Origin of the sequence: Streptomyces sp. NPDC048644 (assembly GCF_043199105.1) — a bacterium.
Taxonomy (GTDB): domain Bacteria; phylum Actinomycetota; class Actinomycetes; order Streptomycetales; family Streptomycetaceae; genus Streptomyces.
Map to the genome: position 1 here is coordinate 56,762 of NZ_JBICVO010000014.1, position 57,671 is coordinate 114,432.

The following is a 57,671-nucleotide window of genomic DNA, read 5'->3' on the forward strand; positions in this document are numbered from 1 at the left end:
CCGCGCACCGTGCGGTGGTCGACGCCCTGCTGAGCCCGCAGGGCACGCCGCTGAGCGAGGCCACCGTTCAACTGCTGGAGCACCCCGAAAACGGCACGTACCACCACCACTTGCAACACTGCGTCCAAGAATCCCTGGCCGTCGAGCCGAATTCCCTGCCCGCCCGGCTCGCCGAAGCCGCCTGGGCTGCGGAACGCGTGTCGAGACTCAGAGTTCATGTCGGCTCCGACTGGCAGACCCACTCGAAGGGCGCGGCGCTGGACGAACTGAGGGGAATGCAGCAGACCCGGCAGCCGGCGACCGGGCCTTTCGAAGCGGCAGTCGTCATCCCTTTCCGCGGGCGCGATCCGCAGTCGGCCCGTATACGGAATCTCCTGGCAGTATTGCGTGCCCTCGACTTACAGACCTGTGCCCGCCACCGGTACCGGACCATCGTGGTGGAAGCCGACAGTGAACCACGCTGGAAGAGCGTGGTCGCCCCCGCCTGCGACACCTATATTTTCGCCCCCGCCACCGACCGGTTCAACAAGGCATGGGCCGTGAACGTCGGCGTGGTACAAGGCGCCGCCGAAGCGGAAGCCATCTGCGTTCTCGACGCCGACATCCTGGTGGACGCCGATTTCGTGGCACGGGCCCTGGAACGGTTCGACGTTCCGGGTACCCAGGCGCACTGGCCGTTCCAGGACATGCTTTTCCTGGACGAGAAGAGCAGTGAGATGGCGATACACGCCCGCAGTATCGAACACGGTTCATCGGTGAACCACGACCTGATGCGCGGGGTGTACATGCGCCGCCCGCCCGGCGGCTGCATCTGGCTGCGTAACGGCCTTTTCCGCCGTATAGGCGGCATGGACGAGAGATTCGAGGGGTGGGGCGGCGAGGACCAGGATTTCGAGTGGCGGGTGGACCGTTACGGAACCCTGGACCGCCACGCGGACCCGATCGTCCACCTCAACCACCCCCGCTCGCCCTACCGGGCCGACGACGGCACGCCGTTCTTCCAGGACATCAGTTTCTGCAGCTGGCCGTGCGACTCCGAAATCGGGAACCTGCAGAAATACAGCGACCTGGCTTAGCCCCGCAGGGCGTTGGAGCATCGCGCGAGGAGGGGCCGCCGTGCACGCGGAGAGGCGAATTCCGTAACCGGCGGCCCGGCAGGTCAGCGCGGTGCGGGGCCGTCCTTGGTGGAGGAGGGGGGAGGGGTGACGCCGTGGTCGGCGAGGGTTTTGAGGGCGCCGAGCGGGTCGGTGGTCCGGGCGTTCTGCTGCTGCTTGTTCTCTTCGCGCAGGCCCTCCGTCAGGCCCAGCATGCTTTCGGTGAAGTCGCCGACCTGCTTCGCCCGCATCTCCCGGAGGGTCGACTGAGCCGAGCTGACGGCCGCGATGACCAGGTCCTCCAGCGTCTGCGGGTCGTCCGGGTCGATGACCGACGGGTCCACGCGCAGCGAGGTCAGGATCCCGTCGGGGTTCACCTTCGCGGTGACCAGACCGCCGCCCGCGTGGCCGGTCATCTCGCTGTCCTTCATCCCGCCCAGGCCGGCCAGGCGCCCCTGAAGGTCGTGCATGCGCGCGGTGAGGGCGTTGATGTCGAATGACGGGCTGTCGGACATGGGTGGTGCTCCTCGTGCGGTGTGGGGTGGGCGCGGGCCGGGCGGCGTACGACTGACCTGACGGACCGGCGGGCGCTCCGGCGGGCGGTGTGCCGACGGCCGCCGGGCATCGAGAGCGGGGGCGGCAGCCGGTCCTCGGCCATCCTCCTGTCCGGCCCGGCGCGTGCGCATGTCCCTCTTCGGGGATCTCGCCCCTGGGTGCGGCGGAGCCGTCGGCCGGCATCGGGGCGCTCGATCCGGAGCGCCCCGGTCCGTCGGCTACCGCGTCGACTCGCAGTTGTCGACGATCAGGCCGTCCGGCTTGGGCCGACGGCTCATCCCCGCGATCAAACCGTCGGTCCTGAGGTGCCACAGCCCGCCGTCACCCAGCCGCTCGAAGCCGAAGACGCCGAGCATCTCGGGCGTCAGTACGGCCCCGTTGGTCTCCACGAGCACCAGCTCGGCCCCCGGGTCGATACGGCCGCCCTCGGCGAGCGTCGCGGCTCGCCGCAGCAGTGCCGCGACGATCTGCCGGGCGTCGTCGGGGTCGTCCCGGAACATCGCCCCGCTCAGGTGCAGGACCCGCGGCGGCTGCCCGCCGCCCGCCGCCCCTGCCAGCTCCAGAACGGGGTCCTGAGCAGGGAGACTTCCGGAATCCAGGGTGCCCATCCGGTAGCGGATCTGGCCGATGGCCGCGCCGGACCGCTCCGGTGCGGAGGAGGGCTCCCACCGGGTCACCTGGAGGCGTCCCCGGACCAGCTCCTGGTCGACGACGAGCGGAACCAGGGGAGCGGGGGCGGCCGGCTCGGTGACCGCCCGGGAGGCGGCGGCGGGGTGCTGCGGCGCGGTGCCCAGGTTGGCGAGCGGCAGCGGGGCCTGCGGCAGCGGGGCCGATCGTGACGGCTGCTGCACCGGGGCCGACCGTGACGGCTGCGCCGCGGCCACCTGCGACGGCGCCGCCGTGGTGGCCGTCGGCAGGCTCTTCAGGAACGTGTCCACGGGCGGCGTGGTGAGCGCCGACGGCTGCCGCACCGTGACGGTCCGCGGCTGGTCCTGTGAGGTGGACGCATCCTTTTGCGTCTCCCGTTGCGTCTCCCGCTGTGCCGGAGCGTCCTCCGTCGTCGACGCGTCCTTCGGCCGAGCCGGTCCGGTGGACCGTTCGACGGACGGCTCGGTGACCGGCTCGGTGGCCGGCTGCACCGGGATGCCGACCGTTACCGGTGTCATGCCCTGGACCCTGCCCAGGAGTTCCTGACCGCGGTAGTACCGGAACGTCACCCGTACCTGACCGGTGCGGATCTCGTGCGGCCTCGGCGTCTTGGTGCCGGTGACCACGCGGCCGTTCTCGATCAGGGTGCCGCCGTCCCGTGACTGGCTGCCGCCGCCGACGGAGACGCTGCCCCGCGCCTTGGACGTGCCCGTCACGCCGCCCTCGACGCCCAACTGCACCCGGCCGGAATGCTGCTCGGTGTCGTGCTGGGCGGCGCCGTAGCGGTGCCCGGCCTCGCCGGTGCGTGTGGCCTCGGCCGCCTTGTCGACCCGGACCAGTTCCAGCTCGTGCGGCAGGTCGACGGTGGCCGTGACCCGCAGTTGCCCGCCGGGCTCCGTCCACAGGTCGAAGCCGAGCGAGGTGCCGGGCGGCAGATAGCCGTTCTCCGGTACCCGCGCGGTCGCCATGTGCACCAGCCACGCCTTGAGCGTTTCGCGGTTGAAGGCGTACTCCGCCTGCTGCTTCCAGGTCCGGCTGCTGCTCCCCGGCCTGGTGTTCCACCGCGCCGTGCCGAGGTGCTGGACGGCGCCGGCCGACAGCATCTGGTGCAGTCCGCCGATGGAGTCGAGGCTGCGGATCACCCATGCGTCGGTGGGCCGCGCCGGCGCGGGCGGCCGGTCCGCGTCCGGTGCGACGTCCTCCACCAGTACGGCGAAGCCGACGGGCACGGTGCCGATCGAGCGGCCGGCTCCCTTCCGGGTCAGCGACGCCTGGAGCGGCGTCAGCCGGGTGCGCCACTCCTCGGCGGCCCTCAGCAGCCGGGACCGCTCGTTCGCGCGCCACTGCCGCAGGATGCCCGCGACCCCCGCACGTCGCGTCGCGGCGCCGGTGGTTGCCGCCTGGCCCGCCGACAGCCGGTCACGCCTGGTCTGGAGGCTGCCGAGCGCCTCCTGCACCGTGCGGGCCCCGCTGCGGTACAGCGCGCGGAGCACCGCGTGGTGGGCGCCGTTGTCCGTCGCCTGCATGTCGAAGCGGAGCAGGATCCGGCCGTGGTGCAGCGCCGAAGGGACCTTGCTCTTGGTGGTCCTGGCGGTCTTGCCGGTGGTCCCGGTGATCGACACCGTGTCGTCGCCGGTCACCGTGGTGACGTTGACGCCGCCCACCAGGTTGACGCCGGGCGCGATCCGGCCGCTGCCGGTGAATGCCAGGTTGTGGCCCGTGGACGAACCGCCGGCGAGCGCGGACACCCCGTCGGTGCCGCCCTCACCGAAGGTCCGCTCGGCGCCGACGGTGAACTCCGTGACGCCGGCCCGTACGCCGGGCGTCATCTCCTCCACGGCGGCGGTGACGAGCACGATGCCGCCGTGGACGTCGATGATCAGCGGCTGGTCCGCCGACATGTCGCGCAGGTTCTGCGTGATCCGGTCGGTGGGCAGCGCGGCTGCCAGGTCCTCCTTGGCCCGCTGCCAGCGCCGCGACGAGCCGAAGACCCGCCGGCCGCGGTCGTCCAGGGCGCCGAGCAGTGTGTACATGTCCGTCGCGGAGTCCGGCAGCGTGACGTGCCGGACGATGTCACTGTCCCCGAGGCGGCGGGTACGGATGATCCGTTCGGGCACCTCGCTGTGGGGGACGGGGGAGCGCCCGTCGCCGGTGAGGGCCTCGCGGGACGGGAAGGCGAAGACCGCGGAGACGTCGGCGCCTGCCGTCAGCGTCGTCGTCGTGGTCCGGGTACCGGGTGCCACGGGACCGGCCGTCAGGAGTCCGGCCGCCAGCTGTTCCGGTACGGACGGCTCGGGCCGCGTCACCGTGAGGTCGAAGCGGAACGAGAGCGTCCCGTCGAACAGTTCGTGGGACTCGACGGTCTTGCCCTTGGCCACCGAGGCGCCGCCGGTGTCCACGGCGTGCCCCGTGGTGGTGTCGGAGTTGCGGGTGTGGGTGTACCGCAGCGTGGCCACGGCCGGGAGTTTGCCGGCCACGTCACCGATGAGCTGGGTGCGCTCGCGCCGGTCCCGCATCGCACCGGTGGTTCCGGTCCGCTCGGTGCCGGTCTCCGACTCGAACCCGGGCACGGTCCGCAGGTGCCGCATGCCGTGGACCGTGAGCCGGTTCAGCGACACCTCGGCGACGATGCCGCCGGCCTGCACCGTGACCGTCCCCAACGCCTCCGGGTTCCGGCTGAGTTGGGGGATGCGGGGCCGCAGCGCCTGCGGGTCAAGGAAGACCGCCAGCTGGGACTCGGCCGCCGGCCAGTGCGCCCCGAAGAGCGCCGCCAACTCGTCGCGGAGCGCCGTCAGCGGCCACCGGCCGTTGCCGAGACTCAGCACGTGGTCGCCCGGCGCGAGGCGGCGCTGTCCGGTGACGCGGAGCGGCGGCCGTACCGCCGGGGTCTGCGGCGCGGTCTCCCTGGCGGCCTTCCGCGCCCGGAGTCCGCCCGCCGCGTGCTGCCGTTGGCGGGTGAAGACGTGGGTGCCGTCGGTGTGCGGCGTGCACAGCGACTCCGGGATCGCCACGACGAAGGGGAGGACGGCGGTCTGCGCCGTGGCCGGCGTCGGGATCCGCCGCCCGTTCTCATCGGTGACGTCGAAACCGACGGTCGCCTCGGCGGCGAACACCACCATCGGCTCCCGGTACCTGGCGTTGGCGAGGCTCTTGGCCTGTTCGGCGGCGCGGGTGCCGGTACGGGTGCGGGTGCTCCTGCCGAGGCCGCCCGTCGGCTGGAGGTAGCCGTCCTTCGGCAGGGTGGCGTCGGCGCCGCCGAGCGCCTGCCAACCGCCCTCGCGCCAGACCAGGTTGCGCAGCGCGTTGCCGCTGCCGGTCTCGCCGATGACGTTCAGGTCGGCGGTGTCGATCGTCCTCAGATACCGCAGCGACTGGAGGGTGGCCCGAGCCGAGAACGTGGTGAGTTCCTTGCCCGCGGCGCTGCCCAGCGGCGCACTGGTCAGCCTGCCGCCGCGGGTCAGGCCGCCGATCCCCGCCGCGAAGTGCTCGCGGCGGAAGCTGCTGCGGTAGTGCGCGCCGAGGCGCTGCCACTCCTCCTTCGTGAAGACCGAGGCGCCGATGGCGTCGATCCGCTGACGGATCCACGTCGCCTGCGCGCCGGGGCTCTCGCCGGGGCGGGTGTGCTCCGGGAAGAGGTCGAAGCCGCCGCCGGGGAACACGTCGAGGACGACGGACGCGTCCGGCAGGCCGCCGCGGCCAGGCGCGGTGTTCCACACCGAGAACGGCGGCCGGTAGCGGGTCTCGCCGCCGGAGAACTCCGGCGGCGAAAGGCGCCGCGGCAGCCGCTCAGGGGCCGGCGCCTCCTGCCCCCTCCCGGCGGCTTCCGTCAGCTTCCGCACCCAGGGCGCCGTGAAGACCGTGGCCTCGTCGGCCTGTTCGGTCTCCGCGGTCTCGGACAGCGAACGGAACCCGACGGTGGTACAGGCCGTGGGCAGCGCCGTCCGGTCGCTGTCCGGGCGGACGAAGGCGACGCGCACGAGGGCTACACCGTCGAAGACCGAACCCGGTGTCTTGTTCTTGACGGCCGTGCCGGTACGGGCGGAGCGCGACTCGATGGTGACGCCGTCGCTGCCGTACTGCTCCCGGCGCTGGGCTGCGCCCTTGAGCGGCAGCACGCCGAACGGTGCGATCTGGCCGCCACCCGTGTACGAGGTGCTGAAGCCCGCCGATGCCACCTGGTTGACCGTGCGGGTCACGTCGGTACCGACGGTGAACTCCGTCACCGCGGTGTCGTGCACGTGCCGCATCGACGCGACCTCGGTGGAGAACAGCACCGAGCCCAGGCCGTCCGGCAGGTCGATCTCCAGCGGCTCTCCGTTCATCGTCGCGGTGAACTGCTCGTGCAGCAGCCCGAAATCGATCCGGGCGAGCAGCTGCCTGCGCACCTGCGGCCAGGTGTCGCCGAACTCCGCGCGGCCGAGGTCGTCGACCGACCGGCCACCGGCGAGCCGCTGCGTGAGCAGGTCCGCCACACCCCGGAGCCGCTTTCCGTCGAGGCCGGTGGCGTAGACGTCCAGGACCACGTCGGTGGAGCCGATGGCGAGCAGTTCCCGTACGCGGGCGGGAGGCAGCCGGTGGACGTCGGGGCCGCCGGTGTGGTCGGCCGACTCCCACGCGGGGATCAGCAGCTCCGCGGGCAGGGAGACGGTGAGCCGGTGCGGGCCGGACGAGGAGACACCCGGCCGCGGATCCTGGAGGGGCAGCACCCGGCCGCCCTTGCCTGTGGTGGCGTACACGCCGGAGAAGTCGAGCGTGAAGTCGGCGACGGCCCGTACCCGCAGCGCCTCGGACGCGGTCTTGGCCCGCGCGGTCATCCGGTCCAGCTGCTCGGTGCCGCCGCCGCCGGACTTCTGGTGCTGTGCGGTCGCCGAAAGGTCGGCCCGCCCGTAGGGGAACGTCACGCGCAGCGCGGCACCGTAGGTGAGGTGGCGGGTCCGCTCGGCCATGTGTCCTGTGCCCGCGGCGGACTCCGCGCCGCTCTCGAACTCGACCTTGGGCAGGACCTCGGCCGTCACCGCGTCGCGCAGCAGCGCACCGACCTCGATCTCACCGGCCCAGCCCGGCACATCGACCGGCACCCAGCGCGTACCGCCGCGGCTCAGGCCGGACAGCCACGGCTTGATCTCCTCCGTGCCCAGGTGGTCGAGGAACTGCAGACGCGCCTCCTCGGCTGCCTCGCTGCCGAACGTCCGGCGCAGGGCGGGCATCAACTGGTCGACGAGGGCTTCCTCGTGGTCCCCGAGGACGTGCACGTGGTCGCTCGCGCCGATCCGGCCGTCGGCCAGCCGGGCGGGCGGGGCCGGCAGCCGCGGAGCTGACGTGGTCTCCGTCCGCGCGTCCGTCTCCGCCTCCGTCCTCGCGTCCGTCTTCTCGGGGGCGTGGCGCGGCGCGTGGACGGCCTTCGGGGCCGGCCCGTCGGTGGTGGTCGTCGAGGTGGTCGTCGCGGCGACCGGGGCGGTGGCGTGGTAGTGCTCCTGCCCGGACGCGGTCAGGACCCGGACCAGGCGGACCGGGTGGCCGTGGTCGGTGAGCGTCTGCCACGTGGTGCTGCGCAGGTTCAGCACCGACAACCGGATCCCCGGGTACACCTGGGAGAACAGCAACGGGACGAGGTCGCCGCCGATGCCGTTGTAGCGGCCAGGCGTCGCGACGTCAGCGACGATCTGCTCGGCGATCCCGGTGGCGCTGAGCACCTCGCGCCAGGCGGCGATGTCGAGGGGCTCCGCCAGCAGCCGCGCCACCGGCTCCGACCGCTCCGCGACGTGCGCCCGGATCCGCCGGACCTGACCCGCGTGGGCGAGGTACTGCGGGGAGTCCCCTTCCCCGATCCGGAAGGCTTCGGCCAGCGGCGGCAGGACCTGGTACCAGAAATCCGGGTCCGCGCTGTTGAGCAGCGTGCGGAGCCGGGGCACGAGGGTGGCGCGCAGGGCCCGTATGTCGTCCGGCGATTCGATGCCGAGCAGAAGGGGGTCCTGCCCGTGGGCGCGGAGCGTTCCGACCACGGCGTGGAAGAAGCAGTCGCCGTCGGCGTTGATGCGCCGGGGCTCAAGACCGGACCGCTCCAGGGTGGCCGTCTGCTCCCCGTCCACCCGGAGCGCGGCCCACGCCAGGCGCCGGGCGTCCCGCTCCGCAGCGGCGGCCTGCTGCTCCCGCTCCCGCGTGGAGGTGTCCTGTTCCTGTTCCCGTTCCTGCTCCTGCTGCGCGAGGGCGCCCCGGTTCCGGTCCTGGCCCTGGTCCCGGTCCTGTCGCTCTTCCCGCTCTTCCCGCTCTTCCCGTTCCTCCCGTTCCTCCCGTCCTTCCGCCGTCACCGGGGCGGCCGTGATCCGCACGAGGCCGTCGGCGGCCGGGGCCCAGGTGAGCCGGTGTCCGCGGGTGGCCGGGCTGCGGTCCAGCTCCGGGCGGATGTAGCGGTCCGTGAACTCCGCGCGGGTCAGGTGTTCGCCGAAGGCCGTGACGGTGTCATCGGGGCCCGTCGTGACCTGCCAGATCAGCCCGCTCTCCGGCGCTGCGACCTGCTGTGCGCGCCGCAGGTCGAGGAGCAGCGGATCGCGCCGGTCGCGCGCGGGGCGCGGCGGCACGTACCAGCCGGACGGCGTACGGATCGCCCGCGCACCGGCGTTGCCGAGGTCGAGCAGCGTCCCCTCAGGGGACAGGCTCACGGCCAGCAGGTCGCGGACGAGGAAGGTGGCGTCGAAGACGTCGCTGCTCCAGCTGATGCCGCTCGTGACGCTTCGGGTGCGGACCACGACCCGGACGTACGCGTCGGTGAGGCCGTGCACGTTCCAGAAGGTGTCCGTCGCCGTGCCCTCGACACGGTTCATGGCCCAGCCGCTGGTGCCGTGGGTCAGGCTCGTGGACTGGCCGGCGGACAGTCCGCCGCTCGCCGAGCCCGTCGCGGAGCCGGCCAGGGGGTGGGCATGGGCGGCGGAGGTGTCCGTGGTGTTGCTGCGGCCATCGGTGGTGGAGAAGCTGGTGTTCTGCGAGCCGTAGTCGCTGCGTTCGCCGGTGCCGGGCCGGGCGGCCAGGAAGGGGCCCGGCCCGGCCGGGACGATCGCGAGGTGCACGGTGCCGTGCGTGTCCGCCATGACCTGATCCACCGTCAGCAGGTCGGCCTGCAGCTCGCCGAGGGCATCGGTCAGGCCGTGCTGGACCAGGTGCCGGGCCAGGACGTGGGGGTCGATCAGCTTGCGCAGGGTGTCCTGTGCGAGCCGGCCGCGTCCGGCGAGGTCGTTCATCGCGCCGCCGAACCGCAGCAGATCGTCGTGCAGCGCCTCGAACAGCGTGCGGACGGCCTCCGGGCTGAGCTGGACAAGCGCCGCCTTCCTGGCCAGGTCATCGGCGTCGATGCCGTGGTCGGTCCGGAGCGCGGGCATGCCGGGCACACGCCTCGCCACGCGGAGTTCCGGGGCCTCGATCCTGCCGTCCTGCGGCGCGGCCGATGCCTCGTCGGCGCTGTCCGCCAGCTCGGAGACCGCGACCAGCACCTCTTCGGTCAGCGGAACGTACACGGGTGCCGGGGTGCGGCGCTCGGGCTGGAGCGCCCTGGCCGCCGGCCGGCCCAGACCGAGGCTGAGGACAGCCCCGGCGGGCGAGATCCGCACGGTCTGCTGGACGGAGATCTCCAGCGTGCCCCGCACGGCGAAGCCGGCCAGCGGTCCGCTGAGGGTGAAGCCGTCATGGCGGCGGGCCATCGAGCTGTTCGCCGCGGACTGCGCCTGTGAACGGGAGCGGGTGAAGGACGGCGACGCCGCGGATGCGGTGGCGCCGAACGTGGTGCCGGTGCCCTTCTTCTTCGTCCGTCCTTCCTCCGTACGGAAGTTGGACTGGGTGTACTTGCTGAGGACGCCGTCGGCGACCTCGCCGGTGTGCTCGGCGGCCGTGCGGGTGCCGGGGTGCTCCGGGCGGTGTCCGCGGTTCAGACGGAGCACGATCCGGGTGTGCGAGCGGAACCCGGGCCCGCCGGACGACAGCGCGTGCAGGACCACACCGGCTCCCCGCAGGGCGTCGGTCATGGCCACCAGGGAGCCAGGCGCGAGCAGCATGTCCAGCGTGCCGGTCAGGGCGGTGCCGGGAACCTCAAGACGCCACAGGGCGTCGCCGCTGCCGCGCGCGTCACGGCCCAGCAGTGTGTTGACGGCCCGCATGATCTGCCGGGACAGCGTGCCGTCGGTGCCGTCGGCCGGCAGCAGCCGCTCGGTGACGGTGGTCAACGGCAGTGTGTGCACCGGCAGTTGCGGCGGAACGGTGACCGCGGTGGCGCCGGTCAGGGCGGTGGCGGCCACGGGCTGCGGGCGCAGGAAGCGGACGCCGTCCTCGATCACGGCGGGCCGCGGCGCGGGCTTCTTCCGCGTCCAGGTGCCCAGCTGGTTGACGTCCTCGCCGAGCGCGGTGACCGTCCAGGTGATGCGCCCGGTGTGCAGGGAGTGCGGCACGTCGGTGCGGACGCTGAAGCTGCCCGGATTGACGTTCAGGATCCGCGAGACGCTGCGACCGCGGCTGTCCGACGCCGCGTGGGTGAGGGATACGCCGCCCTGCTCGATGCCCGAACCGCCGCTGAGCCCCACGGAGTTGCTGTGGTTGCGAAAGAAGTTGCCGGTGGTGAAGGACCGGTTGCCGGTGAACCCGGCCGAGTACTCGTTGAGGTCCATCGTGTGGAGCGGGAGGGTGCCGGGGCGGCTGAGCGCGACCTCGTCGATCCGCGCCTGGAGGACCAGACGGATCCGCCGGTCGGTGAACGTCCCGTCGAGGACGAGCTGTCCGGGCGCCGCGTCGGACGCGCTGTGCAGCGCCGCGATGAGCTGGTCGAAGGTGACCATCGCCTGCGCCTGGAGGACGGCGACCGCCTCCGGGACGCCCAGCTCCGTCAGCACCTCGACCACGCGCTCCCGTACCTGCGTGATCCCCTGCACGTCGATCACCCGGTCCCGCTGGGTGAGCGCGCCGTCGGCGTTCGGCACCGGCGCGGGTGTCTGCCCCTGTTCTTCCTGCGGCCAGACGGGCGCCAGCCACCGTGCCTCACCGTCCAGTTGCCGGCCGGGGGAGGTGTGCCGCACCGTCGTCACCGGCGGCTGCGCGCCGTGCCACGCGGTCCAGGTGTCGAGCAGCGCCTTCTCGGCCTTGCCGACCACGCCCTGCGGCGCGAGGCGGTGGACGGTGACGGACGGCCGCAGCCGCACCCGGTAGGTGTAGAGCGCGTTCTCGTTCTCCGCGGACGCGGGCCGCGCGTAGCCGTGGATCTGGTACGTGTAGTACGCGTTCGCGTGCTGCCGGCCGCCGGTGTACGCCATCGAGAAGCCCGGTGTGTACCCGACGGCGGCGGTGGTGCCGAGGCCCGCGGAGACGCTGCTGCTCAGCCCGAAGGTGGCGCTGTACGTATCGGAGTTGGCGGTGTCGCGCATGGCGGCGGGCCAGTGGTCGAACCCGGTGTGCGGCAGCACCCGGGCGGCCACCGGCGTGACCTGCCCGGTGGACCGCGCCACGGGCACCCGCTCGGCGTGCACCGTGAAAACGATCACTTCCCTTACGTTGTCGGGGAGTTGACGGGTCATCGTGTGCGAGACGCCGACGGGCGAGAACAACTCCGCCATCTGATAGGTCAGCGACTCGGGGTGGAAGTGGGCGTCCAGGAAACCGGACCTGGCCACCAGCTCGACGGGGCTCCAGGTCCCGATCCCGGTCCGCCGCTCGGCCTGGTTCAGCGCCTGGACCAGCTCACCGCGCACGGCCGACGCGCCGGAGAGCCCGGCGGGGGCGAACAGGCCGGTGGGCCCGGTCGGCGTCGACAGTTCCCGTGGCGGCGCGGGAACGGCGGCCGACTCCTCCTGTGCGACGGTGTCATGCTGCTGCGCGAACGGGTCGGCCGCCGGGGTGTGCGCGGGGTTGGCCTGACGCTCCGTCGCCTCGCGGACCGCCCATGCGAGCGCCGTACGGAAGGCGTCGGCGTGTGCGGCCGGCACCCGGACCACGACGGAGACGTGCCCGCTGTGCGGCGCAGGGGCGGGGTGGCCGAGGCGGCGGGAGCTGACGTCGAGGCGGACGGTGAGCAGGAACGGCACGCTGGTGTCGCCGAAGCGCAGCGTCTGCCACCGGCCGCCGCCGATCTCGTAGGCGGATCCTGAGCCCGTGGCGGTGCTCGCGCTGAAGGTGAGCGGCGATGCCTTCCCCGAGAACGGCGCCAGGTCGGCGCCGGGCGCCAGGGACATCCCGACGCTCAGCGAACGGCCGCTGCCGACACCGGTGTTGGCGCCGTGCAGGCCGAGCCTGCGGGTGTTGTGGTTCGTGGGGACGGCCGTGGGGTCGCCCGCCTGCCGGGCCGCGACGATCAGGCCCCGGAGCGAGAAGAGCAGGACCGCGCCGTCGCCCGTGCCAACCGGCGGCAGCTGCGTCTCCCCGCCGAGGATCCGGGTGAGGTCCGTCATGACGTTCAGCTCGCCCAGGCGGCTGTGCAGATACTCGTGCAGGGCGGAGCCGGCGCGGGCGTCCAGGTGCGCGTCGAACAGCTGGCGGTGGAGCCCTCCGAGGTCACCGACCTGCTGGGGCACCATCGGGAAGCGCAGGGCCTGCTCGGTGAGCAGGACGTACGCGGAATCCGGCACCCCGGCGGGCAGCGGCGCGGTGCTCCAGGGAACGGCGGGGGTGTTAGCCGCCAGCGTGACCAGTTCGCTCGGGAAGGCCACGACGAGGTCGCCGCGCGCCGTGCGGGGCTCCGCCGTGCCGTGCCGCGGTGTGGTGGTGACGGTGAGCTGGACGTCGGGGAACGAGAAGTGCGTCAGCCGGCCGTCGAGGCCCAGTGACGGGTTGGCGTACACCAGGTCGGTCCTGCTGCTGCCCGCACTGCGGGTCGACGTCGCGCCGACGCCGGCCTTGGGGCCGAGGGCGAGGGCGCCCCCCGCGAGGGAGCCGAGCGAGCCCGCGTCACCGGCACTGAGGCCGCGCGTGGCGGTCAGGCCCGTGGAGGCGGAGGTGCCGCGGCTGGAACCGGCTTCCTGGAGGCCGATGTTCCGTTCGCCGTGCGGCCGGTACTGCGGTGCGAGCGCCGTCGCCCGGTCCCGGTCGACGCCGGTGAGCTGGATCCGGACGGTGGACGCCCGGGACGTGCCGGCCTCGCGCAGTGTCAGCCCGCCGTCGAGCAGCCGCCGCGCGAAGGTGCCGGGGCTCAGCGCGGTCAGCAGGCGGCCGACCTCCGCGCGGGTGGCGTCCCGGAGGTTCTCCGGCACCAGACCGGCGATGACGTCGGCGATGCCGCTGTCCGGGTCGATCGTCCCGGCCGCCGCTTCCTCGGTGTGCCGGGAGGCGCCGGAGCGGTCGCCCCGTCCGGCGTCCGTGTGCGCCGGTTCCTCCGGCAGCTCCAGGCCGTCGAAGCGGACGCCGCCGAGGGAGACCACGGTCCCGAACGTGCCCAGCGGGAAGGAACGCGCCGTCTCGGCGAAGCCGTTCGGCACCCGCGGGTGCGGGGCGGACACCGAGGCGAGGACGTCGGTGGTCTCCTCGGTCTCCTGGACCTCGATGGTCTCTTCGGTCTCCTTGGGCCCGTCGAGGACGTCGGTCGTGGAGGCGGTGCCGTCGTCGTTACCGACCAGGCGCAGGACCGTGGCCTTGCCGGTCGTGTCCGCGCTGTTGGCGTGCGACTGCTGTTCCCGGTCCTCCTGGGTCTCCTGGTCCTCCCGGGTCTCCCGGGTCTCCTCGTCCTCCTGGATCTCCCAGGTCTCCTGGGTCTCCTGGTCCTTCGGGACGGAGGCGGAGCTCTCCCCTTGGCCGAGCTGGTGCCCGTGCTCGGTGACGGCCGTCACCTCGACGGCCGCCGGGGCCTGCGCGGTGAGGTGCACATAGCCGTCCGCGTCGGGCCGGCCCCAGGTCAGGGTGTACGCCGTGGTGGCCGGGTTCCCGGCGAGTTCGGGGCGGACGTAGCGCGCTGCGAACCGCTCGTGCGTCAGCTCATCGCCGTAGGCGATGACGGTGCCATCGGCGGCGGCCAGGACGCGCCACAGGAGGACGCCATCCGTGGCCGGGATGCGCTGGGCGCGGGCCAGGTCGGTGAGCAGCGGGTCGTGGCGCCCCTCCGCCGTCCTCGGCGGTACGAAGCGGCCGGACGGTGTGTGGATGGCGGTGGCCGGTGCGCCGCCGAGGCCCAGCAGGGCCGCCTCCGGCGAGTACCGGACGGCCAGCAGGTCCGCCACGCGGAAGACGGTGCTCAGCGTCGCGCCGCCGTAGCGGGCCCCGCCGCGCGCGTTGGCGCCCTTGACCTCCACCTTGACGTAGGCGTCCGTGAAGTCGTGGGCGTGCCAGAGCGTGGTCTGTGCCGCGCCGTCGACCCGGCTCATCGCCCAGCCTGAGCTGCTGAGGGACTGGCCGGCGGAGCGGTCGAACGACACTCCGCCGTTCACGTTGCCGACCGGGGCCTGGTGGCCCCAGCCCGCCGATATGCCCTGCCCCTGGCCCGTGCCGAGCGTCATCCCGTTGTTCTGGGAGCCGTAGTCGCTGCGCTCCGACGTGCCGGGGCGCCAGCCGAGCGACCGGGCCTCAGCGGCGGGGAGCACGGCGACGCCGAGCACGCCTGTGGTGTCGGTGAAGGGGCCGCCGAGGCTCCGCAGGGCCGGGCCGACGGCGGCCGGTGCGCTGCCGAGTCCGTGGAGCAGCACATGGCGGGTGAGGACGTGCGGGTCGAAGTAGCGGTGGAAGCCGTCCTGCGAGAACTGGCCGTCGCGGACCAGATCGCCGGGCTCAGCGCCGTAGCCCTTCAGCGCCGTGACCACCTGCTCGAACAACTGCCGTACCGCAGCCGGGTTGAAGACCACGCTCACGGCCTTGCGGGCCAGTTCGGATGCGGCGATCGAGAACCGTCCGGCGTCTTCGAGCGCGGGGTTCGCGCGCGCCGCGGACAGCCGTTCCGCCGTGAGCGGCCGGGTCCGCTGCGCGGGCCTGCGGCCCTGGAGTTCGGACAGCGGGACGGTGATCTCTTCGCGCAGCGGGATCCGCCGCCTGGGAGTGGTGCCCCGGCTCATGGCCTGGAAGACGCGGGTGGCCTGCCGGGCCAGGTCGAGGCTGACGGTGTTGACGCCCCGGGACGGCACCACGGATTGGCGGAGGCTGATCTCCAGCACTCCGTCCAGCCGGAAGGTGGCCAGCGTGCCCGAGAGGGTGTACCCGTCGTGACGGCGGGTCAGCACGCTCTCGCTGAGGCTCTGTGAGCTGCTCGTCGAGCGGCTGTACGCCGCCGAGCCGCCGGAGAACAGGCCGGTGAACGCGTCGCCCGTCGCCGTGGAGTGGCTGACTCCGGACTCCTTGCGGGTGTTCCACTGGGTGTACCGGCTGACGGTGCCCGGTGTGAGCCGCCGGGTGAACCGCGCGCCGTGGCCTTCCGGGTCGCGGTCGAGGCGGAACACCAGCTGGAGATGGGTGGTGTGACCGGGGCCCGGCACGGTGGTGTGCAGCACCATGCCGGCGCCGGTCATCGCGTCGGTCATCGCGTGCAGGGTGCGCGGGGTGAGGACGGTGTCCAGGGTGCCTGGCAGGGCCGTGCCGGGGGTGTGCGCCGTCCACTGGGAGTCCAGGGCGCCCCTGGCGTGGGTGCCGAGGAGGTTCCCGACCTCGGTCATGATCATTTCGGTGAGGGTGGCCGGGCTCTCCAGGTTGTGCCCGGCCGCCGCTGCCGCCGCGTCGGACGGCGGCAGGAAGCGCTCGCTGACCGACGCGTGGGGCAGCGTGGCGACCGGGAGCGTGGCGGGGACCTCCGCCGCCTGCGCGGGGGTGAGGCCGGGCCACTGCGGGCTCAGGAAGGTGAGGCCCTGCGGGACGTTCACCTGCACCGTGCGCTCGGCCGGCGACCAGTCGCCGAGCTGGTTGACGTTCTTGGCCTGGACCGTCAGATGCCACACCACCCGGCCCACCCGGGAACGGTGCGGGAGCGCGTCGCGCAGGACGAACCTGCCGGGGGAGACGTTGGTGATCTCCGCGACGCTGCGGCCCTTGCCCGGGGAGTACGACCGCTCGTACCCCGCCCCGCCCGTCAGCTCACCTGAGCCGCCGCTGAAGGTGGCGGAGTGTGTGTGGTTGAGGTGGTTGGTGGTGACGCTGTCGACGCCGGAGAAGCCCGCCGAGTACTCGGCGAGGTCCATCGTGGACAGCGCGATGGTCTCCTCGGATTCCACCACGTCGGTGATCTCCGCCCGGAAGATCAGCCGGACCCTGCGGTTGCTGAGGAGGCCGTCCAGGACCACCTGTGTGGCGGCCGAACCGGCACCGGTGTGCAGCGCCGCCACCAACTGGTCGTGGGTGAGCGCCGTTTCGAGGTGGGCACGCGCCTGGTGGTCCGGCACGCCGTACGCCGTCAGCAGCTCCAGGGCGCGCCGGCGGACCGCGGCGGTACCGGCCACGCCGAGCACCCGGTCGTGCTGGGTGAGGGTGACCGGGCCGCCGGACGTCGTCGGCGCGTCGGTGTGCGGCGTCTGCGCCGCCGCGGCCGGCGCGGGGACCGGGACCAGCCAGCGCGCCTCGGCCTCGATCACCCGCGGGAGTGCGTCGGTCCCGCTGTCCGTGGCGCCCGGCGCCGCATGCGTCAGCGCACGCGCGATCCGGTGCACGGTGCCGGCCGGTCCCGGCGCCGGTACCTGCCGCACCGTGACGGACGTGTGCAGGCGGACCCGGTAGGTCAACTGGTGTGCCGCACCGGAGTAGTTGAGTCCTGACAGGAGGTACGCGTAGGAGGTGAGGCCGTTCTTGGCGGTGTGGCCGCGGGAGAACAGCTTCAGGTCGCTCTCGTGGCCGGCGTGGTCACCCCAGCCCGTCGCCACCCCCACGGTCAGGGCCGCCCTGGAGCCGTGCGACTCGGAGTTGGTGAAGTCCCGCATGGCGCTGGGCCACAGGTCGAACCCGGCCTTCTCCAGGTACACGGCGGACTGCGGTGTGATGCCCGCGTCCTGCCGCACGGGCACCCGCTCGGCGCGCACCCGGAAGCGGACCGTCTCCGTCCCCCCGTCGGCCAGCGGCCGTACGAAGGTCCGGTGCAGTCCCTGCTCGTCGGCGGCCGATGAGGCGTCCCGCTCGCCGAACAGCTCCGTGAAGCGGGCGCCCAGCGACTGCGTGTGGAAGTGCGTGTCGAGGAACGCGTCGAGGGACGCCAGCTCGGCCGCCGTCCACGCCGGAGCGCGGGTGGACGTCCTGGTGTGCAGGAACTGCTCACGCAGCTGTTCCCTGACGTCGGTGGCGTGGCCGCGCGAGGTCAGGTGGGACAGGCCGACGGGTCCGTACAGGCCCGAACTGCCGGTCGGCTGCGCCAGGTCGGCCGGGATCACCGCCGCCGGGGCGCCGTCCTGCGGCGCGTACGTGAGCGGCAGGGGGGCGCCGGGCACGCGGCCTGCGCGCTCCTCGTCCACGATGCGGCGCAGCGCGTCCTGGAACGCGTCGGCCAGCTCCTCGGGCACCCGCACGACGACCGACACATTCGCGGTGTGCTCCCGGCCGATGGCGTCGCCGAGGGGCCGCGCACCGGCCTCCAGGCGGACGGTCATCAGGAACGGCACGCTCCGGCCGTTGAAGCGGACGCTGTGCCAGCGACCGCCCCCGGTGTCGCCCGCTGAGCCGAACGACGTCGACGTGCCGAGGTCGAGCTTCACCGGGAACTGGAAGGACGGCAGGACGGAGCCCAGGGCGGTGGTCGCACCGGCATTGACGGAGAAGCCGCCGCCGGTGCTGGTGGACGCGCCCTGCAGCTCCAGCCAGCGGAGGTTGAGCACGGCGGGCAGGTCGCTCGCGTCACCGATCCGCTCGACACCGGTGACCTGGCCCGACAGGCCGCCGTGCAGCGTCCCGCCGCCGCTCAGCGGCACCGGCGGCAGCGACATGCCGCCGTTCAGGATCCGGGCGAGGTCGTTGAGCACGCTCAGCTCACCGAGCCGGTGGTGCCAGAACTCGTGCAGCGCGGTGCCTGGCCTGGCGTCCGCCGGGTAGTCACGGACCAGCTGGTCGCGGAGGTGCCCGAGGCCGCCGATCTGCTGCGCGACGGAGAAGAACCGCAGGGCCTCCTGCGTGAACCTGCGGCGCAGCGCGTCGCCCGCGGTGTCGGACAGCCGGGCCTGCCACGGCGCACGGGTCAGGTTCGCGGCCGGCTCCACCAGCTCGGCGGGGAAGGCGACGAGAAGGTCACCGGCCGTCGTGCGCGTCCTGTCCTGCGTGCCCACGCCGGGTCCTGACGTGGTGACCGCCAACCGGGTATCGGCGAAGGAGAAGTGCTCCAGCTCGCCGCTGTATCCGAGCGACGGGTTGGTGTACGCGTTGGTGCTCCGGCTCTGGTCGTACGAGCGGGATGACGACAGGCCGATGCCCGCCTTGGGGGTGACCGTGGCGCCGCCGGCCGTCAGCGGCACCTTGAAGGCGGCGTTGACGCCACGGGAGGCGCCGGCGCTCTCCGCACTGCCCGTCGAGCGGTCGGTCGTCGCCTCCTGCGGGCCGATGTTCACTTCGCCGTACGGCCGGTACGGCGCCTCGGTGTGGGTGGCCCGGTGGCGGTGGATGTCGGTCAGCCGGACGTGGACGGTGTGCGCGGCGTGCCCGGAGCCGCCGGGGACGGTGAGGGTCAGGCCGCCGTCGACCAGGCGGCGCGCGAGGTTGCTCGCGCCCAACCGGTCGAGGTGCGCGCCGAGTTGGGCGCGTACCGAGGACTCAAGGCGTCCGCGGAGACCGGCGTCGATACGCTCCGCGGCCGGCAGCAGCGCGGTGACCAGGTCGCCGAGGTCGCGGGCCTGCCGGGCGCCGGGCAGATCGGCGCCGTCGAAGCGGACCCCGCCGAAGGAGACCACGGAGCCGAACACCCCGAGCGGGAACTGCGGCGCCCGGCCGGGGACATGTACCGCGCCGAACCCGACCGGCGGCACGGGCGCCGGGGAACGCCGCTGCGTGGTCCGGACGGGCGTGTAGGTCGTCTCGTGGATTTCCTGGACCGTGTGGAGGTGGTGGACCGTGCGGACCTGGTCGGTCTCGGTCTCGGGGGACTGTGGAGTGTTCCGGGTCAACTCGTAGGTCTCGTAGACCTCGTAGACCTCGTCGGTCTCCGCGTCCTCCTCGTCCTCGGGTGTTTCGGAGAGGAGGTGCCGGGTGTTCTCCAGGATGTCGTCGGTCTGTTCGGCCGAGGCGAAGCGTGCGCGGAGCGCGTCGAGGTCGGGCAGCAGTTCGGGGAAGACGTCCGCGCCCTCGCCCAGGGCGTGCAGCTCGTGCGGCGCCGTGAGCAGCCTGCCGTCGGCGGCCACGTCGACGGAGACGATCGTCCCCTGCTCGACGGGGAGCAGCAGAGCCGGGTCCTGGCGCCACATGGAGTGACCGGACTCGGACCACAGCACCCGGCCGTCGAGGTTGACGGCGCGCAGCGAGGGGCGCGGGGTGTGGAAGAGCAGGAGGGAAGCCGCGCCGGGACCGGCCTCCAGGAGCTGCGAGGTGATCTCCAGGGCCGCCGAGCGCGGGACGTCGCTGCGGACCACGGAGGCCACGGCGTACCGCAGCGTGTTCCACTGGTCCAGGAGGTCCGACGGCTGGTCCGCATCGGCCGTCCGCCCGCCCGGCGCGCGGCTGTCGGCCGCCGACTGGGCCAGCGGCACGCCGACGTCGATGGTGACCGTGTGGCGGGCGGCGGCCTTGCGCAGACCTTCAAGAGTGAGGGCCTGCCCCCGCCGCTTGGCGTCCTGCGCGGCCGTGACGAGCAGCCTGCGGCTCCCGTGGGTGACCGGTGCGGCGCCGAAGGCGTGCCGGACGAGCCCGTCGAGCGACGAGGGCGTCAGACGTCCGGGACCGCTGAGGTGTTCCCGCTCGGCCAGTCCGGCCAGCCGGCGCAGGGTCACGAGCACGGCCGTGTCCCGGCCGGTCCCGAACTCCGCCGCCGGGTAGAGCGTGTCGTGGACGTCCACCACGTCGCCGGCCCGCAGGTATTCCGCCAGTTCCATCGGCGGTGCGGCCCTGCCCACCAGCCGTCCCACGGTGCGCAGTTCGCCGCGCGGCCGGAGGCGGTACGCCAGGTCCGTCTGCTGTGCGGGGGACAGCAGGGGACGCGGGGTGGCTGCCGGGGCGGTCCCGGCGGCGCTGACGTCGCTGGCTTCGGTGATCCACCGGAGCGGCAGCCACTGGTCCCGCAGCGCGGTGTCGATCGGCCTTGATGCCTCGCCCGGTGGCCGCTGGACCGTCCTCGCGTACGCCCTGGCGACGTTGACGACGTACTCGGGTCCTGTCATCGCGGAGCTGGCGTCGATGAAGTACTGGTACTTGGTCAGGGCGCCGTAGTGCGTCATTCCCCAGGCCGCGTGGTCCTTGCGCGACGTCAGGGCGGGGATCTCGACGACGGGCAGTCCGGTCAGCAGCGCGCGCAGGAAGGCGGACCCTGGCGGCGTGACGATGAGGTTGTTGCCGTGGTCGCCCCGGGCGTACCGGTAGCGCGCGACGCTCTCCAACTGCTGCTCGGGAGTGGTCCCGATGCCGATGTTCTCGTCCCGCAGGGCATCACGGATCCGCTGGAACGAGGCGTTGTCACGGAGCAGCGGTGCCAGCAGCGGGAGGTTGGGGCCGTCCACGGCGAGCCTGAGGTCGTCCGTGGGCAGCGTGAACGCGCCCGGGGCGAGGTCGACGTCCAGGTAGACGCCGCCGCGCTGCCACAGCACGCCGTACCGGACGATGTCACTTGCGGCGGCGAAGGCGCCGCGGGACAGGGCGAAGCCGACGAGGTCGCGGGCCTTGTCGCGGACCTCTTCCGGGAGCCGGTCGTAGAGGTTCGCGTCGTCGATGTGCTGCACGGTGACGTCGGCGAGGCCGCCGGTGAGCAGCGGCTCGTTGGCCGTGCGGGCACTGTCGTCGAGCCAGAGGTTCACCGTCCAGCCGGAGCCTTCGGCGTTGCTCACCCAGGAGCGCAGGTTGTCCAGTGCGCCGTCCGCCATCCGGCCGCCCAGCCACACGAAATGCAGGTGGCGCGGGACGGTGGCCAGCGTGCCGTCGGTGCCGCCGACCGTCAGGGTCTCCGGCATCCGCTGGAACGTGAGGGACTGCAAGGCCCCCCAGTTGCCCTCCGAGACCCGTACGTCGAGTTCGTGCTGGAGCGCGGTCCGACTGAACGGCTCGACGGACTGAATCTCCGTCAATTCCGGTTCGTCCTGCGGCAATTGCTGATCGGACTGCGGCACCGGCCGCGGTACGTCGATCGTGGCGGGCGGCACCTCGGCCCCGGCCGCCTGCCGCACGCCGCTGCCGCCGGCCCGCACCGATGAGGTGGCCGCCGCGATCTGCGGGGAGAACGTCCGCCACGCACCGCGGTTGCCCTGGGCGTCGTGGTAGAGGAGGAAGCTGAATTCCTTCACGTGCGGCGTGGCGGCCAGTTTGGTGGTGGGCGCCACGACGTTCATGCCGGTCGCGTCCGCGATCTGCTGCGCGATCGAGTGGCCTTCCGGGTCCGTGGCGGCTGCCTCGCAGGCGGCCAGGACGATCCAGGCGCGCTGCCCGGCGCGCTCCCTCAGCTCGATGACGCTGTCCCGCCGCCCGAGCGCCCGGCCGAAGGACGTTCCCGACATCCGGACCGGCCTGCCGTTCACCGGAACGGTCAGCCAGCCCTTCTCGCCGTGCAGCAGGGCCAGGTACAGCTGGTCCCCCGGCTGCCAGGGCACGGTGTCGAGGTCGGCCCCTGACACCGTGTGCCGTACGGGCGCTCCGTCCTGGGCGCTCACCTGACGGTTCGGGTCGTAGTGCGCGAAGTGCCGCTTGGTGAGGTCGAGATCGGTGTGGGTGAGCAGCCGCTCCCGCACATCGCCCGCGGTGTGGAAGGACCGGCCGGCCGGCCGCAGGGAGCCGGGGGCGACGATGAGCAGGTTGTCGATGTCGGCGGCCTTGACGGTCACCCCGTTCGACGTCGTCAGCTCCAGGTCCTCGTAGCCGGCGTTCTCCTGCTGGAGTTCCAGGTCCCGCAGGGCGGACCGGTCCCGGAACCACTCCCGTGCGTCCGGGTGCAGACGGTCCCGGGGCGGGTCGACCTGCCGCGGGTCGTGGTAGGCCGCGTACGCCTCCGCGAACCATTCGGCCGGTGTGGAGAACTGGTAGTTGGAGACGGCGTGGGCGCGGGCCGCGGCGGCGTAGCTGATCCAGCCGCCGGTGTCCTTGCCGACCTGATAGATGCGCCCGTGGTGCGCCAGCTGTCCGGCGCCGCCGTCGTCGAGCGTCCACGGCTGCGCCAGGGCGGCCCGGAGGTGGGTGACCATCGTCGTCAGCTTCCCGAACAGCGCCTCGTCGCCGCCCGCGAGCTGGGAGGGGATCCGCTCGATCTTCTGGGGGTCGGGCCCCCGGAGCTGCGGCACGCGCTTGATGCGGAACGTCACCTTCGTGACCAGCGTCTCGAACGAGTCGGCACCCGGGGCGGCCGGGACATGGCTTTCGGCGGTGATGCCCGCGCCCGCGAGGAAAGCCTCCGCGACCTCGACGACCTCCCGGTCGAGGTCATGGGCCCGCCAGCCGCCGAACTCCGGCTTGTGGGCGTGGTCCTGGGACCACTGTGCCCGTGCGTCGACGGAGTGGCCCACCTCGTGCCGCAGCGTCCACTCGGCGAGGTTGCCGTGCGCCAGGACGTCGGAGACACCGGCCATCACATGGCGGCGCGGCTCCGTGATCCCGAGAACGTCGGCGATCTTCAGGCCCGAGTAGCCGTTCAGCGCCACCACGTCCATCACCCACTGGAGCGCGGCGCCGTCACGGCCGAGCCACGTGTACATCCAGAAGGGCATACGGAACGGGCGGGCGATGTGGAGGGACCGGTCGCCGGGCCGGTACGAGCTGACGGCCGTGCCCGTCTCGTCGTTGGTGATCGCCTCCAGCAGCGGGTTGTCCTCCACGTCCCGCCGGGGCAGGGCGTCGAGCACCTGCTCGATCTTGTCGAGCATCGAGTGGCTGAAGTGGTACCCGGCGCTGCTCTCCCCGGCACCGATGGTCGTACCGAACCGGCGGGTCAGCTCCGCCTCGCGGTCGCCCGCGCCGGTGTTCCGCAGCCACGCCCCGACCGTCCGCGGCAGGTCGTCAGGGACCGGCAGGGACAGCACGGCGCCCTGCGCGTCCGGCGGCGGGAAGTCCCAGACCATGTCCTCCGGCGCCTGAACGGTCTGGGCGGCCAGCAGCTGTGCGAACTCGGGGTCGTGCGCGAAGGGGTCGAGGGGGTCGAAGAACGGCTGCGGCTGAGCGGCGACGCCCTGCGGCGGCTGACCGCCGCCGAGCGGGTTCGCGAAGACGTCGACGGCGGGCTGGTGCTGCACACCGGCGGGGTGCCCCGCCGGCAGCATCCCGCGCAGCGCCAAGGACAGCGGGCTGTCGTGCGTCAGCAGTCCGTCCTGCGTCAGGCTGTCGTAGGTGTGGGCGGCCCACTGCCGGGCCGCGGCGTCGACCTGCCCCAGGCGGCTCTCCACACCCTCCCTGGCCGCGCGCAGCCGCGAGCGGGTGAGGTGCAGCCCCGTCTGCTCGCTGAGGAGGGGGAGACCGATCGCCCGGTGGTGTGCGTCCGTCTCCCGCAGGGAGGTGAACTGCTCGAACCCGGGGTTGGGGAAGGTGTAGACGAACGGATCGGTGCGGATCACCACCGTATTGTCCCTGGAGGGGAAGTACACGCTCCCGATCGCTTCCCACCTGTCGGGGTGCGCCACGATGCTCTCGCCGATCTGCCGGGAGACATCGGCGAGCGTCCCGTCGAACTGCACCCGCGCGTCCTGGGGACTTACGCCGATCGCTTCCAGCCACTGCGCGACGGACAACGGCCCGCGCTCCAGGGCGGGGTCGAGCACCATGAGGTCGTCCGCGCCGGCCGGCGTCCGGACGGTGACGGCCGCGGCGATGTGGTAGTCCCACTGAATGGGCACGGTGGTCAGCAGGCTGGCGGCGCCCTCGCCGTTGCGCGAGTACGTGGTCAGCTGGGGGCCGGTGCGGGAGACGATGACCTTACGGACCGGAGCGTTCCACTGCTGGAGCTTCATCGCGATCATGTGAGCCCGCAGGAAGCACCCGTCCTCCGGATGCTGGTTCGGCAACGGCAGCCTGCCGTACTCGGGGTGCTGGTACTCCAGCACCGCCAACTGCTCGTACCAGGACTGGACTTCCTGCGCGGAGACGGGCGTCGAGCGGGTGAGGTCACCGAGCGCGTGGGCGATCAGCCCCCGGTGTCCCGGCGGCTGGGCGGGGGATTCGAGGGAGGCCCGCAGGCTCGTACCGATGAGCTGCTGGAACGCGTCCTCGACGGCCCAGATCTTGCGCAGGTCGCGGCCGAGGCCGCTGACGTCGGCCCTGGCCTGGTCGTGGCGGCCGTGGTCCATCTGGAAGTAGAGTCGCAGTGCGAACGCCTGCACCTGCGGCAGCCGCTCGAACGGCACACCCTCCGCGACGTACCGCAGATCGATGTCCCAGGCGGTCTGCGGCGCCTGAGGGCCGTAGAAGTGCTCCAGGACCCACATCGCGCCCGTCGGGTCCAGCCTGTTGCCCGCCATGGCACGGGCGACGGCGGTGGGGAGCGTGGTCTGCGTCTGCCGGTGGAACTCGCGGTCGAAGTCGTCGAGGGCGAAGCTGCCGACCGGGCGGACATGCCCGTTCAGCAGCCCGGTCAGCTGCCCGAAGTCGATGATCGGCAGGTCCAGCGTCCGGGCGAGGTCACGGACGAACTGCTCGTCGTGGTGGGGGGTGGTGACGCCGGTGTCGAAGATCTGGGCGTAGACGGGGTCGACGGTGTGGGGCGGCTGGGAGGCCGGTGGGTGGGGCTGGGCGGTGGTGTCGTCCGTGCCGAAGATCTCGGCGTAGATCGGGTCGACGGTGTGGGGCGGCTGGGAGATCTGTGGGTGGGGCTGGGCGGTGGTGTCGTCGTCCGTGCCGAAGATCTCGGCGTAGATCGGGTCCACGGCCTGCGCCGCCGGGACGCCGACCGGGATCATCCCCGGCACCGCGGCGAGCCGGTCGAACGCGGCCTGCTGCGTCCGGTCCCGCCACACCCGGGCCTCCCGCAGGACCGCCGCCGCCGCGTCGAGCTGCGCACGCGCCTCGATGAGCGCCCGGCCCAGCTTCTCCAGGCCCGCCTCGTCCAGGACGTCCGTCCCGCGCCGGGCCCGCCGGTCGGCCCGGACGAGCGCGTCGTACTCCCGCAGCCGCGCCTGGACGTCCGACTGCGCCTGCTCGTACCCGTCGGCGGCCCGGAACGCCGCGGCGACGTGATCCTCCGCGCTCGCCAGCGCGGTGTCCACCGCGCCGGGGGACGGCGTGCCCTGAGTGACCGGCTCGGCGCCCAGCGGGATCAACCACGAGCCCCGCCGCCGGGTGTCCGGCGCGTCGGTCCGTGCGGGGGACAGGCCGGCCCGCCGCGCGGTCGCGTCGACGTGCTTCCGCGCCGCCTCCCAGGTCCGCCGCGCCGCGCCGAGCGCGTCGTGGGCCCGCTGTGCGTCCTGCCCCGCCCGCTCCAGCCGGGCCGCCGCCTCCCGCTCGGCCGCTTCCGCCCGCGCCAGGCGCGTCGTCACCTCCCGCAGCTCATCGCGCACCCGCTCCAGCCGGTCCGCGGCTTCGTCGGCGCCCCGGCCCGGCTGCCGCGCGGGCACCAGCGCCGCCAGGCCATCGGATGTCAGGGCCGTGCCCCGCGGATCGAGGAGCTGCGCGACCACCGGCACCGTGTCGGCCCCCGGGGCCACGGACGACGGCAACATCGCCTGCACGGACGGGAATCCGAACCCGACGCCGTCGGCACGGGTCCAGGCCGTGCCGTAGGCGCCCAGGTGCTCGGCGGTCCACACCGGCGCGCCCCACCGGCCCTCGCCGTCCAGGGCGAGTACCTGCGCACGCGCGCCCCGGCCGAGCGCGCGCAACGCCGCGTCGAGCCGGGAGACCGCCTCCGGGCCGCTGCCCAGGTGGACGTGGCCGGACGGCAGGTGCCGCACCTCAGGGTCCTGCTGCCGCCGATCGGCGTCCCGCTCCGGCGTCGCCGCGCGGGCCCGCGCGTTCCGCTCCGTCCGCACCAGACCGGCGTGCGTCCGGAAGCCGTCCTCCAGGGCGGACTGCGCCTGCCGGTGCGCCGCGTCGGCCGCCACCAGAGCGGTGCGCGCCTCCTGGTACGCCGCCGACGGCTGCCGCAGGCCGGCCTCGGCCTCACGCTCGGCCTGCCGGGCCGTCACCAGAGCGGCCGTCGCCTCGGCGGTCAGCGCCGCCTCCCAGTCCGCCTGCGCCGCGGCGAGGTGCCGCTCCGCCTGCGCCGGCGCCTCGACGGGCCGCGGGACGCTGGTGAGCGGCGCCTGGGGCAGGGTGACCGTATCGGCGTCCTGCCCGGCGTCCCGCTCCGTCTTCTCAGAGGCGTCCCGGTACGTCGTGACGGGTTCGGCGTGGTCCGCGTGCGGGGCCGCGGCGTCGTGGTCGTGCAGCCAGGACGGAGCGAGGTCGTGCGGCGCCCACACCCGGCGGTACACGGCGAAGTGGTCGGCGTGGAACTGTGCTCCGAAGCGTGCGCGGACGGCGTCGTCGACCGCGTGGGTGTCGGCGAGAGCGGCGTACGCCTTGTCGCCCGCCTCCAGCGCGACCGCTGCCTCCGCCTCGAAGTGGAGGTGGCCGGGGAGCGCGTTCTCCAGGCGCGCGAACCGGTGCTGCCACTCCACGACACCACCGAACAGCTCGTCCGTGCCGGAGAGTGACCCGCCGAAGGACGCGTCGAAGCCGGCCGCCGCACGCTCGCGGAAACCGGCCGCGGCCCGGTCGGCCGCCTCGTCCGTCAGGGGGCGTCCGGAGCCCGCGGCCTGCCGTTCCGCGAGCTGCTGCGCGAAGGCGAGGTCGGCCCCGGCCAGCGCGGACAGCTTGGCGGCGGTGGCCGTCAGCTGCGTCCTGATCCGCTCCTCGCCGGTCAGTTCGGCGTAGGTGGCGTCCCACCCGGCGAGCAGCTTCCCGGCCGGGGCGTCGGCGACGGCCCGGTCGAACGCGGTGTTCACCGCCGCGGCGGTGGCGTGCTGGACCGACGCCACGGCCGAGGCCAGCGCCAGGTCAGGCGCCAGCGCCGGGAAGTACCGCAGGAATTCCTGAGCGGAGCCCGACGCCCCGCTCAGCGCCGCGGCGGCGTCCTCGACGTCCTTGAGTGAGCGCACCATGGCGGCCTCACGGACGGTCTGGACGACCAGCCGCGACGGCAGCTCCGCCAGCACGGCGGCGTACTCCTGGTGCCACCGTGCCAGCGCCTCGGGGTCGTCCCCGCGCGCCGCAGCGAGAGCGCCGGGCCCCGTGTGCCCGGCGAGCGCCGTGTCGAGCGCGGCGAGCTGCCGGTCGCGGACGGTGTCGCGGCCCGCCTGCGAGAGGGTGTGGTCCTGCGCCCCGGACTTCTCCAGCAGCGCCTGCTGCTCCGCCGTCAGGTGGGCCCCGAGGTCCGCGCCCACGGCGTCGAACTCCCGGGCCGCGCGCCCGCGTTCCGACACGTGGAACGCGCGCAGGTCCAGGGCGTCGGGGAGCGCGGCGAGCAGCTTCTGCAACTGCGTCAGGCCCGTGCGTACGTTGGCGGACAGACGGGTGCCCCGGGCGTCAGCGGGCGACGCGAACGTCGCACGGACGTGGACGTCGAGCTGCTGCTCGAACAGTTCCCGCTGCTCCGCCGCGACCTGCGCGACGAGCTGCGCGTCGGGGGTGAAGGCCGGCGACGCGGCGCCGGAGTCGCGCAGCGACAGGCTCCAGGAGTGCACGGCGCGGTCGAAGGCGGCACGGCCCCGGTCGAAGGCCGCCTCGCGGGCGGCGTACAGAGCGATGCGGTCCTGGAAGGACGTGCGCAGCTCGGCCGGGGTGCCGTCGCCGAACTCGCGGAAACGGGACGCCTCATCGGCCAGCCGCTCCACCTGCTGTGCCGACAGCGTGCGGCCATCGGCGTGCGCCCACTCCTCGACGGCCACCCGCACCTGCTGCCGGTACGCGGCGTCCTCGCCCGCCTGAGTGAGCAGCCGGTCGTACTGCTCCCGCAGCCCCTGCTCGCCGGCGTGCATGACCGCCGCCCGCCGCCCATCGGACCCGTCGTAGGAGGGGACCGGCGTGTAGGCGGCGTGCGCGCCGTCGAGCAGACCCGGCCGCTCCCGCAGCTCGGCGCCCCGCAGCAGTACCGCCATCCGCTCGGCGTACTGCTTCTGGACGGCGGCCAGCGAGCCGGGGTCGCGCTCCAGGGCCTCGACCGCCTGCGCCTGGTGGAGGTGCGCTTCCCCCCTGAACCAGTGGAGGGTCTCACGGCTCCAGGCCGACCGCGGGTGGAAGTCGTAGGACTTGCTGTACGTCGTGAAGCGCTCCAGCACGTGCGACATCGGCGCGGCGAGGTCGGTCAGCCGCAGCGCCGTGGCGCGGACGGTGCGGTCCGTCAGGACCTGACCGTCATCGGCCGGCGCGACGCGGCTGTCGATGTACTCCTGCTCCAGCCGGGCCAGCTTGGAGGCGTACCACTCCCCGGCCCGGCTGTCCCAGCTCGATTGGTGACGGCCGAGGTCGTTCTCCCATATCCACCCGTCGGTCAGCCCGGGACGGGGCGTGAGCGGGCCCTGGCGCAGCACCGAGCGGAACTCGCGCCGCAGGCCCTCCCTGACCCCCCAGTCGGCCCGCGCCTGCTCGTAGGCGGGCCGTACCGCCCGCGCGGCGGCGTCGGCGGCTGCGCCTTCGGTGAGCCCGCGCTCGACGCCGTCGGCGAACAGGACACTGAACTCGCCCTTGAGGCCGCCGGCTTGCCGTGTGTCGCCGAAGGCGCGCAGCACCATGTCGTCGTCGAGGTGGGAGCGGTAGTACTGCCAGGACCGCTGACGGAGGTAGTCCTCCCGGTCCGGTACCGGCTCCGGCTCCCGCTCCCGCTTCGGGGCGGGTTCCCGGACGAGTTCCTGCTGCTGCGATGCCTGGTCGCGCGTCTCCGCGTCCGCTGACCGCCGCTCCTGCGCCTGGAGTTGGTCCTGTGCGGTGTGCTTCTCCGTGCGGAGCTGCTCCGGTACCTGCTGCTGCCCGGTGAGGTCGCGGCCCGTCCCGCCCGCGGTGTCCTTGCGGCCCGCGGGGGCGTCCGCGGTGTCATCGGCGCCCGCGGCACCGGCGTCCTTCTGCGCCTGATGCTCCTTCAGTTCCTGGGCGGTCCTGGCCTCCTTCGCCGCCCGTGCGCCGTCGAGGCCCTTTCGGAAGTCGTCGGCGCTGTGCTTCTCGGCGTCCAGCCAGCTCTTGAGGTCACTGGCACCGGGGCGGCGGAAGTGGTCGTCCAGGGCGACCCAGTCGTGCCGGAAGGAATCCGCCACGTCGTCCGCGCCGAACCTCTGGCCGCCGTGCGGGGTGTAGTCGTCGAAGACGCTGTGGCCGCCGAACCGGCTCTCGAAGACCTCGCCCGCGTGACGGGTGGCGGTCCGCCGGGACTCGTCCATGGCCAGTTCGGCGTCGAAGCGGCCCAGGACGTCCCGGGATTCGTTCCGCCAGGCCCGGAAGCGCGGGTCGAGGTCCCCGTTCAGCAGCGGATCCCGGCCGGTCCGGACGCCGCCCAGGTGGGTGTCGGCGGCCTTCTCCAGCTCCGATGCGAGTGTGTCGTGGACCCGTTCGAGGCCGTGCTCGTCGTCCAGCAGGCGGCTCCGGTCGGCCTCGGAGCGCAGCGTGCGGAGCTGGGCGTCCAACTCCTCGTGGTAGCGCAGCCGGCCGGCCAGACCGCGCTCGCCCGTCATCGCCCCGATGGCCGTCCTGCTGTGCCCCGCCGCGTGCCCTGCGGTGTACGGATCGGCCCTGCCGCCCGAGGGGAAGGCGCCGAACGCGTCGTCCACGGCGGCCTTGAGGTCCTTCTCCAGGCTCCCCACGGCCGCGTCGACGGCCGAACTGTCCATGTCGCGCCGGAACCCCATGTCCTGGAGCTTCGCCTCCAGGCCGGGCAGCAGCTCGCGCTCGATCCGCAGGTGTTCCGCCAGCTTCAGCGAGGTGCCGTTCAGCGCGAGGTCGGACGCCTCCCGCGTCCCCATGCCGGTCGCGCGCAGGTCCCGCATGCCGTGGTACGTGTCCAGCAGCCGGCCACGGGCGGACCGGCGCCACTCCTCGCGCCCGGTCTCCCGGGCGGCGCCGTCCCCGAGGTCGTCGGCGGCGCCGGCGCTGGCGTCGTAGCGCTTCATCAGTTCGTCGACCCGCAGCTCCACCGCGCGGGCGAAGTCGAGCCGGTCGCCGATGGTGCCGGCCGGGTCGCCCCCGCCGGGCCCTGCCGTCCGGGCCTCCGCCAGGTCCTGCACGTACCGGTGCTTGACGAGGTGGGCGAGGCCGTCGGGCAGCGGGTTCTTCCGGAACTCCGGGGTCGCCAGGGCGTCGTCGACGGCCTTGCCCGCCGCCGGATCCCAGTCGCCCTCGCGGAACCGTGTGTCGAAGCGGGTGGGCAGTTCGTCGATGAGCTTGCGGTGGTACGCCGCCCAGGAGTCGTGCAGCGCGTCGCGGTCGACGTTCTTGACCAGGCCACGCTCGGGCAGCTCGGTCAGCTTCGTGAAGTGCGCGTGCAGATCGGCGGTCGCCTCGTCCACCACCGCCTTGATGTCGGCCGCGGTGGGCTCGAACGCCGAGCGGCGGCCCACCAGTTCGTGGAAGTGGTGGGCTCCCGACTCCTCCGCGGCGACCGCGGCCCGCTGGGCGGCTTCCGCGGCCCGGCCGGCCTCGTCGGCGGCGTCCGCGGCCTTCGCTGCGGCCCGCTCGGCGGCCTCGGCGGCCTCCCGGGCGGCGGCTGCCGACTCGCGGGCCGCGGCCGTTCCGTCCGCCGCCGCGTGGGTCTTCCCGCCCTGCCCGATCCGCTCGGTGGCCGCCTTGGCGCTCGCCGCGGCGTCCGTGGCCCTGGCGGCCGATTGCCGGGCCGCAGCCGCGGCGTCGTCGGCGGTCCGGGCCGCCGAGTGGGCCTCCTTGGCCTTGGCGACGCCGTCGTGGAGCGTTTCGGGGGCCTGCTTCCCCGAGGGGACGGTGTGCTCGCCCCGGGTGGCGGCCCCGCCCTGTGCCGGGACGGACCTCTGGGGCGCCGCGCCGCTCCGGCCGCCCTTCCCGGCGGCCTTCTCGGCGGTTTCGGCGGCCTCCTTGGCCGCGGTGGCCGCGCGCTTGGCTGCTTCGGCCGCTTCCCTGGCCGCGTCGGCGGCTTCCCTGGCGGTGCCGGCCGCTCCGTCGAACCGCTGGTGCGGCGGCTGCCAGTCCTTGGCAGCCCGGTTCACGTCGTCGGTCAGCCGCGACAGGTTCATGTTGCGGCTCTCGGCCACATCGAGAACGGTGTCGTAGTAGTCGGTGAGCCGGGTCCGGGCGGCCTGGTGCTCGGCCGTCGCGGCGGCGGGGGACGGCCCGTCGGGGGTCCTCTCCGGGGCGTGCCACCGGACGCCGTCCATCCGTCCGTCCGACCAGATCCTGCTGTGCCCTGACATCCAGTCGTGGTGGAACTCCGCCCACATGCGGTCCGCGGTGGCCTGGTGCAACCCGGTCCGGCCCGCGGTCAGTTCGTCCCACGCCGCTTCGGCCTTGGCGGTCGTCTCCGGCAGCTGCTCCGCGCTCTCCCGCAGCTCAGGTGCCGCCTTCTCGATGTCGGCGAGTGACGCGTCCAGCTTCGCCAGCGCGTCGTCGACCCGGGCGGGGGAGTAGTCGGTGCCCAGGCCCTTGCGGGTGTCGGCGAGTGCCTGGTGCGTGAGGTCGTTCTGCCACGACCGCACCTGATCGCCGTGCGCGCCAGGTCCGGCGGTGTGGCCGGAGCCGTGGGTCTGCTGGGCGTTCCACCGTTCCCAGGCGCCGCTCTCGAAGCGGAAGCGCTCGTCGACGCCCCTGTTGAGCCGGGACAGCCCGTCCTGGGTGAACTTCTGGATCTCCCCGGACCGGGTGTCGAGCGGCTTGTTCCTGAGGTCGTCGAGCAGCGTCTCGGCGTCGCGCTTCAGCGAGGCGTGGACGCTGTCGGCGTGCTGCTCCCTGGCGCCGGGGGTGCCGGGCCGGTCCGGGAGATCCTTGTCCAGGCGGGTGGGCAGGTCGTCGGCGAAGCGGCGGATGTCCTTGGTGGCCTGCACCTCGGCGTCCAGCCGCTTGATCAGGTCCTCTTCCCTGAGCGGCCACTTCTTCACGGCGAGGTCGTGGGCCAACTGCCGTTCCTTGGACGTGAGTTGAGCCAAGGGGCGGAACTGCTGCTTCTTCGTGAGCAGCTTGCCGGCCTCCTTGTCCACCAGGTCGCCGAACGCCTGCTTCGCGCCGTCGGAGTAGCGGCCGTGCAGGGCGGCGGACTCCTCCTTGGTCAGACCGGCCCCGAACTCCTCCCAGGCGCTGAGGTGTTTGCCGACCGTGCCCTGGAACTCGATCTCCCGGCCCAGCCGGTCGGGAAGCCCGTCGCGCAGGCCGCGTGCCATCTGGTCGAACCGCTGGCCCTTGTTGCTGACCTGCCAGTGCGGTTTCGTCTTCAGCTCGCCGTACGTGGCCTTCGAGACGTGGCCCAGGCCCTCCTCGTACTCCTTGACGGCCTTGTCGACGAGGTCCGCGTCATGGCCTTCGGCGCTCCACTGCTTCCTGGCCGACGCCACCTCGGTCTCGATCCTGGCGTCCAACTTCGTCTGCATTTTGTGCAGTTGGCCGCGTCCGCGGATGGTGTCGCCGAGCTTGTCCAGCTCCTTCTGCCACTGCTGCTCGGCCTTCGCGAGCGCGCCGGCGTGCACGTCGCGGCCCTCACGGAAGGGGGCGAAGGTCTTGTCGAACGTGCCGCGGGCGTCGCCCACCAGCTCGTCGAAGACCTTCTGGCGCTCGACGTCGTCCAGCGACCGGAGCGCCTTGGACGACGTGGTGGTCTCCGCGAACCGGTCCTGGAGCTTCCGCCCGCCCTCGTTGAAGTGCTCGTCCGAGGTGAGCTTCTGGACCCGTTCGGCGGTGGCCAGCCTCTCGGCGGTGTTCTTCTTCAGGTTCTCGCTCTCGGTGGCCCACGCCTTCTCCTTGGCGGTGGCGGCCCCCGGCTTCTCCGCCTGTGCCGTCGCGGCGGCGGTCCCATCGGCCCCGACGTGGCTGCTTCCCGTGCGAGGGGAGGCGGGTCCTCCGTTGGCGCCGGGCGCGGGCGCCTGGTGGTGGACGGAGTCGTCAGCGGTGCGGGTGACGTGGGTGCGGTCGGAGGCGTTGGTGCTCCCGGCGGCGGCGTCGTGGGACGTGCTGCCGGATGACGCCGAGGTCTCGTGCGGCTTCTGGGCGAGGGAGTTGGTCTCGGACGTGCGTCCGGCCTCGTTTTTGGTGATGCTCCCGGAGGTCTCCGACTGCGCCGTGCCCTTGGGCGGCGTCTCCTGCTTCAGCTGACCGGCGGTGGCCTTGTCGCCGGCGGGCTTGGTCTCCGAGGCGCCCTTGGTGGCAGGGGCCTTGTTCTCCACGACGCTCTTGGAGGCCGCGGGCTCGTTCGCCAACGCGGCCCTGTGGTCGGTGCTGGTCGGCTTGTTCTCCAGCGACGGCATGTCCCCGGAGCGCACCGTCGAAGGGGACCTCTCCGGCATGCCCTTGCCCTCGGCCCCCGGGTGGAGGTCGGTCCTGGGCGTGTGCAGCGGCTTGCCGCTCTCCGCACGGAGCTTGCCGTCCGCCGCCCCGGACGCGTTGACGTCCTGGGGCTTGGGGCTTCCGGTGTTCCCGGTGGCGGCGTCCTGCCCCTTCACACCGTGCAGGTCGCCCCCGGGGACCGTGACGTCACCCGCGGGATTCCTGCCGGACGGCGGCTGCGGCGACGTCTGATGGCCCGGGTTCCGCAGCCCCTCGTCGCCCACGTTCGCGGCGCTCTTGCCCGGAGTGCCGGCCGCCCCGGGGCCGTTCCCCGGGACGGCGTGCTGCTCGGGGCGCGACGCGTGCGTGGCGCCCGGCCGTCCGTCGGTGACGTGCGTCCCGTTCGACGGCGCGGTGTTCTTGCCGGTGTTCGGCGTGGGAGCGGGCGCCGCGCTCGTCTTCGACGGGTTCGCGTGCGACGTGGTGCCGTCGAGGTCGGTCGGCCGCTGGACGGGCGGCTCGGTGGGGGGACGGCTACCGCTGTTCGGCGGCGTGACCACGTTCTCGCCGGTGCCGCGCGGAGGGGCCTTCGGGGGATGGACGTCGGCGCCGTTCACCGGGATCTTCGAATTGGGGATGATCTCCCCGACCGGGCCGATCGTGTCCGTCTTCTTGGGAAGGACGTTGCCGCCGTTCGCCACGTTGCTCCCGGGGCCCTCCGGGATCTTGTTGACGAGCTTGCCGTCGAGATTGCCGAGGCCCGACGGCGGGGCGAACGAGCCCTTCGGCGCGTCGAACCCGGCTGCGCCCCTACCGCCTCCCAGCGGCGGCACTTCGGCCTTCGGGTCGAACTTCGGCGCCGCCAGCTTCGGGCCGCGGGTCAGGTCACCCAGCCCCTTCCGCAGCGCGCCGAGACCCTTCAGCCCCGGAGCGAGGAGGCTTCCCGCCCCCGCGAGGCCGAGGTTGAGGCCCTCGTGCTTCCACCACTCCTTGCTCCCGAAGTCGGGCATGTCGGTGTGGGTGACGGCGGCGGCGAGTGCCTGCGCACCGACGTCGAAGCCGAGCTGAACGACGATGTTCAAGATCACGTCGATCGCGACGGCGCCGGCGTAGACGGCCGCGAGCGCGATCCCCTCGATGACGGCGCCCATGGCCTCAAGCACCGAGGTCAGCGCCGCCACGATCGCGCCCAGCGGCAGCAGGACCGCCAGAGCCACGGCGGCGAGGAGGGGGAGCAGGGTGGTGATCATCATCTTGATCGCCTGCATCTTCGCCGCGTGCAGCTCCTTGGCCTGCACCTCCTTCACGAAGTCGCCGAACGCGTTGATGGCGTTTCCGACATCCCAGGCGTGATTGATGGCCGGCTTGAATTTACCGTCCCGCAGAAGGGTCCACGACCATTGAACGGCCAGTTCCCTGCCGTCCCCGCTCCATTGCATGCCCTGGACGGAGGTGTCCATGGCGGCCACTTTTTCCCACAGCGCGTCCCCGAATTCGATCCACGCATTGCCGAGGGCGTAGATGTTGTCGGCAATGGTCGGGTCGGGCTCGTACATGACGACATCACCTGGGTGAGGAGAAAGGGAAAGGAGGAACGGCTAAGGGGAACCGCCGACGAAGAATTCGCTACAGCGAACCGCTGAAGAAGAGAAGCGACCGGGGAGAAGTCAGGAGACCGGGAGTCCGGAGGTCAGAAAATTTCACCGATCGCGGTTTTGTTGGCGTCGGTCGCGTTCTCCTTCTTCCCGTCGCCGCCTCCTCCCCAGGAGAGAAGCTGAGAAGCGAAGTCGCCGAACTCCTTGGAGATCGCGTCCTCCGCTGACAGGTAGTTGTTGCCCGCGAGCGTCAGCGAGAAGGCGACCCGGGCCAGCACACTGTTCGCCTGGCTCTGCTCGTCACCGGTCTTGCCGAAGAGGCTGGTCATGCAGGCGTCCAGGCGTCTGAAGAAGCTTTCGGCCTCCTCCTGGGTCTGGCCCGCCCAGCCGAGCTGGAGCGCGCCGAGCGCCTTGAAGAGCCGGGACACCTGGGAGCCGAGGTCCTCGACGTAGCCGCCCCCGCCGTCGGGGCCGCCGATCTGCTCCCCGTAGGTCCGGAGAAGCTCACCATCGACGGTGATCTTGGCGTGCACGCCGCCGACCTGTCCGTAGACGACCGGCGTTTCGGGCGTGGGGTCCGTACCGGGGCTCACCGCTGCCTCACCCCACCCCGCCGATACCGGCGACGACGGCAGCCGCCACGGGCGCGGCTTCGAGTCTGCTCATGCCGACCACTATCCGGTCCACCGCTGACGTAACGCTGACGTTCCGCTGACGTGCCCGGGGCGGAGTCCCCGCCGACGGGCCTGAGCTGTGGCTTCGCACGTCCGGCAGGCCGCCTAGTGCTTCTTGTGGAAGTTCCGCGTGTTCTTCTCTTCGACCTCGTGGTAAGTGTGGTAAGCGGCCTGCATCCGCCGCTTCATCTCGTGCAGCAGCGTGACCAGCGTGTCCATGTTGGTGCTGAACTCGCGCTGGAGATTGCTGAAGGACGCGCTGGACGGCGACTGCCAGACGGCCTCGGCGAGGCGGAACGCCTCCTTCACGGCCGCGATGTCCTCCTCGATGGAGGAGGTGCACCCGGCGACCGTGCCGATGGTGTCGTGGAGCAGGTCGAGTTCGATCCGGAACTCTGTGAGGGTCAGGCTGTGAGAGGCCATTCGGTGACCCTAAGTGCCCGCTTCGTCCGAAGGCATGTCCCGGTTCGGGGGGAGGGCCGAGGCCACCGTTCCGAGGAGGGGGGCGCCCCCGAACGGGGACCTGTCCGGAGGTCGCCGCGTCGGATGGGATGGGGCGAACCGGACCCTACCCGGGTGAGCGCGGCGGAAGGCGACTGAGGCAGTGGAACCGAAAGACTCCCGGTACGGCCCGCACCGGGTGCCCATCAAGTCGGACGGCGACGGCGATTCGGGCGGGTCGAATACGGATCCGCCCCCCACGGCTGAGGCTCCGCCGACGCTGTACATGCTCTGGGCGACCGCCCCGGCCATCGACACCGCCATGCCGCAGACCGAGGGCGGCGGCGGGAAGCCGACCAGGGCGGAGACCCACTCGGCCTTCAGCGTCAACGTCGGTGACATGGCCGACAGCATGACGCTCCTGCTGGACTCCTCCAGGGACATGGTCACGCGCTACGAGGCGCTCAAGGCGCTCGTCCTCAGCGCCGACGCCTCCCACACCGTCTTCGGGGAGCAGGCGACCTACACGGAGCACATCCCCAAGACGCCCCCCACCGCGGTGGACCGGCGGAACGGGCACGAGCCGACGTTCGCCGAACCGCAGGGGCCGCTCATCAAGGACGACCCGGGGGTGCGTTCGGCGGCCGAGAAGTTCGGCCCGTACATGTACCCGGGCATGAAGAACGTGCTGATGGAGTGCGCCAACGCCATCGAGCTGCTCGGGCGGTACATCGTCCTGATGGACCGCGCGGGCACCTACTACGCCCGCGCCGACCACCAGTCGGTCTTCCCCGAGCCGTCAGGCAAGTCGATCGTGGGCACCTGACCGCACCGGCGTACCGGCTCAACGGGCCGTCCGGGCCCGCCGGTTCACGCGTCCTGCGTCCGGTCCGGCGGCGCGCGATGCCGCGCGGGTGGTGCGCCCGCGCCGCCGGACCGGCCGGTCACGCCGGGGTGCAGCTGAGCTGGACCGGCGCCGCGACGTCGTGCGCGTGCTTCGTCGACGAGGTGTAGTCGATGCCGGTGTTGAACATCCTGACGGTCACATGGCCGCTGGTGGCCTTGAACGAGCCGGGGGACAGCCACTTGCCGCGGTTGCGGACCTGGTCGATGTCGAAGGAGCCGGCCGGGGTGCCGCCGCTGCGGTCGGCGTCGTAGACCGCGTATTTGGCGGGGCTGCCGCCGACGTAAAGGATCTTCGGGTTGTCCGGCACGTACACGGCCAGCCGGCAGGACGCGGCGCCCTTGATCTTGGCGCGGTAGTCGAACTTCCACAGGACGTACTGCGCCGGGTCGTACTTCGTCGCCGACCCGGACATCGGCACGGAGAGGTACCTGCCGGTGCAACCTGACCCCGTGTAACCGCCGGTGGCGGTCTTGAGCCAGCCGTCCTCCTTCTTGTTGAAGTCGGGGTCCTTCGTCCAGATCCCCGCGGTGGCGCTCGACGGGCAGCCGTAGCCGGCCAGCGCGGAGAACGCCGGAACGGCGTTGCGGGACAGGGTCTTGCCCTGCTCCGCCTTGGTGGTCCTGGTGGTCTTGGTGCCGCTGGTGGGCGAGGGGCTCGGCGGGGTGTGCGCGGAGCCCGTGGTGTCCCGGGCGTCCGGCGCGGGCATCTTCTGCCGGCCTTCCGGAGTGATGTCCTGCCGGCCCGTGCCGCCATTGCCGCCGTTGCCGCCCTGGCCCCCGGTGGTACCGGCGGGGGACTCCTGGCCCTTCGGGCGGGGGTCGGCCTTGCCGGTGGCCGCCGCAGGCGACACCTTGTCCGCCTGGTTCTTCTTGTCGTCGGGGCTGGTGAGCGCGCCGACGGCGAGGGCGCCGAGACCCAGCGTCACGACGACGGCGATGCCGATCGCCACCAGCCGCTTGCCCGGCTTGCCCCGTTCACCCTCGGGACGGACGCCGCCCACGAATGCGGAGACGAAGCCGTGCCGGTCCTCCTCGGGCAGGCGGCCCGGCGCCTTGCCGGTAGGCTGTGGGGGCTTTTCCTGGTCAGCCACGTTCGCACTCTCCAATTATCCAGCCGTAGGGACAGCGGCAAAGATACCTCGCGGACGCAAAGGCGAAAGGCCCTCAGGGGAAATCGGATTCACCTTGAGTGATTTGTCGTCAGGGGTCTGTATGCAACCATTGCGCAACTACGGAAGTGTCATTCCGTCGCGACCTGGAAACGGGTCCGAGGCGCCGGTACATTCTCGTCCGGTACCTTGAGGACGCGCCGAGTCGGTTCTCCGCTACTGTGTCGCTCAAGGGCTCTCGGAGTGACGCGTTGATCTGACGACAGGAATACGCATGTCTAGTTGTGCGCGCATCGCCATTATCGAGCAACAGAATCTCGTCCGTTACGGGATGGAGAGGGCGCTCTCCCAGGGTCTGTGGTTCGATGTGGTCGCCGCGGTGGAGCATGTGCGGGACCTTCCGTTCGACGCTCCGGATGCCGACGCCCCCGACGCGATCCTCTACGGCCCGCCCGCGTACGACCACACCGCGCAGGAACTGCCCGCCCGGACCCTCGCCCGCCTCGTCGCCTGCGCCCCGGTGCTGCTGATCTCGGACTTCGCCCGGCCCTACGGCCTCTTGGAAGCGGTCCGCGCCGGCGTGCTGGGCTGCGTCACCGACCAGGCGGACGACGAGGAACTGCTGCGCGCCGTCGACACGGTACTCAGCGGCGGTTTCCATCTCTCGTCGACGCTCGTGCCCCGCCTCCGGAACGAGTTGCAGCAGCCCGGTGACGCCGAGCCGCGTTCGCTCGCCCGCCGCGAACTGGAGGCCCTGCGACTGCTCGCCGAAGGAATGACACACCGTCAGATAGGCCGCCGGATGGGCCTGACGGAGGCGACGGTCAGCACGTACATCAAGCGCGTCCGGGCCAAGCTCAACGTCGGCAACAAGGCCGACCTCACCCGCACCGCCATCGAACTGGGCCTGCTGCGCGACCCCCACGTAGTGGTCGAAGCCAACTCCGTGCCGTCGCAGGCCACACCGGACCGGGCACCCGGCGCGAGGCCCGGCCGCCCCCGTTCCCTGCTGCTCGGCAGAAACTGACGGCGCGACGGGTGCCCGGGGCCGGGGCGCGGACACCCGTGCGCGGTCCGGTCGTTGCCTGCGTCCCTCAGATGTCCCGGAACGTCTCGATCTGCGCGCCGATCGAGTTGAGCCGCTCCGCCAGGTCCTCGTAACCCCGGTTGATGACATAGACGTTGCGCAGGACGGACGTGCCCTCGGCGGCCATCATCGCGAGGAGGACGACGACGGCCGGGCGCAGTGCGGGCGGGCACATCATCTCGGACGAGCGCCAGCGGGTCGACCCGTCGACCAGGACGCGGTGCGGGTCGAGGAGTTTGACCTGTGCGCCCAGCCGGTTGAGGTCGGTCAGGTAGATGGCGCGGTTGTCGTAGACCCAGTCGTGGATCAGCGTCTGGCCCTCGGCCGCTGCCGCGATGGCCGCGAAGAACGGAACGTTGTCGATGTTCAGGCCGGGGAACGGCATCGGGTGGATCTTGTCCAGGGGTGCCTGGAGCTTGGAGGGACGGACCGTCAGATCGATCAGCCGGGTACGGCCGTTGTCGGCGGCGTACTCCGGACTGCGCTCGTGGTCGAGGCCCATCTCCTCCAGGACGGCCAGCTCGATCTCCAGGAACTCCACCGGGACGCGACGGATCGTCAGTTCCGACTCGGTGACCACGGCGGCGGCCAGCAGGCTCATCGCCTCGACCGGGTCCTCGGACGGCGCGTAATCCACATCGCGGTCGATGCGTGCGACGCCGTGGACGGTGAGCGTGGTGGTGCCGATGCCTTCGACCTTGACGCCCAGCTCCTCCAGGAAGAAACACAGGTCCTGGACCATGTAGTTGGAGGAGGCGTTGCGGATGACGGTGACGCCGTCGTGCCGGGCGGCGGCGAGCAGCGCGTTCTCGGTCACCGTGTCGCCGCGTTCGGTCAGCACGATCGCGCGCCGCGGGGTGACGCTGCGGTCGACCTCGGCGAGGTAGGTGCCGTCGGTCGCGGTGATCTCCAGGCCGAAGTGGCGCAGCGCCGTCATGTGCGGGGTGACGGTCCTGGTGCCCAGGTCGCAACCGCCCGCGTAGGGCAGCTTGAAGTGGTCGACGCGGTGCAGCAGCGGGCCGAGGAACATGATGACGCTGCGGGTGCGGCGGGCCGCCTCGGTGTCCATCGCCTCCAGGTCCAGCCGGGCCGGCGGCACGATCTCCAGGTCGTTGCCGTCGTTGACCCAGCGGGTGCGGACGCCGATGCTGTTCAGCACTTCGAGGATGCGGTAGACCTCTTCGATCCTGGCCACCCGGCGCAGCGTGGTCCGGCCCGCGTTCAGCAGCGTGGCGCAGAGCAGTGCGACACAGGCGTTCTTGCTCGTCTTGACCGCGATGCTGCCGGAGAGCCGACGGCCGCCGACCACCCGCAGATGCATCGGGCCCGCGTAGCCGAGTGAGACGATTTCACTGTCCAGCGCCTCGCCGATCCGGGCGATCATCTCAAGGCTGATGTTCTGGTTGCCTCGCTCGATGCGATTGACCGCGCTCTGGCTGGTGCCGAGAGCCTCGGCCAGATGGGTTTGTGTCCAGCCCCGGTGCTGCCGGGCGTCCCGGATGAGCCTGCCGATGCGTACGAGGTAGTCGTCTGCCATGAAGTGACCGTATCTCAGATATGAGATGACTTCGTAATCGCCAGTTGTTCTACTACTATGCGAATAACTGGAGGTCTCCATGAAAACTGCCGCTCCCTTCACGCGCCCAGTGACCGGCTCCCTGCGGGTCGCGATCGCCCTGTTTCCCTTCCTCGCTGCGGTGGCCGTTGTCGCCGGCATCCATCTCAAGGTTGCCGACCGGCTGACCGATCCGCTCGCCACTCATTTCGACGTCCGGGGCGAGGCCGACGGCTTCACTTCCGTCCAGGGCTTCCTGACGGGCACGCTCCTCATCCTCGCCCTCCTCGGCGCGGGCAGCGCGGTGTTCGTCCACCGCGGGCGCCCCGCTGCGTCGTCTCGCTGGGTCATCGGCACGGGCTGGGGCATCGCCGCCACGCTCGCTCTTCCCACCTCCCTGACGCTGCTGGCCAACGCGCATGCCGACCGGGCGGAATCCGCCCGGCTGCCCATGTGGCTGGTGGCCGTCGTGCTGGCGGTCGGCGTCGTGGTGGGTGCGCTGGGCTGGCTGCTGGCGGGCCCGGAGCCACGGCCGCAGCCGCCGCGTCCCGGCGCCGCGCCCCGCCTCGACCTCGGCGCCGGCGAGAGCGCGGGCTGGATCCGCACCGTCGGCTCCCCGCTGCTCGCCGTCCTGGGCCTGCTGACCGTCTGCGGGGGCCTGTTCCTCGGCATCACGGACGACTGGCTCACCGGCGGGATGCTGCTGGCGGTGGGGGCCGTGACCGGCGCCCTGGCGTCGGTGCGGGTGACCGTGGACCGGCGCGGTCTGGCACTGGCGCCCGCCCTGCTGCCGTACGCTTTCCGGCGCATCCCTCTCGACCGGGTCGCCGAGGCCACCAGCAGGAATGTCCACATCGCCGCCGAGTTCGGCGGCTGGGGCTACCGGGTCCGTCACAACCGCAGTGGCCTGGTGCTCCGTTCGGGTGAGGGAATCGTCCTGCGGCTGCACAGCGGCAAGGAATTCGTGGTGACGGTCGACGACGCGGCGACCGCAGCCGCGCTGTTCAACACCCTCCTGGACCGCGCCCGCCCCTCCCGAGGAGACTGAGTGCTGTTCCGGGTCGATCCCAGCTCCGCCGTGGCGCTCGGTGACCAGATCGCCGCCGCGGTCCGCGGCGCCATCGCCGACGGCTCGCTCCACGCGGGGGAGCGGCTGCCCGCCGGGCGTGAGCTGGCCGCGTCACTCGGCGTCAACGTCCACACCGTGCTGCGCGGCTACCAGCGCCTGAAGGAAGAGGGGCTGATCGAACTCCGCCGCGGACGCGGCGCGGTGGTCACCGACGCCGCGTCCCCCGGCCGCGCCCGCCTCGGCGAGGCGGCCGAGCGCCTGATCGCCGAGGCCCGCAGGCTCGGCCTGTCCGACGACGAGATCGTCGGCGTGGTGCGGACCGGCCTGGGAATCGCGGGGAACTGACGCGCGGCGGGCCGGGGAGCGGGCCTTCCCGGCCGCCGCGTCCCCGGCCCTCAGCGTTCCCCGGCCACCGCGACCGCCCGGTCGTCGTCGCCGTCCAGGGTGCGGATCACCCGCGCGGGATTGCCGACCGCCAGCACCCCGGCCGGCAGGTCACGGGTGACCACCGCCCCCGCGCCGACCACCGTGTTCGCGCCGATCGTCACTCCGGGGCAGACGATGACCCCGCCGCCGAGCCAGACGTTGTCCCCGATGCTCACCGGCTCCCCCTTCTCCCAGCCGGCCCGGCGCCGTTCGGTGTCCAGCTCGTGCTGCGGCGTCAGCAGCTGGACGTACGGGCCGATCTGGACGTCGGCGCCGATCGTGACGGGTGCGGCGTCCAGGAACACCGCGCCGAAATTCACGAACGTCCCGGCGCCGATGCGGATGTGATAGCCGAAGTCGCAGTGGAACGGCGGCCGGATCCGCACCCCTTCGCCGACCGCGCCGAGCAGCTGCTCCAGGATCCCGGCCCGCTCGGCGGGCGTGGTGGCGCCGGGCGCGTTGTACGCGGCGCACAGCGCGATCCGGCGTTCGGTGTCGGCGCTCAGCTCGGGATCGTCGGCCACGTACCAGTCGCCGGCCAGCATGCGCCGCTTGTTCTCTCCCACAGGCACCTCTCCTCGGTCGTCACACACGTGCGGGGTGTCAGAAAGCCGCTGCCGTACGGGCGTTGGCCGCGCAGATCAGGTGCCGGTCGTCCCGTCGACGGCCTCGCGCAGCAGGTCGGCGTGGCCGTTGTGCCGGGCGTACTCGTGGATCAGATGCAGCATCACCATGCGGAGCGACACGTCCTTGGGACAGCGTCGACGGCGGGCTGGACGGCCGGCGCAACTCCTCGTCGCTCAGCCCCTCGCACTTGAGGGCGAGCGTCGCCCGGTGATGGTCGAGGTAGCCGCGCAGCATCTCGCGTTCGCTGCCCGTCAGGGGCGGATCGGTCCGTTCGATGGTCATGATCGTGGCGTCCCCGTCGCTCGTGTCCCGCAGGCAGGCCCCGAACCTACTGGGCGCCTTCCGCGGTGACAACGATCGGGCGGGGCTGCTTGAGGCCGGCGGCAGGGCGCTTCTGATGGCTTCGCGGCGCCCTGCGCCCTACCGCTCCGCTTCCGAGGACAGGGCGGACGCGGTGATGCCGCCGGTGGGGTGGCGCGTCCGGCCGCCGGGCAGCAGCGAGCGCGCGGCTTTGAGAGCGCGGGCGAGCAGGTGCGCGCGCCCGGCGGCGATGGGGCCGAGGACGGCGAGGACGAGGACGTAGCCGGCGATGAACGGGGCGAGGCGGCCGTCGAGGCCGGCGCCGGCGGCCATGGCGGCCAGGATCAGCGCGAACTCGCCACGTCCGAGGAGCGTGGTGGCGATGTTCGCGGCGGGCCGGGGGCCGTAGCGGTACAGGCGTGCCGCGAACAGTCCCGCGGCCACGTTCATGGCGAGGGTCAGCGCGACGGCGACGGCGACCGGTACGGCGACGGAGGCGATGTCCGCCGGGTCGATGGCCAGGCCGAAGGAGAAGAAGAAGATCGCGGCGAAGGCGTCGCGCAGCGGGTGCACCAGGTCCCGGATCCGCGGCCCGGAGGGGGTTCCGGCCAGGAGCAGGCCGACCATGAACGCGCCGATGGCGTCGACGACCCCGAGGACCTCGGAGACGCCGGCGATGAGGATCGCGGCGCCGAGGAAGCTGATGACCAGCAGTTCGTTGTCACGTACCGCGATCAGGCGCCCGATCAGCCGGGTGCCGAAGCGGGCCGCGACGGCCAGCAGCATCAGGAATCCGAAGGCTTTGGCCGCCTGGAGTACCGTCTCCGTGACGCCCTGGGCGCCGCCGATCACGGGCTGGAGCACGGCGAGATACAGGGCGAGGAAGATGTCCTCCACGACGGTGACGCCCAGTATCAGGCGGGTCTCGGGGCGGGCGATGCGGCCGAGGTCGACGAGGATCTTGGTGACGATCGCGGACGAGGAGATGCCCAGGACACCCGCGAGCACCAGCGCCTCCCGCGTCCCCCATCCCAGGGCGAAACCGAATCCCAGCCCCGCGCCGACGTTCAGCAGCAGGTAGGTCCCGCCGGCCGTCAGCAGGCGTCTGCCGCCGCTCTTGAGGTCGTCGACCTGGAACTCCAGGCCCAGGTAGAAAAGCAGCAGCACCAGCCCCAGCGCGGAGAGCATCTCGAAGTCGTGCGCGTCCTCGACCAGGACCGGGCCCGGGGTGTGCGGGCCGAGCAGGACACCGGCGAGCATGAACAGCGGGATGGTCGGCAGACCGATCCGGCCGCCGATACGGGCGAGGACGGCGGCGGCCAGGAAGGCGCCGCCCATGGCGAGCAGGGTGTCGGCGTGTCCCACGGGTCACCGCCTTCCGCTGTTACGGGGCCGACCGGCCCCCGGTGAGCGTTCCGGGACGGGCACGGCGGGGTGCGTCAGGGCAGGCCGGGGCGGTCCCGGTCCTGTGGCGGCGCGAGCAGATACGTCGCCGTTCCCACGGTGACCAGGCCCGAGGCGAAGAGCAGCCCCTGCGGCAGGATCATGCCCATGACCAGCATCGCCACGGAGACGGCCAGCAGCGCCCAGGCCGGGCCGCGCCGTCGCCGGTACGCGTGCGGCCGGTGCGGGCGGCGCCTTGGTGGCACACCCCGGGCGTATCGAGATGTGCTGCGCCGTGGCCGCGCCTCAAAGCCGTGCGGTGGGCCGGTGCGGGGCTGCGTCATGACTCCTCCTTCCGGAGACCGGCAGGTCGGGGTCCATGTCACCGTCACACGCGCGCGCGTGGCCCCGCCATCGGGCCCGGCACCCATTTCCGCAGGTGGCCGACCCCCACGACGGGCCGGCAGATGGGCCTCGGCACCGATGGACACCGGCGCACCGCACCCCGCACGCTGGCTGTGAAGGGCCAGGGCGCTTCTGACGGATCTCCGCGGCGTCGCGGCGCCTGGCACGCACGCTCGGCGGCGGCCGGGGCACCTGCTCCGGCGGGCGCGCCCGGCCGGTACCGGCCGCCGGATGAGCGACGTGAGAAGAGGTGGGCCGATGCCCCTGTTCTGGCGGATCTTCCTGCTCAACGCCGTGGTGCTGACCGCGGCGACCGCCCTGCTGCTGGGTCCTGTCACCGTCTCCACCCCGGTGCTGCTCACCGAGGCCGCCGTGCTCACCGCGGGACTGGCCGCGATGCTGATCGCCAACGGCGTGCTGCTGCGCGTCGGCCTCGCCCCGCTGCAACGCCTCACGCGTGCCATGACCACCACGGACCTGCTGCGGCCGGGAGCGCGCCCGGCCGCCGGCGGCCAGGGCGAGGTCGCCGAACTGATCACGACGTTCAACGCCATGCTGGACCGGCTGGAGGCCGAACGCACCGTCAGCGCCGCCCGCGCCCTGTCCGCGCAGGAAGCCGAACGCCACCGCATCGCCCAGGAACTCCACGACGAGGTCGGCCAGACCCTCACCGCCGTCCTGCTGGAACTCAAACGCGTCGCCGACCACGCACCACCCGCCGTACGCGACGAACTCCACCAGGTTCAGGAGACCACCCGCGCCGGCCTCGACGAGATCCGCCGCATCGCCCGCCGCCTGCGCCCCGGCGTCCTGGAGGAACTCGGCCTGTCCAGCGCCCTCAAGGCCCTCACCGGCGAGTTCACCGGCCCCGCCCTGTCCGTACGCCATCACATCGACGCCGAGCTGCCGCCGCTGAGCCGGGACACCGAACTCGTCCTCTACCGCGTCGCCCAGGAGGGCCTGACCAACGCAGCCCGCCACTCGGGCGCCCGCCGCGTCGGCCTCACCCTTGAACGCACCGTCGCCGGTGTGGAGCTGAGCGTCCGCGACGACGGCCGCGGCACCCACGGCGCTCCCGAAGGGTCCGGCATCGGCGGCATGCGCGAACGCGCCCTGCTCATCGGCGCCGACCTGTGCATCGGACCCGGCCACGGCAGCGGCACCGAGGTACGGCTCGTCGTCCCCACCCACCGAGGGAGCCACCGGCCATGCCCGAGGTGAAGGAAACCCGCATCCTGCTCGCCGACGACCACCGACTGGTCCGCCGCGGAGTGCGCCTCATCCTCGACGCCGAGCCCGACCTGACGGTGGTCGCCGAGGCAGGCGACGGTGCCGAGGCCATCGAAGCCACCCGCACCCACCATCCGGACCTGGCCATCCTCGACATCGCCATGCCCCGCACCACCGGCCTGCAGGCCGCCCGCGAACTGTCCCGCACCCAGCCCGACGTCCGCCTCCTGATGCTGACGATGTACGACAACGAGCAGTACTTCTTCGAAGCCCTCGCGGCCGGCGCCTCCGGTTACGTCCTGAAATCCGTCGCCGACCGCGACCTCGTCGAAGCCTGCCGCGCCACCATGCGCGGCGAGCCCTTCCTCTACCCGGGCGCCGTCAACGCCCTGATCCGCAACTATCTCGACCGGGTGCGGCACGGTGAGCCGCTGCCCGAGCGGGCCATCACCGACCGCGAGGAGGAAATCCTCAAACTCGTCGCCGAGGGCCACACCTCCCAGCAGATCGCCGCCCTGCTCGTCATCAGCGTCAAGACCGTCGAACGCCACCGCGCCAACCTGCTGCAGAAACTCGGCCTCAAGGACCGCCTCGAACTCGCCCGCTACGCCATCCGCGCCGGGCTCATCGAGCCGTGACCACCGGCCCGTCGGGCAGTCAGCGGGGGCGTGCGTTGCGGAAACGGTTCAGATGACCACGACCCGGCGCCCGCGTGTGTGACCGGCCCGGCTGTCGACGTGCGCCGCCGCGGCCTCGGCGAGCGGGTACGACTTCTCGACCGGGATGTGGAGCTTTCCCCGCGCGATGAGGCGGGCGGCCTCGGCGAGCGCGTCCGGCACGCTCCCGGCCACGCCGGAGAACCGGACACCGAGATCCGGCGCGCCGAGATCGGCGATGGAGATCACCTTCCGCGGATCCCCGGTCAGCTCCACCAGCTCGCGGATCACGCCCGAGCCGGCCAGATCGAGAGCCGCGTCGACCCGGCCGAGCCGCCGCACCCGCTCGACCCAGCCCTCGCCGTACGTCGTGGCGAGAGCGCCCAGGCTCCGCAGATAGTCCTGGTTCGCGGCTCCGGCCGTGCCGATCACCGTGATGCCGCGGTCGCGGGCGATCTGGAGCACCGCCGATCCGACGCCCCCGGACGCGCCACTGACCAGCAGCGTCTGCCCGCGCTGCACACCGGCCTCGCGGATGATGCGCAGCGCGGTCTCCACCACGGATGGATACCCGGCGGCCTCTTCGAACGTCAGCCCCTCGGGCATGCGGGCCCAGGCCGACAGCACGGCGAACTCGGCGTAGGTGCCGGAGCCTTCGCCGAACACGTGGTCGCCGACCTCGACCCCTTCGACTCCCGCGCCGACCTCGTCCACCACCCCGGCGGCGTCCAGACCGACCCCGGCGGGCAACGCGACCGGATGGGCCCCCAGAACCTGGCCTTCACGGACCCTCCAGTCGACGGGGTTCACGCCCGCCGCCCGCACGGCGATGCGTATCCGGCCGGGGCCCGCGTGGGGCTCATCGGCGTCTTCGAGTTGCAGAACATCAGGACCGCCGTACTCGGCGAAGCTCACTCTCTTCATGCCGCCGAAGGTAACACTAACGGTTAGCGTTTTGGAACTGTTACTCCTTTGTATTTGATAGCTTCACGCCATGACCGAGCCGTCCGGACGCCGTGAACGCAAGAAGGCCGCGACCCGCCAGAAGATCGCTGACGCCGCCCTGCGGCTCTTCCTGGAGCGCGGGTACGACGCGGTGGGTATCCGTGACGTGGCCGCCGAGGCCGACGTCGCCGTCACCACGCTCTTCTCCCACTTCGCCTCGAAAGAGGCCCTGGTGTTCGAGCAGGACGAAGACTTCGAGCAGCGCCTCACGCAGGCGGTCACCGGCCGGTCGCCGCACGAGCCGCTCATCCCCGCGCTGCGCCGCGAGATCCAGGCCCTGGTGCGGCACTGCACGGCGGACGGCGCCGCCCCGGTCCGGCGCATGATCGACGCATCGCCCGCCCTGCGGAAGTACGACGAGTCGATGCGGCTGCGCCATGCGGATTTGCTGGCGACGGCCATCGCCGCCGACCCCGGCCTGTCGCGGACCGCAACGGCCTGCCGGGCGATCGCGAGGTTCGTGATCGACGCCTATGCGCTGGCCCGAGAGGCGGACGATCCGGAGGCCGCGGTGGACGAGATCTTCCGGATGATCGAGGCGGCCTGGGAGGCCGGCCGCCCTTCCGGGGCCTCTGCGGTCCGCTCGTAGCGCCGGCGCACCGGCGATCTTCGCTGCGGCAGGTCGCTCCGCCAGGGCATGACCCCGCCGCGGCGATGTATTAGAGTTATCTCGACATCGAGATATCTGCCGAGAGGCGTACCGCTGCCGCGCTAGTGAGGCATACCTAACTTAGGGATACCTTAGCGGATCGGCAAGGACCTGCAACGGACCCGTGGGACGACAGTCGCCACCGGGCCACCGGCGCGGTGGTACGCGTGAATTCATGCATGAAGGAGACTGTCGTGTCGGCGAACAGCTTCGACGCCCGCAGCACGCTGCGCGTGGGTGACGAGTCGTACGAGATCTTCAAGCTGGACAAGGTCGAGGGCTCCGCCCGCCTGCCGTACAGCCTGAAGGTGCTGCTGGAGAACCTGCTCCGTACCGAGGACGGCGCGAACATCACCGCCGACCACATCCGGGCGATCGGCAGCTGGGACTCGCAGGCCCAGCCGAGCCAGGAGATCCAGTTCACCCCGGCCCGCGTGATCATGCAGGACTTCACCGGCGTGCCCTGCGTCGTGGACCTCGCCACCATGCGTGAGGCCGTCAAGGAGCTGGGCGGCGACGCGGCGAAGATCAACCCGCTCGCCCCGGCCGAGCTGGTCATCGACCACTCCGTCATCGCCGACAAGTTCGGCACCAACGACGCGTTCGCCCAGAACGTCGAGCTGGAGTACGGCCGCAACCGCGAGCGCTACCAGTTCCTGCGCTGGGGCCAGACCGCCTTCGACGAGTTCAAGGTCGTCCCCCCGGGCACCGGCATCGTCCACCAGGTCAACATCGAGCACCTGGCCCGTACGGTCATGATCCGCAACGGCCAGGCGTACCCCGACACCCTCGTCGGCACCGACTCGCACACCACCATGGTCAACGGCCTCGGCGTGCTGGGCTGGGGCGTCGGCGGCATCGAGGCCGAGGCCGCGATGCTCGGCCAGCCGGTCTCGATGCTCATCCCGCGCGTCGTCGGCTTCAAGCTGACCGGCGAGCTGACCCCCGGCACCACCGCCACCGACCTGGTCCTCACGATCACCGAGATGCTGCGCAAGCACGGCGTCGTCGGCAAGTTCGTCGAGTTCTACGGCGAGGGCGTCGCCGCCACCTCGCTCGCCAACCGCGCCACCATCGGCAACATGTCGCCGGAGTTCGGCTCCACCGCCGCGATCTTCCCGATCGACGACGAGACCCTGAACTACCTCAAGCTCACCGGCCGCTCCGCGCAGCAGGTCGCGCTCGTCGAGGCGTACGCCAAGGAGCAGGGCCTCTGGCTCGACCCGGCCGCCGAGCCCGACTTCTCCGAGAAGCTGGAGCTGGACCTCTCGACGGTCGTGCCGTCGATCGCAGGCCCCAAGCGCCCGCAGGACCGCATCGTCCTCGCCAACGCCGCCGAGCAGTTCGCCCAGGACGTCCGCAACTACGTCTCCGAGGACGAGGAGTCGGGCAAGGAGTCCTTCCCGGCATCCGACGCGCCGGCCGCCCACAACGGCGTGCCGACCCGTCCGACCACCGTCACCGCCCCCGACGGCTCGACGTACGAGATCGACCACGGCGCCGTCACCGTCGCCGCGATCACCTCCTGCACCAACACCTCGAACCCGTACGTCATGGTCGCCGCCGCGCTGGTGGCCAAGAAGGCGGTCGAGAAGGGCCTGACCCGCAAGCCGTGGGTCAAGACCACCCTCGCCCCGGGCTCCAAGGTCGTCACCGACTACTTCGACCGTGCGGGCCTGACCCCGTACCTCGACAAGGTCGGCTTCAACCTCGTCGGCTACGGCTGCACCACCTGCATCGGCAACTCGGGACCGCTGCCGGAGGAGGTCTCCAAGGCCGTCAACGAGCACGACCTGGCCGTCACTTCGGTGCTCTCCGGCAACCGTAACTTCGAGGGCCGGATCAACCCCGACGTCAAGATGAACTACCTGGCGTCCCCGCCGCTGGTCGTCGCGTACGCCATCGCCGGCTCGATGAAGGTGAACATCACCAAGGACGCCCTGGGCATCGACCAGGACGGCAAGCCCGTCTACCTCCAGGACATCTGGCCCACCGAGGCCGAGGTCAACGAGGTCGTCGCCTCCGCCATCGGCCAGGACATGTTCTCCTCCTCCTACGAGGACGTCTTCGCCGGTGACGCCCAGTGGCAGGCGCTGCCGATCCCGACCGGCAACACCTTCGAGTGGGACGCCGAGTCCACCTACGTTCGCAAGCCCCCGTACTTCGAGGGCATGACGATGGAGACGACCCCGGTCGAGGACATCGCCGGCGCCCGCGTGCTCGCCAAGCTCGGCGACTCGGTCACCACCGACCACATCTCCCCGGCCGGTGCGATCAAGGCCGACACCCCGGCCGGCAAGTACCTCACCGAGCACGGCGTCGAGCGTCGCGACTTCAACTCCTACGGCTCGCGCCGTGGCAACCACGAAGTCATGATCCGCGGCACCTTCGCCAACATCCGCCTGCGCAACCAGATCGCGCCGGGCACCGAGGGCGGCTTCACCCGCGACTTCACCGTCGAGGGCGGCCCGGTCTCCTTCATCTACGACGCGTCGCAGAACTACCAGGCCGCCGGCACCCCGCTGGTCATCCTGGCCGGCAAGGAGTACGGCTCCGGCTCGTCCCGCGACTGGGCCGCCAAGGGCACCGCGCTCCTCGGCGTCAAGGCCGTCATCGCCGAGTCCTACGAGCGCATCCACCGCTCGAACCTCATCGGCATGGGCGTCCTCCCGCTCCAGTTCCCCGAGGGCGCCACCGCCGAGTCGCTCGGCCTGACCGGCGAGGAGACCTTCTCGGTCACCGGCGTCACCGGCCTGAACGACGGCGGCATCCCGGAGACCGTCAAGGTCACCGCGGGCGATGTCGAGTTCGACGCCAAGCTGCGCATCGACACCCCCGGCGAGGCGGACTACTACCGCAACGGCGGCATCCTCCAGTACGTGCTGCGGTCGCTGATCAACAGCTGAGCGCCCTGAGCACCTGAAGGGCCGCACCCCGGTGATGGGGTGCGGCCCTTCGCGCATGCGCGCCCGTACTACGCCAGCAGCTCGATCTCCGCGAGGGAGCTGCCGGATCCGTCCGGAACCAGGCGGTAGTGCCGGTAGCTGCCCGGTGTGCCGACGGCGAAGACCCGGGTCTGGTGGTCCCAGCGGAAGGACTCGTGCGTGCGGTGGCCGAGTGGCTTCCAATGGCTGCCGTCGGCGGAGCCCTCCAGCGTCCAGCCCGTGGGCGCATCGGCGCGGTCCGCCGAGGTGAGGGTGTACGAGGTCACCCGGGCCGGTTCCGCCAGGTCGGCCATGGTCCGGGTGAACGGCGCCGAGGTGGCCGATGTGTTGTCGAAGAGCGGTCCCGCGCCCGGGTCCGTCACGTCGGCGGGCGGCGACGGCACCTTGTCGTCCTGGGTGATCGACGTGGGGGCCGCGTCCTTGCCCGTGCCCCAGGATGACGGGCGGGCGCCCATCGTGAAGTCCAGGGTGCCGCCGCGGGCCAGCAGTTTGTGCGGCAGCGCGGTGGAATTCCACGGCTTTCCGTTGACCCGCAGATTCTGGACGTAGACGTTCCGCGCGCTGTTGCGAGGCGCGTTGACGACGAGATCGCGGCCGTTCTCCAGATGGACGGTGGCCTTGGTGAACAGCGGGGAACCCACCGCGTATTCGCCCTGGCCCATCACCAGCGGATAGAAGCCGAGCGCGCTGAAGACGTACCACGCGGACATCTCGCCGTTGTCCTCGTCGCCCGGATATCCCTGCCCGATCTCGCTTCCGACATAGAGCCTGGACAGCACCTCACGGACCTTCTCCTGCGTCTTCCAGGGCTGCCCCGCGGCGTCATAGGTGTACGCGATGTGGTGCGAGGGCTGGTTGCTGTGCCCGTACATGCCCATCCGGGTGTCCCTGGCCTCGGTCATCTCGTGGATGACGTCGCCGTAGGAGCCGGCGAATTCCTTCGACGCGGTTTCCGGTGTGGCGAAGTACGTGTCCAGCTTCTTGGCCAGGCCGGCCCGGCCGCCGTAGAGATTGGCCAGCCCGCGGGTGTCCTGCGGCGCGGTGAAGGCGTACGTCCAGGCGTAGGTCTCGGTGTAGTCGTTGCCCCAGACCCGCGGGTCGAACTTCCCGGGCGGCAGCCGCCAGTTGCCCTCGGCGTCCTTGCCCTGGAAGAAGCCGACGCCCTTGTCGAAGAGCTTGACGTAATTCTGGGCGCGGCCCAGGAAATAGTCGGACTCCTCCTTGTAACGGGCTTTATGGGTCTTTGCGTGGAGAGCCCGGCCCATACGGGATATACCGAAGTCGTTGAGATAGCCCTCCAGCGCCCAGGAAGCGCCTTCCTTGGTGTCGGTAGCGGTGTAGCCGAGGAAGGGCGAGGTGTTCATGCCCTTGCGGCCGACGCCGGGGGCGGGCGGGGCGACGGTGGCGTTCTTGACGGCCGCGTCGTAGGCGGCCTCGGCGTCGAATCTCACGCCCTTCACATAGGCGTCGGCGAAGGCCACATCGGAACTCGTCCCGGTCATCAGATCCGCATATCCCGGCGATGACCAGCGGGATATCCAGCCGCCGTCCTTGTACTGCTGGACGAATCCGTCCACCATCTCGCCCGCCCGCTTCGGGGTGAGGAGGGAATAGGCGGGCCAGGTCGTCCGGTAGGTGTCCCAGAAGCCGTTGTTGACGTGGATCGCGCCGTCGACGATCTTCGAGCCGGTGCGGGTCGGGGTGTCGTCGCCGACCCGGGGGGAGAACGGGCTGGCGTAGCGGGTGCGCGAACCGACCTGTTCCGAACCGGAGTTGGGGTAGAGGTAGAGGCGGTAGAGGCTGGAGTAGAGCGTGGTGAGCTGGTCGCGGCTCGCGCCCTCGACCTCGATGCGGCCCAGGATGTCGTCCCACTGCGCCTGGGCCCGGTGCTCGGTCCGTGCGAAGGACGTGCCGGCCGGGATCTCGCGGGTGAGGTTGGCCTTCGCCTGGTCGGTGCCGATCAGGGAGGTGGCGATGCGCAGGGTGACGGTGCGGTCGGCGCCGGGCTTGAAGCGCAGGTAGCCGGTGACGTCCTTGCCCCCGCCCCCGCCGAGCCGGCCGCCCCGGGTGACCGGTGCGTCGAAGGTGCCGTAGACGAAGAGCCGGGTGGCGCCGGTCGACAGGCCGCTCTTGACGTCGGAGAAGCCGCTGACCGTCCCGTGCCCGGGATCCAGCGTGAGTCCGCCCTTGTTGTTGACGTTGTCGAAGATCAGGTTCGCGTCGTCGCCGGGGAAGGTGAAGCGCATCATCGCGGCGTGGTCGGTCGGGGTGATCTCCGTCTTGAGGCCGTTGTCGAAGGTGACGCCGTAGTGGTGCGGCTTCGCGGTCTCGTTCTCGTGGTGGAAGGGCAGCGCGCGGGCCGTGCGGGAGGCGTCCGGGACGCCGTGGGCCGTCGACGGCATCACCTGGAACGTCTGCCGGTCGCCCATCCAGGGGCTGGGCTCGTGGCTGGCGCTGAACGCCTGGAGGGTGGGGAGGTTGTCGGCGTTGTTCTTCTTCGCGTACTCGTAGAGCCAGTCGGACGAGCCCGCATCGGTCACCGGCGTCCAGAAGTTGAAGCCATTGGGGACGGCGGTGGCGGGGAAGGTGTTGCCGCGCGAGAAGCTGCCGCTGGAGAGGGTGCCGCGGGTGGTCGTCGCGTAGTCGGAGAGATGGGCGAGCGGCTTGTCCGGGGGCTTCGGGCCGATCGCGATGTCGTCGACCCAGCCGCGGAAGGCCGGGTCGGTCTTCGGGGCGGCGGGCGCGTCGTAGGCGACCAGGATGCGGTCGATGACCTTGCCCGCGGCCACCGCGCCGATCCGCGAGGTGCGGTCGTTCCACTGGTTGACGTAGAGCATCTTGGCGGCGGCCTGGCCCTGCGGCGTCAGCGGGGTGCCGTGCTGGTCGACGGCGTGCAGCTGGCTGAGGTAGCTGCCGTCGGTGAAGGCCAGGTCGACGGCGACGTGGGTCGCGGGGTAGTCCGCGTCGGTCTTCGCCATCTCAGGGAAGATCTTGTAGGAGAGCGAAGTGGCCGCGGTGACCGGGGTGTTGACGTCGAAGACCTTGTTGTACGCGTAGCCGTGACCGGCGGCGGTGTGGGTGCCGGCGTAGCGCAGCGCGTGGCGGCCGGAGAAGCCCGCGCCCGTCTTGGCGGTGGGGGAGTCGGCGGGTCCTGTGCCGGTGCGGGTGGTCATGCCCGGTGCCGCCGGGGCGGCCTGCGGGCTGACGCCGGCGGCCTTGGGGTGCCCGTCGGGGCCGGTCTCGGGGGTATCGCTCCAGTCGGGCGGCGGCTGGCCCGGCTCGAAGGACGAGCTGAAGACCGCCGCACCAGGCGGCTTTGGCGGCGGCGCGGCCTGGGCGGCCGGGCCGTACGCGGTGAGGACGAGCAGCGCGGCGGCCACGAGGGCGGCGGGCCGGGCGGTCGTCCGCAGGGGGGTGTGCCGGTGTCTGAGCCGCACGCGAGCCCTCTCAACGGTGTTGACATCGTTGTCAGTTGGATAGCGCAGAGATAAGTAACGTGCGTGGCATCTCGGGTGTCAAGGGTGCGGAGCGGACCGGCGCTACGGGCTGCCGCGGAGGCGCACCGGCCGATGAGGTCTCAACTCGGGAAAGACACTGCCGAACCGTGCATTCGATCTTGCCGGTCGACCGGAAGTGGACTATACCTGTCGGCGTCCGAACGGCCATGACAACGGCCCGCGGACCCGGGGGGAAATGCGGGGATCGGATGATTTCCCCGCATATCTCTGGCACGCCCGGTGCACATCCCGTACAACTCAGCTCCATCTGATGACCTGCGGTGCCGGGAGTTCCGGTACTGCCTGAGTCCTGGAGAAGGCGAGGACTTGCGCATGGGATTCACCTCGGAATTCAACCGCCGCGATCTGGTCAAGCGAGCCGCGGCCGTCGGAATTGTCGCCGTTCCGGCCATGAGCGTCCTGACGGCTTGCGCCGGAGCGGGCGGCGGAGGCGGTGACAAGGTCGAAAAGGGCACCAAGTCGGCCAAGAATCCGCTGGCCGTCAACGAATCCGCCGGCCTCGATGTCGTCATCTTCGACGGCGGATTCGGCGACAAGTACGCGAAGGCCGCACAGGGCGAGTACACCAAGGCATTCCCGAAGGCCGACGGGAAGGTCAAGCTGACCTCCACCCAGAAGATTCAGTCGACGCTCCAGCCCCGGTTCAACGGCGGGAACCCGCCGGACCTCGTCGACAACTCCGGCGCGGAGCAGATGGACTTCGGAACCCTGGTCAGCAAGGACCAGCTCACCGATCTCACCCCGCTCTTCGACGCCCCGTCGATCGACGACCCGAGCAAGAAGGTCCGGGACACGCTGCGCCCCGGCGTTCTCGAAATGGGCCAGTTCGGCGGCAAGGAATCCTGGGTCCTCTACTACGCCTACACGGTTTACGGCGTGTGGTACTCCAAGGGGAATCTTCAGAAGCTGGACGCGGAATACCCGGAGACCTGGGACGACATGCTCGCCCTGTGCGCGAAGGCGAAGAAACAGGGCATCGCCGGCTGGACCTATCCGGGCAAGTACCCGTACTACTTCCCCTTCAGCCTCTATCCGTTCATCGCCAAGATCGGCGGCGCCGAAGTGCTGCGGCGCATCGACAATCTGGAGCCGAACGCCTGGCACGACCCGGCGGTCAAGACGGCCTTCGAAGCCTATTACGAGCTGTACAAGAAGGGCTATGTGCTCAAGGGCTCTCCCGGGCTCGACCACCTCCAGTCGCAGAACGCCTGGGCCGAGGGCAAGGCGCTGTTCATCCCCAACGGCTCCTGGGTCGAGAACGAGTCGGCCAAGCAGCTCGCCAAGGACCCGGATTTCCAGCTCTCGGTCGGCGCCCCGTCCAGCTTCTCCAGCTCCGACAAGATGCCGTACGGCACGCTCTGGGCGTCCGGCGGCGAGCCGTACATCGTGCCCAAGAAGGGGCACAACTCCGAGGGCGGCATGGAGCTGCTGCGCATCATGCTCGGCAAGAAGTCCTCGCAGAATTTCATCAAGCAGGTCTCCTCGCTGACGTCGCTCAACGGCGGCACCGATGGCATCACGCTGCCGCCCGGTCTGGCCTCGGCGCAGCAGGCGCTGGAGAAAGCCGGCGAGAATATCGTCAATCCGCGGATGCAGGACTGGTACGTGGCCCTCCAGAAGGAGAAGATCGGGGTCGGCGCCATCGGCGAGATGATGGCAGGCCGTATGACACCCGACGAGGCGATCAAGAAGATCCAGAAGTATGCCGACGACACCCGTGCGGATTCCAGTGTCACGAAGTACAAGCGCTGACCGGTGAGTTCGATGCGTCACCAGCGGCAGCATCCGCAGCCGGAGAACGGGATCGGTGGTCATGCAGCACGGTAAATACCGTTTCATCGCGGGGTTCCTGGCCGTCCCGCTGGCGATTTACGCGGTCTTCGTGATCTCGCCGTTCGTACAGGCCATCTACTACTCCCTGACGGACTGGACCGGGCTCAGCTCGGACATGAAGATGGTCGGGTTCGACAACTACGCACGGCTCTTCAAGGACAGCGTTTTCTGGTCCGCCGTGGGCAACAGCGTGACGCTGTTGCTGCTGCTGCCGGTGGTGACGCTCTCGCTCGGCCTCTTCTTCGCCTTCATGCTCAATGTCGGTGGCCGGCGGCGGAAGAAGGCGGTCATCGGCGGCGTGCGCGGCTCGGGCACGTACAAAATCGTCTACTTCTTCCCGCAGGTGCTGTCGGTCCCGATCGTCGCGCTGCTCTTCCAGTTCGCATACAACCCGGAGAGCGGGGCGCTCAACGCGTTCTTCAAGGCGATCGGCCTCGATGTGCAGCCCGACTGGCTGGGTGATCCCCAGATTGCCCTGTGGTGCGTCATGGCCGCGATGGTGTGGGCGAACGTCGGCTTCTACGTCGTGCTCTTCTCGGCCGGTATGA

The 57,671-nt window shown here is 71.8% G+C and carries 22 protein-coding genes and 1 pseudogene (2 of these 23 running past the window's edge); 11 read left to right on the forward strand and 12 right to left on the reverse strand.

All coding sequences use genetic code 11. From position 1 onward, the window contains the following. Positions 1-1,076, forward strand: partial view of a glycosyltransferase gene (locus ACGFNI_RS27195; protein ID WP_393687289.1) — the 3' portion only. Its footprint begins 145 nt before the window's first position; the window shows 1,076 of its 1,221 coding nt (coding positions 146-1,221); its start codon lies off the left edge, out of view; it ends in the stop codon at positions 1,074-1,076. Between the two features lie 83 nt (positions 1,077-1,159). Here the strand turns inward: ACGFNI_RS27195 and ACGFNI_RS27200 are convergent, their stop codons facing one another. The 4 genes from ACGFNI_RS27200 to ACGFNI_RS27215 all read right to left on the reverse strand — a co-directional run bounded on the left by ACGFNI_RS27200 (position 1,160) and on the right by ACGFNI_RS27215 (position 36,402). Further along, the gene (locus tag ACGFNI_RS27200) at positions 1,160-1,609 is read right to left on the reverse strand and encodes a YbaB/EbfC family nucleoid-associated protein (RefSeq protein WP_393687290.1); all 450 of its coding nucleotides are present in this window, start codon (positions 1,607-1,609) and stop codon (positions 1,160-1,162) included. 258 nt (positions 1,610-1,867) lie between these two features. Continuing rightward, positions 1,868-35,266, reverse strand: a complete 33,399-nt coding sequence (locus ACGFNI_RS27205; RefSeq protein ID WP_393687291.1) for a protein-glutamine glutaminase family protein — start codon at positions 35,264-35,266, stop codon at positions 1,868-1,870. A gap of 134 nt (positions 35,267-35,400) precedes the next feature. Next, positions 35,401-35,898, reverse strand: a complete 498-nt coding sequence (locus ACGFNI_RS27210) for a WXG100 family type VII secretion target (protein ID WP_393687292.1) — start codon at positions 35,896-35,898, stop codon at positions 35,401-35,403. Between the two features lie 186 nt (positions 35,899-36,084). Then, entirely contained in the window at positions 36,085-36,402 is a 318-nt protein-coding gene (locus ACGFNI_RS27215) for a WXG100 family type VII secretion target (RefSeq protein WP_393687293.1), read from the reverse strand. Positions 36,403-36,583: 181 nt separating this feature from the next. Here ACGFNI_RS27215 and ACGFNI_RS27220 point away from each other — a divergent pair, with 181 nt between their 5' ends. Then, positions 36,584-37,246: a hypothetical protein gene (locus tag ACGFNI_RS27220; RefSeq protein ID WP_393687294.1), complete on the forward strand. Its 663-nt coding sequence runs from the start codon at positions 36,584-36,586 to the stop codon at positions 37,244-37,246. A 118-nt stretch (positions 37,247-37,364) separates the two neighbouring features. Here the strand turns inward: ACGFNI_RS27220 and ACGFNI_RS27225 are convergent, their stop codons facing one another. Beyond that, complete coding sequence (locus ACGFNI_RS27225) at positions 37,365-38,417, reverse strand: hypothetical protein (RefSeq protein ID WP_393687295.1); 1,053 nt, start codon at positions 38,415-38,417, stop codon at positions 37,365-37,367. Positions 38,418-38,709: 292 nt separating this feature from the next. Here ACGFNI_RS27225 and ACGFNI_RS27230 point away from each other — a divergent pair, with 292 nt between their 5' ends. After that, positions 38,710-39,462, forward strand: a complete 753-nt coding sequence (locus ACGFNI_RS27230) for a DNA-binding response regulator (RefSeq protein WP_393687296.1) — start codon at positions 38,710-38,712, stop codon at positions 39,460-39,462. Positions 39,463-39,529: 67 nt separating this feature from the next. Here the strand turns inward: ACGFNI_RS27230 and ACGFNI_RS27235 are convergent, their stop codons facing one another. Then, complete coding sequence (locus tag ACGFNI_RS27235; RefSeq protein WP_393687297.1) at positions 39,530-41,059, reverse strand: helix-turn-helix domain-containing protein; 1,530 nt, start codon at positions 41,057-41,059, stop codon at positions 39,530-39,532. 79 nt (positions 41,060-41,138) lie between these two features. On the opposite strand from ACGFNI_RS27235, the gene ACGFNI_RS27240 reads away from it, so the two are divergent. Next, positions 41,139-42,125, forward strand: coding sequence for a DUF1648 domain-containing protein (locus ACGFNI_RS27240; protein WP_393687298.1), 987 nt, complete (start codon positions 41,139-41,141; stop codon positions 42,123-42,125). Beyond that, entirely contained in the window at positions 42,126-42,491 is a 366-nt protein-coding gene (locus ACGFNI_RS27245) for a GntR family transcriptional regulator (RefSeq protein WP_393687299.1), read from the forward strand. Between the two features lie 50 nt (positions 42,492-42,541). Here ACGFNI_RS27245 and ACGFNI_RS27250 read toward each other — a convergent pair whose 3' ends face one another. The 4 genes and pseudogenes from ACGFNI_RS27250 to ACGFNI_RS27265 all read right to left on the reverse strand — a co-directional run bounded on the left by ACGFNI_RS27250 (position 42,542) and on the right by ACGFNI_RS27265 (position 45,226). Next, a complete protein-coding gene (locus tag ACGFNI_RS27250) occupies positions 42,542-43,138 on the reverse strand; it encodes a sugar O-acetyltransferase (RefSeq protein ID WP_393687300.1) in 597 nt (198 codons plus the stop codon). A 75-nt stretch (positions 43,139-43,213) separates the two neighbouring features. Then, a pseudogene (locus tag ACGFNI_RS27255) lies at positions 43,214-43,481 on the reverse strand (DUF664 domain-containing protein). 138 nt (positions 43,482-43,619) lie between these two features. Further along, complete coding sequence (locus ACGFNI_RS27260; protein WP_393687301.1) at positions 43,620-44,864, reverse strand: cation:proton antiporter; 1,245 nt, start codon at positions 44,862-44,864, stop codon at positions 43,620-43,622. A 74-nt stretch (positions 44,865-44,938) separates the two neighbouring features. Further along, on the reverse strand, positions 44,939-45,226 hold the full coding sequence (locus tag ACGFNI_RS27265; protein WP_393687302.1) for a hypothetical protein: 288 nt from the start codon (positions 45,224-45,226) through the stop codon (positions 44,939-44,941). 319 nt (positions 45,227-45,545) lie between these two features. Between ACGFNI_RS27265 and ACGFNI_RS27270 the strand changes: the two genes are divergently transcribed. Together ACGFNI_RS27270 and ACGFNI_RS27275 are read left to right on the forward strand one after the other, a co-directional pair. Next, positions 45,546-46,508 (forward strand): sensor histidine kinase, encoded by a 963-nt coding sequence (locus ACGFNI_RS27270; protein ID WP_393687303.1) that lies wholly within the window; start codon positions 45,546-45,548, stop codon positions 46,506-46,508. Next, positions 46,496-47,155 (forward strand): response regulator, encoded by a 660-nt coding sequence (locus ACGFNI_RS27275; RefSeq protein WP_393687304.1) that lies wholly within the window; start codon positions 46,496-46,498, stop codon positions 47,153-47,155. Before ACGFNI_RS27270 ends, ACGFNI_RS27275 begins: the two co-directional genes overlap by 13 nt. 48 nt (positions 47,156-47,203) lie before the next feature. On the opposite strand, the gene ACGFNI_RS27280 is transcribed toward ACGFNI_RS27275, so the two are convergent. After that, positions 47,204-48,097, reverse strand: coding sequence for an NADP-dependent oxidoreductase (locus tag ACGFNI_RS27280; protein ID WP_393687305.1), 894 nt, complete (start codon positions 48,095-48,097; stop codon positions 47,204-47,206). A 70-nt stretch (positions 48,098-48,167) separates the two neighbouring features. Here ACGFNI_RS27280 and ACGFNI_RS27285 point away from each other — a divergent pair, with 70 nt between their 5' ends. Further along, positions 48,168-48,767, forward strand: coding sequence for a TetR/AcrR family transcriptional regulator (locus ACGFNI_RS27285; protein WP_393687306.1), 600 nt, complete (start codon positions 48,168-48,170; stop codon positions 48,765-48,767). A 254-nt stretch (positions 48,768-49,021) separates the two neighbouring features. Next, complete coding sequence (acnA, locus tag ACGFNI_RS27290; RefSeq protein WP_393687307.1) at positions 49,022-51,733, forward strand: aconitate hydratase AcnA; 2,712 nt, start codon at positions 49,022-49,024, stop codon at positions 51,731-51,733. Positions 51,734-51,801: 68 nt separating this feature from the next. Here acnA and ACGFNI_RS27295 read toward each other — a convergent pair whose 3' ends face one another. After that, a complete protein-coding gene (locus ACGFNI_RS27295) occupies positions 51,802-55,209 on the reverse strand; it encodes a GH92 family glycosyl hydrolase (RefSeq protein WP_393687308.1) in 3,408 nt (1,135 codons plus the stop codon). Between the two features lie 393 nt (positions 55,210-55,602). Here ACGFNI_RS27295 and ngcE point away from each other — a divergent pair, with 393 nt between their 5' ends. Next, positions 55,603-57,042 (forward strand): N-acetylglucosamine/diacetylchitobiose ABC transporter substrate-binding protein, encoded by a 1,440-nt coding sequence (gene ngcE, locus ACGFNI_RS27300; RefSeq protein WP_393687309.1) that lies wholly within the window; start codon positions 55,603-55,605, stop codon positions 57,040-57,042. Positions 57,043-57,103: 61 nt separating this feature from the next. After that, a protein-coding gene (locus tag ACGFNI_RS27305; protein ID WP_393687310.1) for a carbohydrate ABC transporter permease crosses the window boundary here: on the forward strand, positions 57,104-57,671 show its 5' portion. The gene runs 353 nt beyond the window's last position; only the first 568 of its 921 coding nucleotides appear in the window; its start codon is at positions 57,104-57,106; the stop codon falls past the right edge of the window.

Excerpts from the sequence above, each read along its gene's own strand:
- ACGFNI_RS27215 (WP_393687293.1), bottom strand. The coding sequence starts at position 36,402 with ATGGCCTCTCACAGCCTGACCCTCACAGAGTTCCGGATCGAACTCGAC.
- ACGFNI_RS27200 (WP_393687290.1), bottom strand. The coding sequence starts at position 1,609 with ATGTCCGACAGCCCGTCATTCGACATCAACGCCCTCACCGCGCGCATG.
- ACGFNI_RS27205 (WP_393687291.1), bottom strand. The coding sequence starts at position 35,266 with ATGTACGAGCCCGACCCGACCATTGCCGACAACATCTACGCCCTCGGC.
- ACGFNI_RS27235 (WP_393687297.1), bottom strand. The coding sequence starts at position 41,059 with ATGGCAGACGACTACCTCGTACGCATCGGCAGGCTCATCCGGGACGCC.
- ACGFNI_RS27230 (WP_393687296.1), top strand. The coding sequence starts at position 38,710 with ATGTCTAGTTGTGCGCGCATCGCCATTATCGAGCAACAGAATCTCGTC.
- ACGFNI_RS27280 (WP_393687305.1), bottom strand. The coding sequence starts at position 48,097 with ATGAAGAGAGTGAGCTTCGCCGAGTACGGCGGTCCTGATGTTCTGCAA.
- ACGFNI_RS27285 (WP_393687306.1), top strand. The coding sequence starts at position 48,168 with ATGACCGAGCCGTCCGGACGCCGTGAACGCAAGAAGGCCGCGACCCGC.
- ACGFNI_RS27265 (WP_393687302.1), bottom strand. The coding sequence starts at position 45,226 with ATGACGCAGCCCCGCACCGGCCCACCGCACGGCTTTGAGGCGCGGCCA.
- ACGFNI_RS27240 (WP_393687298.1), top strand. The coding sequence starts at position 41,139 with ATGAAAACTGCCGCTCCCTTCACGCGCCCAGTGACCGGCTCCCTGCGG.
- ACGFNI_RS27270 (WP_393687303.1), top strand. The coding sequence starts at position 45,546 with ATGCCCCTGTTCTGGCGGATCTTCCTGCTCAACGCCGTGGTGCTGACC.
- ACGFNI_RS27275 (WP_393687304.1), top strand. The coding sequence starts at position 46,496 with ATGCCCGAGGTGAAGGAAACCCGCATCCTGCTCGCCGACGACCACCGA.
- ngcE (WP_393687309.1), top strand. The coding sequence starts at position 55,603 with ATGGGATTCACCTCGGAATTCAACCGCCGCGATCTGGTCAAGCGAGCC.